The sequence below is a fragment of the Arthrobacter sp. Cza30 genome, assembly GCF_059090765.1.
Genome location: NZ_JBNHGA010000003.1, coordinates 397,935 through 453,977, shown reverse-complemented (window position 1 = coordinate 453,977; position 56,043 = coordinate 397,935). Strand labels below are relative to the sequence as shown.

Below are 56,043 nucleotides of genomic sequence, written 5' to 3'. Positions count from 1 at the left end.
CGCGGTTTCGAGCTCGCGACCGGGTACTCCGAGCTCATCGACCCGGTGATCCAACGGGAGCGCTTCGTCGAGCAGGCCAAGCTCGCCGCGCGCGGTGATCTCGAGGCCATGCGCATCGATGACGAGTTCCTGCGCGCCCTCGAGCACGGCATGCCGCCCACCGGAGGCATGGGCATGGGGATCGACCGGCTTCTCATGGCCATCACCGGCCTCGGCATCCGCGAGACGATCCTCTTCCCCCTCGTCAAGTGAGGCGTTCACGCGCGGCTGCCGCGCTGGAACGCCCAGTCGGGGAGATGACCGGCGAGCACGAACGACAGCACGATCTCGGACAGGCCGTGCTCGGGGTCGATCTGGCGCGCCTGTGAGGCGTACGCGTCCGCGTGCGTCGACCCTCCCAGCGCCCACGACAGCCACGCGCACATCGCCAGGGGTCCAGGGCGGAACGCGCGCGGCGCGGCCGCCGCGACGCGGCGGGTGAGCCGCAGGGCCGACTGAAGCCGGTCGGCATCCGGTCGCGAACCCTCGCCCCACATGCGCATCGCGAGGTCGGGCGGATACTCCTCGCCCGACTCCCACCGCAGCTGTGCGTCGAGCGCCTCGTCGCCGCTGTCGAGGTCGCCGCTCCACTGCACCAGGGCGACGTCGCGCAGGGACGGCCGCGACAGACACCACGCCAGGGCGGCGGCGCGGAACGGATCGAGCGCGTCCGCATCCCACGTCAGCGCGTCCTCATAGAAGCCCGGCAGATCGTCGAGCAGGCACACGGCGGCGAGCGCCCGGGGATCCACTCGCCCGGGCTCCGAATCGCCGGATGCCTCGCCGGCCGGGGCGTCGACGGAGACGGCGGCCACAGCGCCGGCCGCATCGCGGCCGGTGATCGCCGCGTCCGGATCCTCCCCGGTGCTCCCGCCGACGCCCGCGCCGCCGCACAGCACGCGCACGGCCTCCTCGAGCGAGCCCAGCGCGCGGGCGACCCGCTCCCGCTCGGCGAGGTCGGTGCTCGGCAGCTCGGCACCGCTGGACTGGTCGCCGCGAGGTTCGGGAAGGGTGGCCGGACCGGGGGCGGACGCGAGCTGAGCGAGCGGCCGGCCCTCATCCGGGCATGCGGCGTCGAGGTACGAGCCCCATCCGTCGCCCGCCACGCACAGCGCGTCCGTCAGCCGCAGTCCGCATGCCTCGGCGCGGCGCTCGAGGGCGTCGGCCAGGTCGGCGTGAGGCATCCCGCAGGTTCCGGCGAACGTGTCGTCGGTGTATGCGATCGTCGCGACGGCGTCGGCCTCCGGGAGCCGGCACACCATGCCGATCACCGTGGACGCGACCCGGTCGATGGCGTCCGGCTCGCCGCCCGGCAGGTCGAACCGGATCGCGCCGAGGCTGCGGGAGCCGCGGAAAGGGATGAGCACGAGACTTCGACGCGGGTGGTAGCCGAGCATGCGGGGGATCACGGACAGGAACTCCGCCGCATCCGCGGCTCTCACGGTGGTGGTCATGCCCCGACTCTCCCTGCCGCCCGGTACCCGTGGGAGCCAGGGGCGAGCCGGTCGGGAGGAGCGCTCGCAGGCGACGCTTGTTGAGGAACCGGTGCGTCCCAGGGGCATGCCGCTCGCCGTCGGGACGGCTCCCAGCTTCACCCCGCGTATCCTGGACCCATGGACGATTACTGGGTGGCAGTGCTGTGGACGCTGCTTCCGACGGTGGTCGTCAGCGCGATGTTCTATTTCGTGATGCGCAATGTGATCCGCGCCGACCGCAACGAGCGGCGCGAATACGCGCGCCTCGAAGCGCGCGAGCGGGCGCGCCGCGGCTTGCCTCCCGTCGCCGCCGCCGCCACCGACGGCGCGCCCGGCGCCGCGGCGGCATCGGACTCCGCCACCTCCTCGTCCGAGTCATGACGGTGGTGCCCAGTACGCTGGGCACACGCCGTCGGGGGAACGCGGAGGAGCACAGGTGATCTCGATCACGTTCGACGCGACGTGGTGGCTGATCGTCGTCTTCGTGCTCGACCTCGCCATCCGCATCGCCGCGATCATCGTCGTCCCCCGCAACCGGCGCCCCACCGCGGCGATGGCCTGGCTCCTCGCCATCTACTTCATCCCGATCATCGGGGTGTTCCTGTTCCTGCTCATCGGCAACCCGCGGCTGCCGCGCAAGCGCCGGCGTCAGCAGGAGGCGATCAACGACTACATCCGCGAGACGAGCGCGTCGCTCGAGTTCGGCACACTGCGTCCGCACGCCCCCGTGTGGTTCCGGTCCCTCGTGACGCTCAACCGCAACCTGGGCGCGATGCCGCTGGCCGGCGACAACGCCGCGAACATCATCTCCGACTACCAGGCGAGCCTCGACGCGATGGCCGACGCCATCCGCGCGGCCGAGCGATACGTCCACGTCGAGTTCTACATCTTCCAGTCGGATGCCTCCACCGACAACTTCTTCCGCGCCCTCGAGGAGGTCTGCGCCCGCGGCGTGACCGTCCGCGTGCTGCTGGATCATTGGGCCAACCGCGGCAAGCCGTACTACCGCAAGACTCTCAAGCGCCTCACCGCGATGGGAGCGCAGTGGCGCCTGATGCTGCCCGTGCAGCCGCTGCGCGGGAAGTACCAGCGCCCCGACCTGCGCAATCACCGCAAGCTGCTGGTCGTGGACGGCCGTGTCGCCTTCACCGGCTCGCAGAACATCACCGATTCCACGTACAACCTCAAGCGCAACACCCGTCGCGGCCTGCACTGGGTCGACCTGATGGCGCGCATCGAGGGCCCCGTCGTGGCATCCGTCAACGCGGTGTTCCTCTCGGACTGGTACAGCGAGACAGACGAGGTGCTCACCGAGGAGATCGACCTGTTCGACGTGCGATCCGGCCCCGGCGACCTGGACTGTCAGATCGTGCCGTCGGGTCCCGGCTTCGAGTTCGAGAACAACCTCAAGCTGTTCGCGGCGCTGCTCTACGCCGCCGAGCGTCAGATCATCGTGGTGAGCCCCTACTTCGTGCCCGACGAGGCGCTGCTGCTGGCCATCACGACGGCCTGCCAGCGCGGCATCCATGTGGAGCTGTTCGTCTCGGAGGACGGCGACCAGGCCCTCGTCTACCACGCTCAGCGCAGCTACTACGAGGCGCTGCTGCGGGCGGGCGTGCGGATCTGGATGTACCGCAAGCCGTACATCCTGCACACCAAGAGCCTGACGATCGACGACGAGGTCGCCATCATCGGCTCGAGCAACATGGACATGCGTTCCTTCGGTCTCAACATGGAGATCTCGATGCTCGTGCGCGGCGAGGAGTTCGTGCGTCAGATGCGCGAGGTCGAGGACCGGTACCGCTCCCTCAGCCGGGAACTGACGCTCGAGGAGTGGATGAAGCAGCCGCTGCGTTCGACGGTGCTCGACAACCTCGCGCGGCTGACCTCGGCTCTGCAGTAGTCCGCGTCCGGGGTGAGATCCTCGCGGCGGTTGCGACACCATAGGGGTGAGGGATGCCGCGCGCGAGGCATCCGCCTGTCTCGAGGAGGCCCCATGACCGTCCGCATCCGCTCACTCGCCGCCGGTGCGCTGGGACTCGCCGCGGTCGCCGGCCTGATGACGGGGTGCGCGACGCCCGCCGGCCCCGGCGCCGAGCCGCGGGCGGGCTCGGTGTCTGCATCGCCCTCGGACTCGACCGGTGGTACGCCCGGCGCAGGGGCGGCGGATGACGACGTGGAGGCGGCCTGGCTCGACGGTGGGCGCATGATCGGGCTCGTGACACAGGGCTCGTCCGCGTGCCCGCCGACCGCCGAGGTCGGCTCCGCTGAGGCGGGCGTTCTTCACGTGACCCTCGCCGACGATCCCGCCGCGGCCTGTACCCGGGATCTTGCTCCCCGCGTGACGCTCCTGCCCGTTCCGGCAGGCGTCGATCCGGCGCAGAACCTCGAGATCCGCGTATCCGGCGCCGGCTACGAGGACGACGTCGAGCTCGAGGGTGTGCCGGGTCTCACCGCCGAAGGTGAGACCGACTACTCGCCGAGCTCGGGCTGGGCCGACGACGATCAGCTGGTGCTTCTCACCTGGGGGTCATCCGGCTGCCCGCCCGAGATCGAGAGCGTGGCCGTGGCGACGGCATCCGAGGTCGCCATCACCTTCGCGACGCCGCCCGCCGACCGGGTCTGCACCATGGACATGGCGCCGCGCGCACTGGTCGTTCACGTCGATGACGAGCTCGACGACGACGCCGAGATCTTCGCTGTCCTCCGTGGCGCCGAGTTCGACGACGTGCGGGTGCCCATTCTCGGCAGCAACTGAGGATCCGGGCCGCGCCCGCCGACGGGGCGAGCGCGGCAGTTGCCTGCGAGCGCTGCATCTCGAACTGCCGCGCTCGCAGGAAAGTGCAGCGGATGCCGCACGAGGGCGTGCCCGACCCGGCGAGGTCAAGGGCCGAAACGGGCGCTATGCCCAGGGCGAACACGGGTCCTCGGATTCCGGTGCGCCCGTACTCTCGATGTAAGGCGCCACGCGTGCATCCGCATAGAGCAGCGCCCTGGAGGAAGAAGATGTTCGAGAGATTCACGGACCGTGCCCGTCGTGTGGTCGTCCTCGCCCAGGAAGAGGCGAAGATGCTCAACCACAACTACATCGGCACCGAGCACATCCTGCTCGGCCTGATCCACGAGGGCGAGGGCGTCGCCGCGAAGGCGCTCGAGTCGCTCGGCATCTCGCTCGACGCCGTGCGCGAGCAGGTGCAGGACATCATCGGCCAGGGGCAGCAGCAGCCTACGGGGCACATCCCGTTCACGCCTCGCGCGAAGAAGGTGCTCGAGCTGTCGCTTCGCGAAGCGCTGCAGCTCGGTCACAACTACATCGGAACCGAGCACATCCTGCTGGGCCTCATCCGCGAGGGTGAGGGCGTCGCCGCTCAGGTGCTCGTCAAGCTCGGAGCCGATCTCAACAAGGTGCGTCAGCAGGTCATCCAGCTGCTGTCGGGCTACCAGGGCAAAGAGCCCGCGGGCGTCGCGACGGGCGCCGGCGAGCAGACGAGTTCGGCCCAGGGAGGGTCGCAAGTGCTCGACCAATTCGGCCGCAACCTCACGCAGGCCGCGCGCGACAACAAGCTCGACCCGGTGATCGGGCGCGAGAAGGAGATCGAGCGCGTGATGCAGATCCTCTCGCGGCGCTCGAAGAACAACCCCGTGCTCATCGGCGAGCCCGGCGTCGGCAAGACCGCCGTCGTCGAGGGCCTCGCCCAGGCGATCGTCAAGGGCGATGTGCCCGAGACGCTCAAGGACAAGCAGCTGTACTCGCTCGACCTCGGCTCGCTCATCGCCGGTTCCCGCTACCGCGGTGACTTCGAGGAGCGCCTGAAGAAGGTCACAAAGGAGATCCGCACGCGCGGCGACATCATCGTCTTCATCGACGAGATCCACACTCTCGTGGGTGCGGGGGCCGCCGAGGGTGCGATCGATGCGGCGTCGATCCTCAAGCCGCTCCTCGCCCGGGGTGAGCTCCAGACGATCGGTGCGACCACGCTCGACGAGTACCGCAAGCACTTCGAGAAGGATGCCGCGCTCGAGCGCCGCTTCCAGCCGATCCAGGTCGCAGAGCCGAGCCTCCCGCACGCGATCAACATCTTGAAGGGGCTGCGCGACCGCTACGAGGCGCACCACAAGGTGCAGATCACCGACGGCGCCATCGTGGCGGCGGCGAACCTCGCCGACCGCTACATCTCGGACCGCTTCCTGCCGGACAAGGCGATCGACCTGATCGACGAGGCGGGCGCGCGCCTGCGCCTGTCGATCCTGTCGAGCCCGCCCGAGCTGCGCGAGTTCGACGACCGGATCGCCCAGGTCCGTCAGGACAAGGAGCGCGCGTCCGAGGACCAGGACTTCGAGAAGGCGGCGTCGCTGCGCGACGAGGAGAAGTCTCTCCTCGCCGAGCGTCTGCGTCTCGAGAAGCAGTGGCGCTCGGGCGACGTGGCGAGCCACGCGGTGGTCGACGAGGGCCTGATCGCCGAGGTGCTCGCCCAGGCGACCGGCATCCCGGTGTTCAAGCTCACCGAGGAGGAGTCGAGCCGTCTGGTCTTCATGGAGAAGGCGCTGCACCAGCGCGTCATCGGCCAGGAGGAGGCGATCGCCGCGCTGTCGAAGACGATCCGCCGTCAGCGGGCGGGTCTGAAGGACCCCAAGCGCCCGTCGGGCTCGTTCATCTTCGCCGGTCCCACCGGTGTCGGAAAGACCGAGCTGGCCAAGGCGCTCGCGGAGTTCCTGTTCGACGACGAGGCCGCGCTGATCTCGCTCGACATGTCGGAGTTCGGTGAGAAGCACACCGTCTCGCGTCTGTTCGGTGCCCCTCCCGGATTCGTCGGGTTCGAAGAGGGCGGCCAGCTGACGGAGAAGGTGCGCCGCAAGCCGTTCTCGGTCGTGCTGTTCGACGAGATCGAGAAGGCGCACCCCGACATCTTCAACTCGCTGCTGCAGATCCTCGAAGAGGGCCGCCTGACCGATGGTCAGGGTCGCGTCATCGACTTCAAGAACACCGTGATCATCATGACGACGAACCTCGGATCGTCGGCGATCGCGGGAGGCCCTGTGGGCTTCCAGGTCGAGGGCAACACCGGGACCACGTACGAGCGGATGAAGGGCAAGGTCAACGAGGAGCTGAAGCGCAACTTCAAGCCCGAGTTCCTGAACCGCGTCGACGACATCATCGTGTTCCCGCAGCTGGACAAGGACGAGCTGCGTCAGATCGTGGGCCTGTTCACCAAGCGTCTCGGGGAGCGTCTGCTCGACCGCGACATGACGGTGGAGCTGACGGACGCCGCGAAGGACAAGCTCATCGAGATCGGCTTCGACCCCGCCCTCGGCGCCCGTCCGCTGCGTCGTGCGATGCAGCGCGAGATCGAGGACCGCCTGTCGGAGAAGATCCTGCACGGCGAGCTGGATGCCGGCGACCACGTGAAGGTCGACGCGCAGAACGGCGAGTTCGTGTTCGAGCACGGCCCGCGCGGCGAGAAGGTCGCCGTCGGCGTCGCATCCCGCGGCGAGATCACCGCGACGCCGGATCTCGCAGCCGGCGCCTGACCCCCCGATCGAACGAAGAGCGGTCCCCGGAAGCGGGGACCGCTCTTCGTCGTTTCGGGAGGTCAGCGCAGGACGCCGCCGGCGCTCGCTCTACGCTGGAGCGATGAGCCAGTTCACGGTGCGGCCGGCCCGGACGAAAGATGTGCGCGCGATCCAGGCGATGCTGGAGCCGTTCGTGCAGCGTCGCATCCTGCTGGGCAAGGACCTGGTGGTGCTCTACGAGGCGACGCAGCAGTTCCTCGTCGCCGAGGATGCCGACGGCGCGCTGATCGGATGCGGCGCACTGCACGTGATGTGGGAGGACCTCGGCGAGATCCGCACGCTCATCGTCGTGGACGAGTGGCTGCACCGCGGCGTCGGCCGCGCGATCGTGGAAGGGCTGGAGCAGAACGCCCGCACGCTGGGGCTCACACGGCTGTTCTGCCTCACCTTCGAGGTGGACTTCTTCCGTGCGCGGGGGTTCGAGCCGATCGGCGAGCAGGTCGTCGACCCCGACGTGTACTCGCAGCTGGTCCGCTCGCCCGACGAGGGCGTGGCCGAGTTCCTCGACCTCGCCCACGTCAAGCCGAACACGCTCGGCAACACCCGCATGCTCAAGCGCCTGTAACGCGCGGATGCCTCCCGCGAGCGCCCGCTCAGTCGAACAGCTCGCTGAGCCAGTGCTCCTTCTTCTTCTTGCGGTGGTAGCCCTGGTCGTAGCCCGGCTGCTGCCCGTAGCGCGGGTCGTAGGACTGCGGCGCAGGATAGCGCGGGTCGGGCGAGGGGTAGGCGGGCTGGGCGTAGTCCGGCTGTCCGCCGTACGCGGGACTCGGCCCGGCGGCCGCCGACGCGGAGCTCTCGCGCGCGGCGCGCTCGAGGATCTTGTCCAGTTCGCCACGGTCGAGCCACACGCCGCGGCAGGTGGGGCAGTAGTCGATCTCGACGCCGGAGCGCTCGCTCATCACGAGCACGGAGCCGTCGTTCGGGCACTTCATAGGGTCCTCCTCGGATCGGTGCGACCTTAGCGGTCCGCGCTTTCGACTGGCTGGGAATGCCGGATCGACGGCGGGCGCGCCGACCGGGGACGACGGATGCCTCCGCTTACGCTGGAGGCATGACCGGCACGCCCGTCCGACGCAGACACTCACCGGCTGTCTATCGCCGCCGCCGTCTCGTCGTGCTCCTCGCGCTGCTGGCCGTCGTGGCGATCCTCTGGCTGCTCATCGCGCAGCCCTGGCGGGGGGCGGCGTCCCAGGGCGACCCGGCCACGCAGAGCACGACGGACGTGCTGCCGGCCCCGTCGTCGACCGCGCCGGGGGCGACCGGCGGCACAGTGGAAGGCGCGACGCCCGAGGCGACGGCTTCGCAGACGCCCAGTGTTCGCGCCTGCAGCGCAGGCGACATCGTCGTGACGCCCGTGACCGATCAGGACACCTACACCGGCGATCAGCAGCCGCGATTCTCGATCACCCTCACCAACAACGGCCCCGAGTGCACGCTCAACGTCGGCACGAGCCTGCAGGCGTTCACCGTGTCCAGCGGCGAGGACGTGTGGTGGCGCTCGACCGACTGTCAGAGCGAGCCGAGCGACATGGTGGTCACACTCGCGGAAGGGCAGAGCGTCACCAGCGCGGAGCCGCTGACGTGGGACCGGACGCGGTCCTCGATCGACACGTGCGACAACCCGGGCGCCCGCCCCGCTGCGCCGGCCGGGGGCGCCTCGTACCACCTGTCCGTCGAGATCGGCGGCATCCCTTCGACGGAGTCCAAGCAGTTCCTGCTCTACTGACGGATCCCGCCGGGATTGACGAAACGCGAAGAATGCGTGGCATTCGGTGACGAATCGTCCCCGCGGCGCATGTGAGCGCTAGAGTGAAGCCGATTCCGGCTCTGCAAGGTATCGCCCGGTGTCCCCAGCACCGATCCCGGAACCCCAGTCCGGGCGGGCCGTTCCCAGCGGTCAGGCGAGATGGGCCTGGAATCAGGTCCCTCGGAAGCCCTGCATGGCATCCGAGGGACCCTGCTGTGGAAGCTCAGCGGCTCAGGGCCCCCAGAAGATCCCCAGCTTTCCCCAGTACGTCCGATGGCGAACTCCCCAGTCGCCGTGGACAGACCCACGATAACGTTTCGGTGACGTCATGTCCACCTTTTGGGGGACAGCTCGGCGACGAATTTTCGGTGGGCCGAACGCGGCCGCGACGTCGCTCGGAGCGGGCAGATTTCGCGACGCCGGGGGATGGTGGCGCGGGATACGTCGGCGTATCCTTGCGGCCAAGCTCCCCCGGTTCTCGGCCCCTGAAACTGATCCCCAGCAGCGGCTCGCCCCCAACGAGCCATCTCGGAGTCGCCGGAGCAGCGAGGCCCTCTCGAGTCGCAGGCAGGCCCGGGAGGGCCATCTCAGGTCCGGTGCGCGGTGCGCAGAGGAGCGGGGCCGAGGCATCCCCGTTCACCCCGGCCCCGCCGCCCCCCGGAACCACTAGGGCTTCTCGCCGAAGACCTCCCGATCCATCGCGTCGTAGCCCTCCGCCTGCGGGTCGCCGTGCGACCCGCCCGAGAGCGCGTACTCCTCCTCGGGCGAGAGCACGAGACGATGACGGAAGTAGAGGCCGAAGCCGACGAGCAGCACCGCGTAGACGATCGCGATGGCGATGATGGCGGGAAGGAAGGTCGGGTTCAGCAGGAAGCCGACGAAGATCAGCGCCGCGATCAGCGCGGCCACGACAGCGCCGCCGACGCCCCACGGGCTGCGGTACGGGCGGTCGGCGTTCGGGAACTTCCGGCGCAGGATCACGAAAGACACCATCTGCAGGAAGTACGCCAGCACCGCGCCCCACACCGCGATGTTGAGCACGATCGCGCCCGCGACACTGCCCGATCCGCCGGTGAACTCGATGATGAGCAGGGCGATGAAGCCGATGAGGGCGCCGACGACCAGGGCGACCCAGGGTGTCTTGCGCTTGCCGGTCAGCGACAGGAAGCGCGGGTAGTAGCCGGCGCGCGAGAGCGAGTACATGTTGCGGCCGTAGGCGAACATGATGCCCTGCAGCGACGCCAGCAGACCCACGAGGGCGAACAGCGCCAGCACCGCGGCGAGCCCGTCACCCACGATCGCGCGGAAGCCGTCCAGGAGCGGCTCGGCGGCGGTCCCGGTGGCCTCGGCGCCGATGACGCCGGTGTTGAGGAACAGCACCAGCAGACCCGTGACGATCAGGGTGCCGCGGGCCCAGAAGCCGGCACGCGGGATGTCGCGGACGGGGTTGTGCGATTCCTCGGCCGCGAGGGGCAGCTCCTCGATGCCGAGGAAGAACCACATCGCGAACGGCAGTGCGAACAGGATCGGCAGCACGCCGTGGGGGAGGAACTCCGTCTGCCCGGGATCGGGAGCGATGTCCCAGAGGTTCGCCCAGGAGAACGCACCCGAGAAGATCGCCATCGCCGAGAACACCAGGATGATGGCGATCGAGATCACCGAGACGACGATCGCGAACCGGAACGAGATGTTCGCGCCGGCGGCGTTGAGCGCGATGAAGACGGCGTAGAGGATGAGCCACCACACCCAGCCTGGCAGGGACAGGCCCAGCAGCTCGGAGGTGATCGCGTCGGCGTACGACGCCGAGAAGAAGACGATCACGGCCGTCGTGGCCACGTATTCGATCGTCTCCGCCGCGCCGGTGATGAGGCCTCCCCAGGGCCCCATCGCCGACCGCGCGAAGGAGTAGGCTCCGCCGGTGTGCGGCATCGCGGCGGCCATCTCACCGATCGAGAAGATCATGCCGTAGTACATGACCACGAGGATCGCGAAGGCGATCAGCATTCCGCCGAAGCCTGCGAAGTCGATGCCGAAGTTCCAACCGGAGAAGTCGCCGGAGATGACGGCGGCCACGGCGAGGCCCCACAGCCCCCACACGCCGGCCGCCCGCTGCAGCCCTCGCTTCTCGAAGTACTCCTGTCCGGCCCGCGTATAGGTCGCGCCGGCGACCTTAGCGGACTTGTCGCTCGAGGGTGCTGCACTACTGGGCTGGGCCATCGGTCCTCCGTGCGCTCGGGTCCCACGCGACGCGTGGCGTCTTGGCTGATGATTGTGGCGCTATTGGTGGGCCCTGTCTACCTTTGATTCCGTTTCCGTCGTTAGAGTGTGCTGACCGGCGCGCTCGCAGTGACGTGACCGGGTCACTCACGAGGAGGACGGATGCCGGGAAACCTCACCGTCGAACAGCTCGATGCGGCCATCGCCGCGGGCGAGATCGACACAGTCGTCGTCGCCTTCACCGACGCGCAGGGGCGCCTCGTCGGCAAACGCGTCTCGGCGCGGCTGTTCCAGGAGGAGGTGCTCCCGCACGGCGCCGAGGCGTGCAACTACCTGCTCTCGGTCGACGTCGACATGAACACCGTCGACGGCTACGCGATGTCCAGCTGGGAGACCGGGTACGGCGACATGATGCTCCGCCCCGATCCGGCGACGCTTCGCCGCATCCCGTGGCTCGCCGGCACCGCGCTCGTGATGGCCGACCTGACGTGGGAGAGCGGGGACCCCGTCGTGCAGTCGCCGCGGGACATCCTCAACCGTCAGCGCGCGCGGCTTGCCGACCGCGGCCTCGTCGCGTACTCCGGCACCGAACTGGAGTTCCTCGTCTTCGACGACACCTACCGGGATGCCTGGGCCCGCGGCTACCGCGACCTGACCCCGGCGACCGACTACAACGTCGACTACGATCTGCTCGCCTCGGGCCGGCTCGAACCGCTGCTGCGCGACATCCGGCTCTCGATGGACGGCGCCGGACTGTACACCGAGGGAGTGAAGGGGGAGTGCAACCTCGGCCAGCAGGAGATCGCATTCCGCTACGCCGAGGTGCTCGAGACGGCGGACCAGCACGCGATCTACAAGAACGGCGCGAAAGCCATCGCCGAGCAGCACGGCAAGGCGCTGACGTTCATGGCGAAGTTCGACTCCCGCGAGGGCAACAGCTGCCACATCCATCTGTCGGTGCGCTCGGATTCGGGTGAGCCGGTCATGGCGGGCGAGGGCGCGCACGGCTTCAGCCCGCTGATGGAGCACTGGATCGCCGGCATCGTCGCGACGCTGCGCGAATTCACACTGCTGTACGCGCCGAACATCAACTCGTACAAGCGGTTCGCGAAGGGATCGTTCGCGCCGACGGGCATCGCGTGGGGCGTCGACAACCGCACGTGCGCGCTGCGCGTCATCGGGCACGGACCGTCGCTGCGTGTCGAGAACCGCGTGCCCGGCGGTGACGTGAACCCGTACCTGGGCATCGCGGCGATCATCGCCGGCGGCCTGCACGGCATCGAGCACGAGCTCCCGCTGCCGGACCCGTTGAAGGGGAACGCCTACACAGCCGGCGTCGACCACCTTCCGACGACGCTGCGCGAGGCGGCCCGGCTTTTCGACGAGTCCGCGATCGCCCGCGCGGCGTTCGGCGACGACGTCGTCGAGCACTATCTGAACCAGGCGCGCATCGAGGTCGAGGCCTACGACGCCGCCGTGACCGATTGGGAGAGGGTCCGTGGTTTCGAGCGGCTCTGAACCGAGCGCGACCGGTGCCATCACCGAGCCGGTGCGGGGGCCCCGCCCCGTCATCGGTCTGACGACGTACCTGGAACAGGCCAAGCAGGGCGTGTGGGACGTCCGTGCCGCGTTCCTGCCCGAGCAGTACTTCAGCGCGGTCACCGCCTCAGGCGGCATCGCGGTCCTGCTTCCGCCACAGCCGGAGCCGGCTGCCGCGGCCGAAGCGGTGCTCGACGGGCTGGACGGGCTCATCCTCACCGGCGGACTCGACGTGCAGCCCGAGCTGTACGGGGCGCCGCGGCATCCGCTCACCGACCCCGCACGCCCGGACCGTGACGCGTGGGAGCTCGCGCTGTTCCGAGGCGCCGAGGAGCGGCGCATGCCCGTGCTCGCGATCTGCCGCGGCCTGCAACTGGTGAACGTCGCCCGGGGCGGGACGCTGCACCAGCACCTGCCCGACGCCCTCGGGACGGAGCGCTACCGGGTCGGCGGCGGCGTGTTCGCGACCAACGAGGTGCACGTCGACGAGGGCAGCCGCATCGCCGGACTGGTCGGCGCCGGACCCCTCTCGGTGCACAGCTACCACCATCAGGGGATCGACCGGCTCGGCGACGGACTCGTCGCCACCGCCCGCACCGACGACGGCCTGATCCAGGCCTTCGAGGCGGAGGGTGACGGGTACGTCATGGGCGTGCAATGGCACCCCGAGGAGAACCGTGAGGACCGGAGGCTGTTCGCCGGCCTCGTGGCCGAGGCATCCGCATTCCGTGACACCCGCGACGTGTCCCAACAGAACGGTCGCGTGTCCCAAGGGATCGCTTACGAGGCCGTCGCAAACCGAGGAAGTGGGACACGCTGATGGGAGCGCAGTTCGCATGAGCACGACGTACACGCTGATCAACCCCGCCGACGGCCGGCCTATTCAGGACGTCCCGCGCGCGACGGTCGAGGAGGTCGACGAGATCGTCGCCCGCGCCGTGATCGCGCAGCGCGCGTGGGCGGCGCTGCCGCCGCTGGCTCGGGCCGATGCGCTGCGCGCGTTCGCCCGCGTGGTCGAGGCGCACGTCGGGGAGCTGGCCCAGCTGGAGGTGAGCAACTCGGGGCATCCGATCGGCTCGGCGCGCTGGGAGGCATCGCACGTCGCCCAGGTGCTGAACTTCTACGCTGGCGCCCCCGAGCGCCTCAGCGGGCAGCAGATCCCCGTCGCCGGGGGACTGGACGTGACGTTCCACGAGCCCTATGGCGTCGTCGGGGTGATCGTGCCGTGGAACTTCCCCATGACGATCGCCTCGTGGGGCTTCGCGCCGGCGCTCGCCGCCGGCAACGCCGTCGTCCTCAAGCCCGCCGAGCTCACGCCGCTGACCGCGCTGCGCCTCGGCGAGCTCGCGCTCGAGGCGGGCCTGCCCGAGGGGCTGTTCACCGTGGTGACCGGTTCCGGCTCGGTCGTCGGTCAGCGGTTCGTCTCGCATCCTGACGTGCGCAAGGTCGTCTTCACCGGGTCGACGGAGGTCGGCGTGGAGGTCGCCGCGGGTTGTGCCCGCGAGCTCAAGCCGGTGACGCTCGAGCTCGGAGGGAAGAGCGCGAACGTCGTGTTCGCCGACGCCGACCTCGAAAGGGCCGCTGCCACCGCGCCGTCCGCCGTGTTCGACAACGCCGGACAGGACTGCTGCGCCCGCAGCCGCATCCTCGTCGAGCGTTCGGTGTACGACCGGTTCCTCGAGCTCCTGGAGCCCGCAGTCCGCGCGTGGCGCGTCGGCGACCCGTCGCTGGAGAGCACCGAGATGGGGCCGCTCATCTCGGCCTCCCACCGATCGACCGTCGCGGGCTTCCTGGAAGACGCCGACATCGCGTTCCGCGGCACAGCGCCCGACGGCGACGGGTTCTGGTTCCCACCGACCGTCGTGCTCGCCAACCCCGAGGACCGCATCGCCCGCGACGAGGTCTTCGGCCCGGTCGTCGCGGTGCTGCCGTTCGACGACGAAGCGGATGCCATCCGCCTCGCGAACGACACCATCTACGGGCTGGCCGGCTCGATCTGGACCGAGAACCTGGGGCGCGCCGTGCGCGTGTCGCGGGCCGTGAAGAGCGGCGTGCTGTCGGTGAACTCGCACTCGTCGGTGCGGTACTGGACGCCCTTCGGCGGCATGAAGGCCTCGGGGCTCGGTCGCGAACTTGGACCCGACGCGGCCGAGCACTTCACCGAGACGAAGAACGTCTTCTTCGCGACGGATGCCTCATGAGCGGCATCCGGGCATGTCCCGAAGAAGCGCCTCCAGGGGCTTTCCGTACCGAGGAATCGGGACATGCAGCCGAGAGATCGGGACACGGCGGGTAAGGGAGAGGAACAACACATGGATCTGACACAGCGGCTGAAGGACCGGGTCGCGATCGTGACCGGCGGCGCGTCGGGCATCGGGCTGGCCACGGCCCGTCGCTTCGCGGCCGAAGGCGCCCGGGTCGTGATCGCCGACGTCGATCCCGAGGCCGGTGAGCGTGCCGCCGCCGAGGTGGACGGCCTGTTCCGCCTCGTCGACGTCGCCGACGAGGCCTCGGTCAATCAGCTCTTCGACGGTGTCGCCGGCGACCTCGGGCGCGTCGACATCGCGTTCAACAACGCCGGCATCTCGCCCGCCGACGACGACTCGATCGAGACCACCGAGCTCCCGGCGTGGGAGCGCGTGCAGGACGTGAACCTCAAGAGCGTCTACCTCTGCTCACGGGCCGCGCTGCGTCACATGGTGCCCGCGGGCAAGGGCTCGATCATCAACACCGCGTCCTTCGTCGCGCTGCTGGGGTCGGCGACCTCGCAGATCTCGTACACCGCGTCCAAGGGCGGCGTGCTGGCGATGACGCGCGAGCTCGGCGTGCAGTTCGCGCGGCAGGGCATCCGGGTGAACGCGCTGTGCCCGGGTCCGGTGAACACGCCGCTGCTGCAGGAGCTGTTCGCGAAAGACCCCGAGCGCGCGCAGCGCCGGCTCGTTCACGTGCCGATGGGCCGGTTCGCCGAGCCCGAGGAGATGGCGGCCGCCGTCGCCTTCCTCGCCTCGGACGACGCCTCCTTCATCACCGCCACCGCGTTCGTCGTGGACGGCGGCATCACCAACGCGTACGTGACGCCGCTGTAAGGACGGAGCGCCGTGCGCAACTCAGGCAGGACGGGGTGCCCGACCGCGCGAGCGGCCGCTGAGGTCGCGATCTGCCTGAGTTGTGCGCAGGCGAGCGAGGGGCAGCCATGACGGACGCGCCGCTGCGGGAGGTGCGCAAGGCCGTGTACCGGCCGGTGCGCGAGGGCAACGCGCTCGAGGACACCGTGGCGCGTCTGGTGCAGACCATCCGACTCGGGGTCGTTCCGCCGGGCGAGTCGCTGCCGTCCGAGCGGGAGCTCGCGGTGCTGTACGCCGTCAGCCGCGACACGGTTCGCGAGGCGATCCGTGAGCTCGCCGACACGGGCTATCTCGTCCGCCGGCGCGGCCGGTACGGCGGCACGTTCGTCGCCGACCCCCTGCCGCAGCCGCAGCGTCCCAGCGAGGTCGACGCGTCCGACCTCGAGGACATCCTCGGCCTGCGCCGCGTGCTCGAAGCGGGTGCGGCGCGCGCGGCGGCCGAGCGCACGCTGGATGCCGCGGCACGTGGCGAGCTGTGGGCCCGGCATGAGGCGACGAGTGCAGCCTCCGAAAGCGAGTACCGGCGGCTGGACACCCTGCTGCACCTGGCCATCGCCGAACTCGCCGGCATCCCGTCGCTCGTCGCGCTCGCCGCCGAGAACCGGGCGCGCGTGAACGAGTGGCTCGACACGTTCCCCCTGCTGCCGCGCAACATCGAGCACTCCAACGCCCAGCACGAGCGCATCGTCACCGCGATCCTCGCGGGCCGACCGGATGCCGCGGAGGCGGCGATCCTCGAGCACCTGGCCGGGTCCGAGGCGCTGCTGCGCGGCTTCCTCGGCTGACCACGCGGCGAACCCCGCGGCGAAGGCCTGGCGGAGGCGTTGGCTACGCTGGAGGCGTGGCCGGAAAGAAGCGTGCGAAGAAGCAGGAGCCCCTCGAGTTCCGCAACACGCAGCTGACCGACGCCCTGCAGACGCAGGACATGGCGGCGGTCGCGTTCGCGTTGCGGCACGGGCCGACGGTGGTGCCGCTCATGCGGCCGGGCCAGCGGGACAACCCGCTCGATGTCGGCGAGGTGTGGACCTACCGCGACCCCAACACCGGCGATGTCGCGCTGCTGCTGTTCAGCGACGCGGCGCACAAGCCGGCGACGCTTCCCCCCGGGGTCGCGCTGCAGTCGCCGGCGTGGCTGCGGGCCTTCCTCGGTGCCCACGAGTCCGAGATCACGACGGTGTTCTTCGACATCGCGGGCCCTCACCCCATGCAGGCTTCGCCGGCCGACCTCATCGCCGCCTTGGACGCCTGACACCCGACGCGATCGCTTCGGGTGCCCAGACCGGGGGCACGGCCGCGTCGGAGGTACGCTGCTCTCGCGAGCGGCGGCGACGGATGCCTGGAACCGGCGACACTCCGAACGGAAGTTGCGTGCCCGGCCGCGACGGGGGCAGACTCGCCGGGTGGATTTCCTGCTCGTCGGAATCGTGTGCGCCGCCGGCATCGGCATCCCGATCGCCCTCGGGCTGACCGATCCGCATCGCCGGCGCCGGCCGCGCGGACGCTGAGAGCACGGTCGGCCACCACCTGGCTCAGAAGTCGGGGATGTCCTCGCCCGGCCGGCCCTTCATCCGCACCTTCACGTCGCGTACCGCGCCGCCGAGCGAACCCGAGCGGTGGTCGATCACGTCCCGATACCCGAGCCGTTCTCCTTCGCTGCGGCGCTGCGGCGCCTGCGTGACGGGCCGAACCTCGCCCGCGAGGCTGAGCTCGCCGACCGCGGCGATGTGCCGGGGGATCGTCCAGCCCTCGACGGCGCTGGCGACGGCGAGTGCGATGGCGAGGTCGGCCGCCGGCTCGGCGAACCTCACACCGCCGACCGTCGAGACGTAGACGTCCTGATCGGACGTCTTGATCCCCATCCGCTTCTCGAGCACCGCCAGGACCGTCGCGACGCGTGCGGCATCGACGCCGTTCACGATGCGTCGCGGGTTGCCCGATTTGCTGTCGATCGTGAGCGCCTGCACCTCGACCGGGAGGGCGCGGCGCCCCTCGAGCGCGATCGAGACGCACGTGCCCGGCTCGGCGCTGCCGTGCCCGAGGAAGAGGGCGCTCGGATCGGGGACCTCGGCGATGCCGGCGCCGGTCATGTCGAAGCATCCCACCTCGTCGGTCGGACCGAAGCGGTTCTTGAGCGCGCGCACGAATCGCAGCGACGTCTGCCGGTCGCCCTCGAACTGACACACCACGTCGACGAGGTGTTCGAGGATACGCGGGCCGGCGATCGAGCCGTCCTTCGTGACGTGGCCGACGACGATCGTCGGCAGCCCGCGCTCCTTGGCGACCCGGATGAGCGTCGCCGCCACTTCGCGCACCTGCGACGGGTGTCCCGCCATCCCCTCCGACAGCGCTGAGGACACCGTCTGCACCGAGTCGACGATGAGCAGCTCGGGCTGGACCTCATCGACGTGACCGAGGATGGTGGCGAGGTCCGTCTCGCTGGCGAGGTACAGCTCGTCGTGGAGTGCGCCGGTGCGCTCCGCGCGCAGGCGCACCTGCGCCGTCGACTCCTCGGCGGATGCGTACAGCACGCGCCGTCCCGCCTGGGCGGACTGTGCCGCGACCTCGAGCAGCAGTGTGGACTTGCCGACGCCGGGCTCTCCCGAGAGCAGGATCGCCGCGCCCGGCACCAGGCCGCCGCCCAGCACGCGGTCGAACTCGCCGACGCCGGTCGTGCGTCTTGGGGCATCCGACGTGTCGATGCGCGTGATCGGCTGCGCCGCTCGCGCGGCGCCGGGCGCCACCGGCGCGACAGACCGGAGGATCCCGGTCTGCTCGGCGGCCTCCACGACGGTGCCCCACTGCTGGCATTCGCCGCACCGGCCGACCCACTTGATCGTCGTCCATCCGCACTCGGTGCACCGGTAGGGCGCGGTCTGCGTCGGGCGTCGAGCGGCTGCCATGCGTTCACTGTACGTGGCGGCGGGGACACCCGACGGACGCGCGGCGCAGGCGGGCGCTTGCTGGGCGAGCCGGGGCGGCCTGCCCCTGGCCGAGTCAGCCGAGCGCAGCGGCGAGGGCCTCGAACACCGCGGGAGCCGGTTCCTGGCCGGACGCCAGCGGTGTGTCGGCGTTCGCGACGACGACGATGGTCGCACCCGCGTCATAGCTGTGGAAGACGGACGTCGTGAACCCCGGGATGGTTCCGGAATGGCCCCACCATCCGTCGGGGCGCTCGCCCCAGCCGATGCCGTAGCCGGATTCGGCGTCGTTCGGAGGCGGCGATGACAGGATCGAGTCGCGGCGCAGCTGCTGCGTCTCCTCGCTCAGAACGTCCTCGCCGGTGAAGAGCGCGTGAGCCCACAGCGTCAGATCGTCGAGCGTCGAGACGACTTCGCCAGCGGTCGACCCGAACGACGGGTTCCAGTCGGTCGCGTCCTCGGCAGGGCCGGCGGGGTTGCGCTGCGTCGTCACGCCGACCAGATGCGGCGAGTCGATGGCCGCCGATCCATTCGGGTAGACCGTGTCCGTCATCCCGAGCGGCTCGAACAGTCGATCGTCGAACACCTCGGGAATCGGCTGGTCGAGCACCTGCTCGATCACCATGCCGAGCAGCACGTAGTTGGTGTTCGAGTACTTCCAGACCTCGCCCGGGGCACCGTCCACGGGGAGCGTCTTGGCCGCGTCGATCAGCTCCTGCGGCTCGAACACGCCGAACGGGTCGCCGAAGTACCGGCTCTGCCACTGCGCGTCGAGGGAGTACGAGGGGATGCCGCTGGTCATGTCCGCGAGCTGCCGAAGCGTCGCAGCGCCGTTGGGCGCATCCGGGACGTACATCGAGATGGGATCCTCGAGCGAGATCAGCCCCTCCTCGACGAGTTGCAGGACGATCGTCGCCGTCATCGTCTTGGTCAGGCTGCCGATCCGCGTGCGGTCATCGGGCGCGGGCGCCTCGTCGCCGTCGGGGGCCGACGCACCCGAAACTCCTGTCCACGTGCCGTCGGCGGTGATCACACGCGCGATCACACCGGGAAACTCGTCTCCGCGGGTGTCATCGAGCGCCGCCTGCAGTGCTGCGGCGGTCGCCGCGGGCATCTCCCCGACGGCGGTGGTCTCGGTAAAGCTTGGCGTCGTGGTCGGCGCTGGCGCGGAGCATCCGGCCATCGCGATCGCCCCCATGAGCGCGAGCGCGATGGCGCCCGGACGGATGATGCGGCGTCGAAGCGGATGCGTGCGCATGAGGACCCCCCGATTGTCGATGCCCTCCGACGCTATCGGTCGCCGTCTTCCGGCGACAGAGCCCGGACCGTTCCTCAGCCGCGCAGGGAGTCGGCCACCTCTCGCAGCGCCTGGGCCGAGCGGTGGAACAGCGTCAGCTCCCGCTCGTCGAAGGGCGTGGTGGGCACGGGAACCGCGCCGGCGGCGCTGACCACCGACGGCACCGAGAGAGCCACGCCGTCTACGCCGTGGAAGCCGCTCAGCACGGTGGAAACCGGCATGACGGTCCGTTCGTCCCGCAGGATCGCCTCGATGATGCGCGCCGTGGACAGGCCGATCGCGTAGTTGGTCGCGCCCTTGCCCTGGATCACCTTGTACGCGGCGTCCCGGACATCCACGGCGATCTGGTCGAGCTCCTCCACGGTCAGACGGTCCCCGTGGGGCGTGACCCAATCGAGGATCGGGACGGTGCCGATCGTCGCGGTCGACCACAGCGGGAACTCGGTGTCGCCGTGCTCGCCCACGATGTAGGCGTGGACGCTCGAGGTCGACACGCCCGCGCGCTCGGCGAGCTTCCAGCGCAGTCGCGAGGTGTCCAGGACCGTTCCCGAGGCGAAGATGCGCTCCGGCGGCAGGCCGCTTCCCTCCTGCGCGAGCACTGTGAGCACGTCGCACGGGTTGGTGACGATGACGTAGATGGCGTTCGGGGCCGCCTCCAGCAGCTGCGGCATCATGCCCGTCAGGATGCGCGCGTTCACACCGGCCAGCTCGATGCGCGTCTGGCCGGGGTGCTGCTTAGCTCCGGCGGTGATCGCCACGACGTGCGACCCTTCGACCACCGAGAGGTCGCTGCCCCCGACGATGTCGGTGGAGCCGGTGAACTGCGTGCCGTGCGCGAGATCGAGGACCTCCGCTTGCGCCTTCTCGGTCGCGATGTCGTACAGCGCGATGTGCCGTGCCGATCCGCGGATCAGCGCCGCATAGGCGGCGCTCGAGCCGACGCTGCCGGCGCCGACGATGGTGACTTTCGAGTTCTCGATGACGGCCATGCAGCAAGTCTTTCAGGCGACGGATGCTCCAACCAGCCGCGGGCGCCGTCCCGTGGCATCCGGCCGCCGCGTCAGCCCTTGCCGCCCGCGTCGGCATCGCGCGGCGGGTTGCGGATGCCGAGGAAAGACGTGATCCCGCCGGCGAACATCAGCGCTGCGGTGACGATCGCGGCGCGATGGAATCCGTCGAGGTCGAGTTCCCCGCCGACGATCGCGGCGAGCGCGGCGATGGTGACGAGGCCCGCGACCCGGGCGACGGCGTTGTTGACCGCCGAGGCGATGCCGGACCGCTCGGGATCGATCGCGCCGAGGATCGCCGACGTGAGCGGGGCCACGGTGATCGCAAGGCCGAGGCCCAGCACGATCATGCTGGGCAGGACCTGCCACCAGTAGGAGAAGTCGGCGCTGACGGTGAGCAGGAGCAGCGCACCGATGCCCATGGTGATCGGCCCGACCGTCATGAAGAGGCGCGGCCCCCACCGCCCGCTGAGCGCGCCGATGCGTGAGCTGAGGAGGATGAGGAGGATCGTGGTGGGAAGGCCGGCGAGTCCCGCGAGGGTTGCGAGCAGGCCGGGTCCCTGCTGCAGGTAGACGACGACGACGAGCCCGTTCAGTGCCAGCGCGCCGTAGATGAATGTCGTGGCGACGTTGCCCGTCCAGAAGTTGCGCACGCCGAACAGGTCGAGCGGCAGGATCGGGCTGCGGGCGGAGCGCTGACGCAGCACGAAGAGGACGAAGAGGACGGCGCCGAGTGCGAGCGGCAGCCAGATCGCCGGGGATGACCAGTCGAGGTTCGGCTGCTCGATGAGTGCGAAGACCATCCCGCCCAGCCCCAGCGTGCACAGGGTCGCGCCGAGCCAGTCGATCGAGGCATCCGCCCGCCGGGTGTCTTTGAAGCCGCCTCGGGCGAGGAGGACGAGCGTCGCGCCGATCGGGACGACGTTGATGAGGAACGCCAGCCGCCACGACAGCAGATCCACGAAGAGGCCGCCGACCACGGGGCCGGCGATCATCGCGGTCGTGGTCATCGCCGTCCAGATGCCGATCGCGCGGCCCTGGGCGGGACCGCTGAAGTTCGACGTGATGAGAGCGAGGGAGCTCGGCACGAGGAATGCCCCGGCCGCACCCTGCACGGCTCGCGCGACGATGAGAAGCTCCGCCGTGGGCGCCGCCGCGATGGCGACGGACGCGACACCGAAGCCGATGAGTCCGATCCGCAGCACGAGCACGCGACCGTACGCGTCGCTGACCGACCCGGCGACGAGGATGAGCGCGCCGAGCGTGATGAGATACGCGTCGACGACCCACTGCTGAGTGGTCAGCCCGCCACCGAGCTCGTCGCTGATCGAGGGAAGGGCGACGTTGACGATCGTGCCGTCGAGGAAGGCGACGAACGAGCCGAGGATCGCGATCCAGAGCACGAACCGCTGTGTGGTCGACATGCGCCCTGTGCCGTCATCCGCACGGGCGGTGGCAGTCGGGTTCTCGCTCACGGGGCCACCGTAGTCGCCGCTGCCGACAGTGGGGAGGGGCAGCCGGCGCCGATTCGCGGCATCGCGCGGCGTGTCGTAAACTGATCCGCGGTGACGTGTCCGAGCGGCCGAAGGTGCAACTCTCGAAAAGTTGTGTAGGGTAACCCCCTACCGTGGGTTCAAATCCCACCGTCACCGCCAGCAAGAACCCCTCGACTTCCGCGAGATCACGTGGAAATCGGGGGGTTCTTTCGTGGCGTCATCCCACGCGATCCTGTTCGAGTCTGTCCGATGCGGCGGTCGGCATCGGCGGTTCCGGAACCTGGTACGGGCCCGTCGGTGAGTTCGCGGTATAGGCCAGCGCGTCGATCCACGCGGGATTCACCTGCGGTTTCCGGCTTCCGTGGAACTTTCGTCGCTCCGTCATAGATCAGCTTCCCCATGGCGAGCCCCCAGTGAAGGTTCCGGCGAAGCCGGCATGAGGCGCACGAGCCCCCGGCCTCACTCTCATGCTCGTCGATGAAAAGCCAGGATGCGGTCGCTTGACACAGGCGGCGAGCCTGACTTATGCCCACCACGACGAAATCGACGAATCCGCCGCCGGCTCGGCCTGTTTCGAACGTCTGAGACGCGGCACGCCGTCGTCGTCTCGCGCGGAATAGTGCACGCGCGCCTGTCAGAGCAAGGGGGAGGGTGAACTTCGTGGCGTCTGGTTCGCTCTTCCGAGTGCATCCGGCACAACGCACGAGACGAGCTTCAAGCGAAGGACGATCATGACCAACACCCCGCAGAGCACCCGTACCGCTCGCCTTTCGACCGAGACGAAGGCGGCTTTCAAGACCACCGAGTTCATCGCCTATGTCGTGATCCTCGTGGGCATCCTCATCGCCTCCGCCGTGGTGGACAACGGCGAGGACGGACAGGGCTTCGGCGCTGACAAGGCATGGCTGTATGTGACGCTGCTCACCATCGGCTACATGATCAGCCGCGGACTGGCGAAGTCCGGGAGCCGCGAGTTCTACGACCGGAACGACCGCCACGACGCCACCGACCACCGCTGACACGGGATCAGGCAGGAAACGGAGGTCCGCATCCGTGCGGGCCTCCGTTCTGCCGTGTCCACCCTGTCAGGCATCCGTGCGGCCGAGCCGGCGCCCCCTCGGACGGGGCGCGGCTCGGCCGGCCGCGGCAGCGCTCAGCCCCTCACGCTGCGCGGGTCGTTCCCGTACGAGTTGCGCTCGGCGATCTGTCCGTTCTGGTCGCGGATGATGTGCTCGACCTGGCGCTCGCGCGCGAGCTCCCGACCGGCCGACACGGCGTCGGTCTTGGTTGCGAAGCCGCCACCGACGGTGTCCCCGCCTTCGATGCGGTTGTGCCAGGCATTGTCCTTGTGGAACGTCTCGACGTCTCCTGCAGGCATCAGGCTCTCCAATCTGTCCGTCGTCCCTTCCTAGCTGAGGACGCGGGAGGTGACAGCCCGCTTGCGACACAGCCGTCGGGTTCGCTAGCGGACGGAGAGCGAACGTTCAGCGCCGCCGCTTTCGCGTTCGCGCGGTGAAGAGCAGGTATCCGCTCAGCGTGCTGGCGACGGTCATGCCGGCGCCCAGCAGCGCGCTCTGCCAGTTGCGCCATCGCTCGTCGCGGACGATGAAATGGCCGACCGCGTTGATGAGCGCGGCGGTGATCATGCCGGCGACGAGTCGGTTGCCGATGCGTTCGGTCCGCGCCACCAGCGGGTCCAGTTCCGCGGCGCGGAGGTGGACCTCGAGGCCGTTGTAGTCCATCGTGTCCATCAGCCTGCGCACGCGCGTGGGCAGCTCCAGCATGAGAGCGCCGGCGTCGGTGGAGGCGCGTGCCATCCGCTTGGCAAGTGCCGTCGGCGAGAGCCGGTCCCGCACCAGCCTCCGGGCATAGGGCGTGACCACCGCCGTGAGATCGAAGGAGGGGTCGAGCTGCACCGCGATGCCTTCGATCATCATGAGCACCTTGAAGAGCAGCGACACCTCCCGCGGAAGCTGCAGCCGCTGCTCACGGAGCACGCGCAGCAGCTCGGACGCCATCCGTCGGAAACCCACCTCGCTGAGAGACCGATCGGCGTAGAGGCCGATGAACGACGCCAGCGCCTGACGGAACTCGTCCCGATCGATCATGCCCTTCGTCACCGACACGCGCACGAGGGCGTCGGCCAGAGCATCCGGGTTCTGCAGGGCGAACGCGATCAGGAAGTCGGCGAAGCGGTCGCGGAGCTCCTCGCTGATCTCGCCGACCATGCCGAAGTCGATCAGCGCGATGCTCCCGTCCGGCTGCACGAAGAGGTTTCCTGGATGCGGGTCGGCGTGGAAGAAGCGGTGCTCGAAGATCATGCGCAGCATGATGTCGGCGCCCGTCCGCGCCAGGGCAGGGCGGTCGACGTGGGCCGCCTCCAGGGCGGCCAGATCGTTGATCTTGATCCCTGTCACCCGCTCCAGCGTGAGAACGCGAGACGTCGTGCGGTCCCAGAGGACCCGCGGAACGTGGACGTCGGGGTGGCCGGCGAAGTTCGCGGCGAAACGATCGGCGTTCTCGCCCTCACGGAGGTAATCGAGCTCGCGGCGAAGGGTTCGAGAGAACTCCTGGACGATCCCGCGGACGTCGTACGTACGGGCCGGCTCCCACACCCGGGCCGCGCGGTCGGCAAGATTGTTGAGGATCTCGAGATCCTCGTGCACCTGCCGCACGGCGTCGGGGCGGCGAACCTTGACCACCACGGACGTGCCGTCCTCGAGCGTCGCGGCGTGAACCTGGCCGATGGATGCGGATGCCAGAGGCGCCGGGTCGAACGTGGCGAACAGCTCCTCGGGCCCGGCCCCGAGCTCACGCTCGATCGCCTCCCGGATCTCCTCAGGGGGCACCGGGGGAGCGGAGTCCTGCAGCTTCGACAGCTCCACGATGTACGCCGGGGGCAGCAGATCCGGGCGGGTGGACAGCAGCTGGCCGAGCTTGACGAAGGTCGGTCCCAACTCCTCCAGTGCAAGCCGCACGCGCGCCGCCACGGTGTGGGTCGGGCTCGTCAACCGGCGTCCGCCGTCGCGGCGACCGGCGGGGAGCCAGCGCCCGACACCGGTCGCACCCGCGAGGAACCCGAGCCCATGACGCGCCAGCGTGTCGGCGATCTCCTGATACCTGCCGAGATTCGCTCTCACCGCCGAGGTCGCCGTTCCGCCATCGGCTCATTGTCGCCGACCATCCCGGCACGGACAAGAGATCGCATTAGAGCACTCAGCCGCCGGATGCAACCGTCATGCCAGCAAAGGACTGGGCCGCGTAGAGTGATCGCCCTGAACGACAGCGCCTGATGGCCCGCGCAACGGAGGTCCCGTGGCCGGTAACGCGACCACTCGCTTCGACAACGTCTCACTGTTGTCGGTGGCGAGGACTCTGCCCAGTCGCGTGACGACATCCGAGGAGATCGAAGACCGCCTGTCGCTCGCGCTGCGGCGGCTCAGACTGCCCGGCGGACTCCTGCAGCGCGTCGCGGGCGTCCTCGAACGCCGCAACTGGGACGCGAGCGAGTCGTCGGACGAAGCCACCGTGACAGCTGGCCGCCAGGCGCTGGCGGAGGCGCAGGTGGCCCCGTCCGACGTCGGTCTCCTCATCAACACGTCGGTGTCACGGCGGCACCTCGAGCCGTCGGTGGCGGTGCGGCTGCACCACGGTCTGGCACTGCCGAGCTCCGCCATCAACTTCGACGTCGCGAACGCCTGCCTGGGGTTCGTGAGCGGCATGAGTCTCGCGGCGAACATGATCCAGGCCGGTCAGATCCGTTACGCCATCGTCGTCAACGGCGAGGATGCCGACGAGATCCAGGTCAACACGATCCGTCGGCTCCTGCGCAATGACGCCGGGCGTGACGCCTTCATGAGCGAGTTCGCGTCGCTCACGCTCGGCTCAGGCGCTGCCGCCGCGGTCCTCGGGCGCGCCGACGAGCACCCCGACGGTCACCGCATCCTGGGCGGAGTGACGCGCGCCGCGACCCAGTTCCACGAGCTGTGCGTGGGCAGCGTCGACGGCATGTTCACCGACGCGAAGGCTCTCCTGGACGGCGGACTCCGCTTGGTGGTGTCCGCCTGGAAGGAGGCATCCTCTGAGTGGGACTGGGCGAGGATGGATCGGTACATCACGCATCAGGTATCGGCCGTGCATACGAACGCGATCATCAAGGCCGCGAAGCTCGATCGAGCGCGTGTGCCGGTGACGTTCCCGAAGTACGGCAACGTCGGGCCAGCATCGATCCCCATCACGCTCGCGGAGGAGCAGGCGACGCTGGCGAGAGGTGACCGCGTGCTTCTCATGGGCGTCGGCTCGGGGCTCAACACCGCGATGCTGGAACTCGCCTGGTGAAGCAGGAGGCAGCCCGTCCGCCCAGCGGCCTTCCCGGGCTCGATCCGCGGTGGAGCCGCATCGTCGCCGTGCCCGGCACGGGGGCCGACGCAGGAGTCGTGCGGGAATGGCACTGCCTCGACACCGGCGCCGAGCTTGCGCGTCGAGGGATCGGCCCGCAGGGCACCATCCTCGCCGTGCACGGCAACCCGACCTGGTCGTATCTGTGGCGTCACCTCCTCACCGAGTCGATGCGCGCGGCCGAGAACGGACGCCCCCCGTGGCGCGTCGTCGCGGTCGACCAGCTCGAGATGGGTTTCTCCGAGCGCACCGGAATCCCACGCCCGCTCGCGCAGCGCGTCGCCGATCTCAGCGCCTTCACCGATGCGCTAGAGCTCGACGGGCCGGTGGTGACGCTCGGTCATGACTGGGGCGGCGTGGTGTCGCTGGGCTGGGCCATCGACCACCCGGAGTCGCTGGCGGGCGTCATGCTGCTCAACACCGCCGTCCACCATCCGGACGGCGTACCGATCCCTCTTCCGCTGCGGCTCGCACGTGCGCGCGGCGTTCTGGGCGGCGCCGCGGTCGCCACTCCGGCGTTCCTCGACACCACACTGTCTCTGGCCTCACCGGCTCTGGACGCCGACACGAGAGCCGCGTATCGCGCGCCGTATCTGTCCGCTGCGCGTCGCCGCGGGATCGGCGACTTCGTGGCCGACATCCCTGCCGACGGGCGCAATCCCAGTCGCCGAGAGCTCGAGCGGATCGCGGAGGGGGTCAGCAGGCTGGACGTGCCGGCGCTGCTGCTGTGGGGGCCGGAGGACCCGGTCTTCGGCGACCGCTACCTCGACGACCTGATCGACCGCCTTCCGCACGCAGACGTGCACCGGTTCGAGGGGGCAGGTCACCTCGTCGCCGAGGACCGACCGTACGCGCCTGCGCTCCTGACCTGGCTCGGCGAGCACCACGGCCGCTCGGCAGGCCGGGACACGCCGCCGCCGGCACCACGCGAGAGCGAGCCGTCGGAGGACGCCGGTGCATCGGCCTTCGCGCCGCTGTGGCACCGGCTCGACGAGCGTCGTGACGACGATGACATCGCCATCGTCGAGATGTCCCCCGCCGGCACGCCGGACCGCCGCGTGAGCTGGCGGCGATTCCACGATCGCGTTCAGCGGCTGGCGGCCGGGCTGCACCGTGTCGGGGTCCGCAAAGGCGACCGGGTGTCACTACTCATCGAGCCTGGTCCCACGCTCTCGGCCGTCGTCTACGCCTGCCTGCGGATCGGCGCCGTCGTGGTCGTGGCCGACGCCGGTCTCGGCATCCGGGGCCTGACCCGGGCCGTGCGCGGGTCCTGGCCGGACGTCATCATCGGCGGATCACGGGGCCTCTCCGCCGCCCGCGCGCTCGGCTGGCCGGGCATCCGCATCGCCGCCGGACGCCTGCCCAAGCCGGCGGCCGCCGCCTTAGGGGTGTCGTTCACGCTCGGCGACATCCTGCGCGAAGGCGCCGGCGCCTCACTCCCGGACCCCCCTGGCCCGAGCGACGCCGCAGCGATCCTCTTCACCTCCGGCTCCACCGGCCCCGCCAAGGGCGTGGCGTACACGCACGAGCAGCTCTCCGCCCTGCGGGACGCTCTCGCCTCGCACTTCCAGGTGACGCAGGACACCGGTCTCGTGACGGGGTTCGCACCCTTCGCGCTGCTCGGGCCGGCGCTCGGCACCCGCTCGGTCACACCCGACATGGACGTGTCCGCGCCGCGCACGCTGACCGCGTCGGCGGTCGCCGCGGCGGTGCGCGCGTCCGATGCTCGCCTGGTCTTCCTGTCTCCCGCCGCGATCCTGAACGTGGTCGACACGGCGGAGGCGCTGACCGCCGAGGAGCGCGCGGCGCTCGCCGACGTCGAGACGTTCCTCTCCACGGGAGCGCCGATCGGCGCGCGGCTGCTGGAGGCCGCCGCCGGGCTCATGCCTCACGCAACTCCTCACACGCCGTACGGCATGACGGAGTGCCTGCTGGTGACCGACATCACCCTCGCCGGCGTCCACGACGCCGCCGCCAGCCCGGATGCCGGTGTATGCGTGGGCTCGCCGATCGGGTCCACTCGCGTGCGCGTGAGTGCGCTGGACCGCGACGGGCGTGCAACAGGGGCGCCGACGGATGAGGCCGGCGTGCTGGGGGAGATCGTCATCTCGGCACCTCACCTGAAGGACCACTACGACCGGCTGTGGCTCACCGATCAGGCGGCGGTGCGCGACACCGACGAGCTGGACCCGACGGTGCGCTGGCACCGCACCGGCGACGTGGGTCACCTGGACGCGAGCGGACGACTCTGGGTGGAGGGACGGATGCCGCACGTCATCGTCACCGAGAACGGTCCGATCGCCCCGGTGGGACCGGAGCAGGGGGTGGAACGCGTGGACGCCGTACGGCGCGCGGCCGTCGTGGGGGTGGGCCCGCACGGATTGCGTCAGGCCGTCGCGGTGGTCGAGACCACGCCGCCCGCCGCGCGGGGCGGCCTGGCTGAGCCGGAACTCAGCCGCGCGGTGCGCGAGGCGGCCGGCATCCCGCTGGCGGCGGTGCTGACCGTCCCGCGGCTGCCCACCGACATCCGGCACAACTCCAAGATCGACCGGCTGCGGCTGTCGGACTGGGCTGAGCGGCTCCTCGCCGGCGAGCGACCGGCGGCGCCATGATCGTCCTCGTCACCGGAGCTTCCGGCTTCCTCGGCAGGGCGGTCGCGGCGCGGCTGGTCGCCTCGGGCCACGAGGTTCGCACACTGCAGCGACGGCCGTCGGGCGTCGAGGGGGCCGGCGACCTGCTCGGCTCCGTCACCGTTCCGGCCGACGTCGCCCGCGCGCTGGACGGTGCGGAGGGGGTTGTGCACCTCGCCGCGAAGGTGTCGCTGGCCGGCAGCGAGGAGGAGTTCCACGCGGTCAACGTGGTCGGAACCCGCTCGCTGCTGGACGAGGCGGAACGAGCAGGCGTGTCCCGGTTCGTGCAGGTGTCCTCCCCATCCGTCGCACACGTCGGATCGGCTCTCGTGGGGGTGGGCGCCGAGCGGGCGGATCCTCACCGCGCTCGCGGCGCGTACGCGCGCACCAAGGCCGAGGCAGAGCTCATCGCTCTGGCGCGGGATACGTCGACCCTCGCCGTCGTGGCCGTCCGCCCCCACCTGGTGTGGGGCCCGGGGGACACGCAGCTGGTGGCGCGGATCGTGGATCGCGCGCGTCGGGGCAGGCTTCCGCTGCTTAACGGCGGAACGGCCCTCATCGACTCCACGTACATCGACAACGCGGCGAGCGGGATCGCTGCGGCGCTCGACCGCGCTGATGTCGCCCATGGTCGGGCGCTCGTGCTCACGAACGGGGAGCCGCGACCGGTCGGCGAGCTTCTCGCCGGCATCTGCCTCGCGGCAGGAGTCCGGCCTCCTGGATGGAGCATCCCGGCGTGGCTGGGCCGCGCCGCAGGCGGGGCGATCGAGCAGGCGTGGCGGCTGGTACCGGGAAGCGACGAACCGCCGATGACGCGCTTCCTCGCCGAGCAGCTGTCGACGGCACACTGGTTCGACCAGCGCGACACGCGCCGCGTCCTGGACTGGTCGCCGGCGGTGTCGATCGACGAGGGGCTGCGCCGCCTCGCCGCCCACTACTCGCGGTAGGCCGCCGACGCCCGCGGCGTCGGGTTTGGGATGCTCCGATCAACCACCGGGTCCGACCGGATCGATGGGCGCGCCATCGCCGTTCTCGGGCAGGTCACCGCGCTCGACCGGTTCGGCCGGACCAGTGGGCAGGTCGGAGAAGAGGAGTCCGAGTTCGGCGTCCGACGGTACACGGACGGCTCTCGCGGCTGCCAGAAGGTCCGCCGTCGGGGCGTTGTTCATCCCGATCACCTGGACGAGCGCACCATCCCGGACCGCGATGTACTCGTGGATACCGCCTGCTGTCCGGTGCCAGATGCCATCCTCATCCGTGCACGTCACCGGTTCGTCGGGTGGTGCGTTCCACAGCGGAGTCTTCGCGCAGGATGATGCGGTCATCTCGCCGCGGTCCGTGCGGATGGTCAGCATGGCACCCGTGGTCTCGTTGAACCAGGTGGCCGACATCCCTTCGGCATCGACAGGACTGACCGACTGCGGCGCCAGCTCGTAGCCGTCCACATCGATGGCGAACACGAGGTCAGGCGCGATGCCGACGGCGCTTGCACGCTCGGCGATCAGGTCGGGGTGCGCGGCATCCGAGCCCCGCGCGGCCGTCGCGCAGCCGGCGAGGGACAGGGCGACGGCGGCGAGCGCTGCAGACGCGGCCGCGGTCGTCGTTGCGCGGAGTGCACGGGGGGAAGGCATGGGAGCATCCTTCCGCACGACAACGATCACCGCACGCGACACGGGAGATCGCTTCTGCGTTGCTGAGCTTCGCGAACGCGGTGAGGCTGCGGACGACCGGAAGCCAGCGAAGCGGCGCCGGCGCCTCGACCGATCGCCATCGATGTCGGCGCGCGTTTCAGCTGAGCGGCGCGGTCGACTGCCGGATCTCCAATCGAGGGGCGATCGTCCGCCGTGCGACGGATCCTCCCCCGCGGATCCGCTGGAGCATCATCTCCACGGCTGCCTGGCCGAGGTCGACGAAGTCGAGGGAGACGGTCGTGAGCGGGGGAGCGTAGAAGCGCGTCTCGGGCATGTTGTCGATGCCGACGATCGAGTAGTCGCGCGGTGCCTCGAAGCCGCGCGCCCGCATCGCGCTCATGAATCCCGAGGCGATGGCGTCGTTCGCCGCGAACACGGCGCTGAACTCCTGCGGATCCGCGATGTCACCGATCTCGAAGCCGGCATCGGCCGTCCAGTCATGGCCGCTGACGGGCAGTGGCGACAGGCCGTGCCGGGAAAGCGCGTCGCGGTAGCTCGCCTCGCGCTGGGCGGACTCGATCGTCGCCGGGTCGCCGGAGATGTGCCGGATGCGACGGTGGCCGAGGCCGATCAGGTGCTCCATTGCGAGGAGCCCAGCGTGGTAGGAATCGCTCCCGACGGAGTTCTCGGCCGCGTCCGGGCGCTCCGAGATGACGACGACCGGGATGTCTCCGACGAGATCGCTGAGCAGCTCTTCGCCTCCGCGGTAGGGCGTGCCCACGATGATCCCGTCCACCCCTGCCAGGAGCAGGTGGTCGAGGGCGGCTTCCACCTGCGAGGGGGATTCCGGGTCGCCGGCCAGGATGTCGAGCTGGCCGATGACCAGCGTGTATCCCGCTCGTCGCACGCCGGTGGTCAGCCCTTCGAGGATCGACCAGATGCCGTAGTTGGCCGGTCCCATCGCGATGACGCCGATCGCCTCGGCGCGGTTGGACTTCAGTCGCCGGGCGGCGGGATGCGGGCGATAGCCGAGCTCGGCGATCGCCCGCTCGATCCGCTCGCGCGTAGCCGCGCCGACGTAGCCGCCGGTGTAGTAGCGCGACACCGTCTGCGCGGAGACCTCCGCCAGCCGGCCGACGTCGATCATGCGTGGCCGACCGTCGAGTCCGCTGCCCCGCGACATAGCGACCACCTTCCTCGGTCCGTAATATAGCCCCCCTTTTCACTCTTGCGGCGACAATGCGTGATCGATAACGTATGCGTGATCGATCACACATCGGTCGCCCGTCCGGCTCGAGTTCTCGGGCAGGCGGCCCTCAGCAACGGAGTGCATCAATGAAGATCAATCGGCTCCTCGTGGCTTCTTCCGCGATCGCGCTGACATCGCTCGTCCTCACCGGCTGCACGCTGGGTGGCGGCGGGGGCGGCGGCAACGGCGGTGGCGGGGGCGGCGAGGACAACACCCTCACGCTGTACACGTATGAAGACGCCGGTCCCGCGGAGGTCCTGGTGGAGAAGATCGCGGAATTCACCGAAGAGACAGGCATCGAGGTCGAGGTGAACAACCTTCCGGGCACCGGCGCCGCCATCTACCCGGGGCGGCTGCGCACCGCCCTCGCCGGCGGCGAGGGCCCGGACGTCTGGCGCATCTGGGGCGGGTCGCTCGGCGGACCTTTCGCCACGGACGGCCTGGCCCTCGACCTGAGCGAGTACTGGGACGAGTACAACTGGGACGAACTGTTCCCGGAAGCCGCCAAGGAGGGCATGACCTTCGACGGGAAGACCTACGGTGTCCCGGTGATCTCGAACGCCGTGGTGGCCTGGTACTCGAAGTCCGCGTTCGAAGCGGCGGGCATCACAGAGGAGCCCACGACTTACGAGGAGCTTGTGGCCGCGAACGAAGCGCTCGTCGCGGCGGGGCAGGTGCCCCTCGGCACGGCCGGCGAACTCGGCTGGCACGTCATGCGGCTCTTCGAGTACCTGCTCGAGAAGAACGCCGGCGCCGAGAAGCACGATCAGCTCCTCGCCGGGGAAGCGAGCTGGGACGACCCCGCGGTCGTCCAGTCCTTCACCGAGTTCAAGGAGTGGGCGGACAAGGGCTGGATGCCCGAGGGCGTGATGGGGCTCGAGCCGGCGCAGGAGGAGCCCGGGTTCACCCAGGGCAAGTACGCCTACACGATCGCCGGCGGCTGGGCTGACAACTCGTACGTGCAGCAGGCCGAGGACCCGAGCGACTACGGGGTCTTCGAGCTGCCGACAGACCAGGAGCCGAACCGGCACTCCGGCTGGGTCGAGGGATACATGATCAATGCGGCCTCCCCGAACCAGGACGACGCCGCAGAGCTGCTCAACTGGCTCTCGCAGCCCGAGACGCTCAAGGCGCTGGGCATCGGGAACACGTCCGTCGTGGGCGCTGAGCCGGACGCCGATGAGTTCCCGCTGTCGGCCGAGGTGGCGGAGATCGCATCGGCCTCGCCCTTCTACACCATCCAGGACCAGGCGTTCCCGCCGGAGCTCGCGAACACGTACTACGAGATCCAGAGCCAGGTGCTGCAGGGGCAGCTCTCGCCCGAGGATGCGGCCGCGCAGATGCAGGAAGCTGTTCCCGCAGGACTCGAGCAGCAGTAAGGCGACGTCGCTGTGCACACCGTGACGCGCACCTCCCCGGCGGCGGGCCGTCGCCGGGGGCGGGCGATACTGCAGCACCCCTGGCTCTTCGTGCTCCCGGCGCTGGCGCTCTACACCGGATTCCTGGTCGCTCCGGCCGCCCAGTCGATCGTGATCAGCTTCACCGACTGGAACGGGGTCAGCCCCGACCCGAACTTCGTCGGGCTCGACAATTACGCGCAGATCTTCCAGGACCCCGTGGCCATGGTGGCTCTGCGCAACAACGCGATCTGGTCGGTGATGACCATCGTCGTCCCCATCGTGCTCGGGCTCCTGCTCGCTGTGCTGCTCAACGGCAGCTCTCGACTGATGCCGATGCTGCGGACGGTGTTCTACATGCCGGCGGTTCTTCCCCTGGTCGCGGTGGCGGCCATCTGGGGCTGGCTCTACGACCCGAGTCAGGGCAGCGTCAATGAGATCCTGCGCGCCGTCGGTCTGGGTGCGCTGGCGCAGCCCTGGCTGGGCCAGGACTCGACAGCGCTGGGAGCGGTCATCGTCGCGGGCATCTGGGTGCGCACGGGGTTCCCGATGCTGCTCTACCTCGCCGCGCTGCAGAGCATCCCCCACGAATTGTACGAATCGGCACGGACGGATGGTGCGAACCGGTGGCAGCAGTTCTGGCACATCACGATGCCGGGCCTGCGGCCTGCACACGTCATCGTGCTGGCGCTGTCGGTCATCGACTCCTTCAAGGTTTTCGACATCGTCTTCGCCATGACCAATGGCGGGCCGGGCAACAGCACACAGGTGCTCGGCACCTGGATGTTCGTCAACGTGTTCCAGTACTTCAACGCGGGCTACGGCACGGCGATGGCCGTGCTGATCACCATCGCCGCGCTCGCGTTCGGAATCCCCTACGTGGTGTCGCAAGTGAGGAGCGCGAAGTCGTGAGCACCGTCACCGAAACCGAACAGGCCGTGGCAGCGGCGCAGCAGATGCCGGCCGGAGGAAGACGCCGATTCCGGCGCGGTGCGCCCGCACGTCTGGCGGTGACCTTGCTGCTCGTCGTGGTCGCGCTGATCTGGTTCCTGCCCATCGTCCTCCTGGTGACCACGGGCATCCGGACGACGCAGGACTTCCAGCGGGGCGGAGCCGTGTCGTTCCCGACCGAGTTCACCTTCGAGAACTTCGTCGACGCTTGGAAGACCGGCGACTTCGCGACCACGTACCTCAACAGCATCACGCTGGCTGTCGTGAAGGTGCCGCTCGGCGTGTTCGTCTCGGCGCTGATGGCGTTCGCGCTCGCCAAGCTCAAGGTCCGCTTCCGTGGAGCCGTGCTCTTCGCCGTCTTCCTCGGGCTCACGGTCCCGATCTACATCGCACTCGTGCCCCTGTTCAACACGGTCCGCGCGATGGGGCTGATCGACAACATCTTCGGTCTGCTCGGGCCGTATCTCGCGTTCGGCATCCCGTTCGAAGTGCTGGTTCTCTACTCGTTCTTCCGGCAGCTTCCCGACGAGATCCTGGAGGCGGCCCGGATGGACGGTGCGGGGTCGTGGAGGATGTTCTTCCAGATCGTCCTGCCCCTCTCCCTTCCCGTCCTCGTCACCGTTCTCATCCTGGACGCAGTGGCGACCTGGAACGAGCTGCTGATGGCGCTCACGATCATCAACTCCGATCAGAGCAAGACCTTGCCGCTGGGCATGCTCAACTTCTCCGGTCAGTTCACCACCAACTACAACGGCCTCGCCGCGGCGATCCTCATCGGGATCCTGCCGATCCTGGTCGCGTACGCGCTGCTGCAGCGCTACATCGTGTCCGGCCTCACCGCCGGCGCCGTCAAGGGCTGACTCCAGCCCCTCGAAAGGAAGTGACATGCCCGCTGGGCCACGCCGCATCATCATCAACACCGACGCGAAGAACGAGGCGGACGACCAGTTCGCGATCGTCCACGCGCTGCTCTCGCCGACACTCGACATCCGCGGAATCATCCCGGCGCACTTCGGGACGCGCCGCACCCACCGCAGCGTGGAGGAGTCGCGCGAGGAAGTGGATCTCCTCCTAAGTCTGATGGACCTGACGGGTTCCGTGCACGTCGCCGACGGCGCACGCGAAGCGCTCGCCGACAGCTCGACGCCGAACCCGTCGGCCGGCTCCCGCCTGATCATCGACGAGGCGATGAAGGACGAGGGCACGCTGTTCGTCACGTTCCTCGGTCCTCTGACCGATATGGCGTCGGCGATCCTGGAGGAACCGGCGATCCAGGACCGGGATGTCGTGGTGGTCTGGATCGGCGGGCCGAGCTACGACGGGATCCTCCCCGGCTATAGCCCGGAGTTCAACCTGTCGAACGACGTGGTCGCGGCGAACGTCGTCATGGACTCCCGGATCACGGTGTGGCAGATCCCCATGTCGGTCTACACGCTCGTCGCCGTCGGGCACGAGGAGCTTCGCCAGAAGGTCGAACCGCTCGGCGACCTGGGCGCGTATCTCGTGCGTCAGGTCATCGAGTTCAACGAGGGCGTGCCGGACCTGATGATGGATTTCCGCTCCCTCGGGGACAGCCCCGCGATCGGCGCGGTCATGAACCCTCTCGGGGCGCTCTGGCGCGAGCGGCCCGCTCCGCGCTTCACCGCCGACGGCGAGATGGAACCGGAGGATGCCGGCCGGCGGCTCATCCGCGTCTGCGAGAGCATCGACGTCCGTTGGCTGCTCGAGGACATGTTCGCCAAGCTCCGTCGATTCGCCGGCCTCGCCTGAGAGGCGGGTGGCGCGGTGCGAACCGTGTGGATCGGATCGCGTCGTACTCAGCCGCGACGACTCATCTCGTTTTCATGGGTCGAGTGCTATCCGCGGCAGCAGGGCTTCCTTCGTCGCCGGCCGTTTCCGGGCGCTGAACGACCCTCACGCCTGCGATGCGGCGGCGATCGAGGGCGGTGACCTGGATCGCCGCGCCCGGAACCTCCACCGAGTCGCCGACGACCGCGAGTCGGCCGAGCTGCTCCGTGACGAATCCGCCGATCGTGTCGGAGGAGCCCCGCGGCAGCGACAAGCCGGTGATCTCTTCGAAGTCCTGAAGGTTCAGTCGGCCGTCGAGGACGTCGTCCGCGCTCGCGGGACCGGCGGCGGTGTCGTACTCGTCGAAGATCTCGCCGACGACCTCCTCGACCAGGTCTTCCAAGGTCACGATGCCGTCGGTTCCGCCGTACTCGTCCACGACGACGGCGATGTGGTGGCCGTCCGCGCGCATACGAGTAAGGATCGGCAGCACCCGCGCTGTCGATGGGAGGTACGAGATGGGCCGGACGAGTCGCTCCACGGGCCCGCCCGGGTTCTCGGCGGCCGCCTCGAAGAGGTCGCGCACATGGAGGAAGCCGGTGATGTCGTCGATCGACTTGTCCGCCACGGGATACCGCGAGAACGGGAGTTCGCGCACCTGAGCCACCGCCTCGGCGATCGTCGACGTCTCGTCGAGCGCGACGACCTCGGGGCGCGGGCGCATCACTTCGCTGATCTGCCGTCCCCGCAGTGACAGCACATCGTCGAGGATCCGCTTCTCGTCGTCCGGCAGTCCCTGCTGGGTCGCGACGATGTCGCGGAACTCCTCCTCGGTGAGTTCGTCGGCGGTCTTGTGCGGATCGCCCCCGAGCAGCCGGACCATCGTGTTGGTGGACACCGAGAGCAGCCAGATGACCGGACGCATCACGGTTGCGAACCCATCGAGCACGGGCGCGACAGCGTAGGCGAACTGCGCGTTGCGCTGTATGGCGAGGCGCTTGGGCACGAGCTCGCCGAGCACCAGGGAAAGGTACGCGATCAGCAGGGTCAGCAGGACGGTGGCGATCGTGGAGGCCAGCTGTTCCGGAACGCCCCACAGCTCGAACAAGGGGGCGACGGACGGCGCGATCGAAGTGGCGCCGTAGGCCGCGGAGGCGAAACCGGCGACCGTCACGCCGATCTGCACCGCCGAGAGGAACGTGTTCGGATTGCGGGCGAGTCCGGCGACCTTCTCACCGCGGCGACCGCGCGCCGCGATGGTGTTGATCTGGCTCTCCCGAAGCGTGACCAGGGCCATCTCGGTTGCCGCGAAAACGCCGCCGACCAGGACGAACACGACGACGAGGGTGATGTTCCACAGGAGGTCGCTCATCGACGAACGAGCTCCTCACAGTGGGCGGTGCCGGCGCCCGACGGACATCGGGCGCTGGGACTGTCGGGGTCAGGGGACGCGTCTGCACGGGGTCGGTGGGTCACGGGTGTTCCTTGTGCGTGTCGGTGGAAAGGGGGCGGGAGGAGACGTCGGATGCGGCGTGGCCGCTGCGGCGGGTCCTGAGCAGGCTGGCCGTCGTGGCAGCGGCGATCGTCGCCGCGATGAACAGCAAGGAGAACCAGATCGGGATCTCCGGCGCCCACAGGATGGGCTCGCCGCCGTTGATGAAGGGCAGCTCGTTCACATGCATCGCGTGCAGGACGAGCTTGACGCCGATGAAGGCGAGGATGACCGCCAGACCTTGGGCGAGGTAGACCAGGCGCTCGAGAAGGCCGCCGATGAGGAAGTACAGCTGACGCAGTCCCATCAGCGCGAACGCGTTGGCCGTGAAGACGATGTACGCCTGCTCGGTGAGTCCGTAGATGGCGGGGATCGAGTCGACGGCGAAGATCAGATCGACGAACCCGATCGCGACGATCGTCAGCAGCATCGGCGTGACGAAGCGGCGTCCGCCTTTGCGGACCGTCAGGCGGTCGCCGTGGTACTCGTCGGTCACGGCGAGGTGCCGACGGACGAACTGCATGAAGCGCCCGCGTGACGGATCGCTCTCGCCGTGCGCGAACGCCTGACGATAGGCGAGGAAGAGCAGCAGCGCTCCGAAGAGGTAGAAGATCCAGGAGAAGTTCTCGACGAGGGCGGCGCCGACCGCGATGAAGATCCCGCGCAGGATCAGCGCGATGACGATGCCGATCATCAGCACCTTCTGCTGATAGATCTTCGGGACGGCCAGACCGGTCATGACGATGAGGAAGACGAAAAGGTTGTCGATCGACAGCGCCTTCTCGGTCAGATAGCCGGCGAAGTACTCGCCACCGTACGTCCATCCCGAGAAGATGCCGATGCCGACACCGAACAGCAGGGCCAGTCCGATGTAGAAGGCCGACCATCGCGCCGACTCGCCGATCGTCGGCTCGTGTGGTCTGCGGACGTGCGCGAAGAACTCGTAGACGAAGAAGGCGATCGTGACAGCGATCGTGAGGACCCAGACAAGAGGTGTGATGTGCAACGGGCGCTCCAGACTTGGCGTGACGAAGGACGCCAAAGTCTTCTCCATCCCGTACGGGACCGGTGACCCGGGATGCTCATCGCATCCGGAATGACGAGTCGACCGCGCCGGAGTACTCCCCTTGGACTTCGGAGACTACGGGACGCGTGAACCTGCTTCCTGAGAAGTCGCCGAATGATCCGACCGGAGCTCAGACGAAGCGCACCCAGTTCGCGCCCGCTCCGGTCTCGGCGCGCTGCAGGAGCTCGAGCTGGTCGCCGGTCACGGCGTAGAGGCTGACGGTCGTTGAGCGCTCGCCGGCCGCGACCAGGTGCGCGCCGTCGGGGCTGAGCGCGAAACCCCGAGGCTGCGGCTCGGTCGAGATGTGCGTCCGCGGCGCCGACACCGAGCCGTCCGCCGCGATCGGCGCGGCGGCGAGGCTGCTCTCGGTGCGCTCGGACACCCACAGCCACCGGCCCTGCGGATCGATGTGCAGATCCGCTCCCCAGATCAGGTGCTCCGCTTTCGGGTCGGCGCCGAACCGGCTGCGACCGAGGCCGGCGGTCGGATCGACCGTGCTCACCGCGTCCCGGAACTCCAGCATCCCGGTGTCGGCGTCGCGCGCGAAGCGCAGGATCTCTGCGGAGAACTCGGTGAGGACGTAGACGGTGTCCTGCGCCCCGTTCAGCACCAGGTGCCGCGGCCCGCTCCCGGCGGGTGCGGCCACGGTGGCCGGCTGCAGCGGTCGCAGGCTGGCGTCGTCGGCGAGGGCGTACTGCGCCAGGAGGTCGGCGCCGAGCGAGACGAAGTAGGCGAAACGGCCGTCCGTGCTGGGCAGCACGGAGTGCAGGTTGGGGAACTCGATGCGCGAGACCGGCCCGCCGACGACACCGTCCTCGGCGATGGCGCAGCTGATGCCGTAGCCGCCGCCGTACGACGCTCCGAGCAGCACCGCCCCGTCGCGCGCGAGAGCGAGATAGTTCATGCCGCCGTCAGGTAGATCGCGGCGTGAGAGCGGCTCGAGCCGCCCCGTCGCTCGATCGATCCGAAGGGTGACGATGCCGGCGGGCTCGCCCTTCACTGCGGCATAGACGAGATCGCGGGACCCGTCGACGACAAAGGTGGAGCATCCCTCGAGCCCCTCGGTGACGGCCCGTCGCTCGAGCGCGCCCTCCGAGAACCTGAACGTGCTGATGCTGCCATCGGCAGCGTTGGCGACCAGAACGAGCGCGGCTTCCGTCATGCCCCCGATCGTATGCGGCACCCGCAGTTCACCATCGGCCCTTGACGAGCGCTCACCGAGCCGCGAGCTAGCGTTAGGGTTCTAGTCTTCGCGTCCGTCTCTCGGACACCCCAACTCCCCCCCGATCGATCATCCCGCTCGGCGCAACGGTGCGCCTTCCCGCGAGCGTGCTCGCCGACCAGAAGGAACGCCATGACCGCTGCCACGACGGCTCCGGACTCTCCCAGCCGATACCGCATCGAGCCGACGGTGCTGCAGGCCCTGCGCAGTCCCCGCATCCTCACCCGCGAGGTGCTGGCGGGGCTCGTGGTGGCGATCGCCCTCATCCCCGAGGCGATCGCGTTCTCGATCATCGCCGGTGTCGATCCGCGCCTGGGCCTGTTCTCGTCCTTCATCATGGCCGTCGCCATCGCCTTCCTCGGCGGCCGCCCGGCGATGATCACCGCCGCTACCGGAGCGATCGCGCTGGTCATCGCGCCGGTGGCCCGAGAGCACGGGATCGACTACTTCATCGCCACCGTCATCCTCGGAGGCCTCATCCAGATCGTGCTGGCCGTGCTCGGGGTGGCCAAGCTCATGCGGTTCATCCCGCGCAGCGTCATGGTCGGCTTCGTCAACGCGCTGGCCATCCTGATCTTCATCTCGCAGCTCCCGCAGCTGATCGGCGTGCCGTGGCTCGTATACCCGCTCGTGGTCGTCGGGCTGCTGATCCTGTACGTCATGCCGCGATTGACGAGGGTCGTGCCCGCACCGCTGATCGCGATCGTGCTCCTCACCGCGGCGGCGGTCGTCTTCGGGCTCAACGTGCCGACCGTGGGCGATCAGGGCGAGCTGCCCGAGAGCCTGCCCGAGCTGCTCCTCCCGAGTGTGCCCCTCACAGGGGAGACCCTCGGCATCATCGCGCCGTACGCGGCAGCGATGGCGGTGGTCGGGCTTCTGGAATCGCTGATGACGGCGAAGCTCGTCGACGACATCACCGACACCCATTCCCGCAAGACAAGGGAGGCGTGGGGCCAGGGTGTCGCCAACGTGCTCTCGGGGTTGTTCGGGGGCATGGGCGGCTGCGCGATGATCGGACAGACGATGATCAACGTCAAGGCATCCGGCGCCCGCACGCGGATCTCCACCTTCCTCGCCGGCGTCTTCCTCCTGATCCTCGTACTCGTCCTCGGCGACGTCGTGGCCGTCATCCCGATGGCCGCGCTGGTCGCCGTCATGATCGTCGTGTCGGTCGCGACCTTCGACTGGCACAGCATCCGTCCGAGCACCCTGAAGCGGATGCCGCGGAGCGAGACGCTCGTGATGGTGGTCACCGTCGCGGTGACCGTGTGGACCCACAACCTCGCGATCGGCGTCGGCGTGGGGGTGATCGCCGCCATGCTGCTGTTCGCGCGGCGGGTCGCGCACTTCACGACCGTCACGCGGCGGCTTCCCGAGGGGGAGGGTCCCGTGCGGTACACGGTGAACGGGGAGCTGTTCTTCGCGTCGAGCAACGACCTCACCACCCAGTTCGAGTACACGCTCGACCCGGAACGGGTCGTGATCGACATGAGGGATTCGCACGTGTGGGACGCCTCCACCGTTGCGGCGCTCGATGCCATCCAGACGAAGTACGAACGCCTCGGGAAGACGGTCGTGTTCGAGGGCATGAACGAGGCGACGGCCGCCTTCCATGGCCGCCTGAGCGGCGGAGTCGACGCCGGCCACTGACGCCCGAGCGCTCCCGGACGCACTGACGCCTCGCGACCGCTACGTCCCCGACGTGGTGTCGGCGCTCCGGCGCCCGGTCAGCATCCGTCGCACGGCGGGGAACAGCACGATGGCGACGATCGCGGCGACGGCGGCGGAGGCGGCCGCCGCGAGGTGGGCGGCGGAGAGGCCGGAGTGGGCGGCAGCCTGTGCGCTTCCGCCGGCGGTCAAGGCTGCCGCGCGGTTGACCGCATCGATCGCGCCGAACACGGCGATGCCGATCGCACCGCCGATCTGCGCCGTCGACGAGGCCAGGCCTGAGCTCACGCCGGCGTTGCGCGCCGTCATGCCGTCGGCGATGACGAGCGTCGTCGGCGTGAAGCTGAAGGCGACTCCCGTGGCGGCGATGAGAAGGACCGGAAGCACGCGCCACAGGTACGGGACGCCGACGTCCAGGGAGGCGAAGAGGGCGTGGGCGACGACGAGCATCGCGAGGCCCAGGAGGGCGACCTTCTCGGGTCCCAGGCGCGCGAGCGCCCGGGGAAGGAGCATGGTGCTGACTGCGAAGCCGGCGAGCGAGGTCGGAAGCATCGCCAGCCCGGCCGTCGCGGGGCCGTACTCGAGCACCTGCTGCATGAGGAGAGCGACGAGGACGAAGCACGCGATGCGCGCCGCGCCGCCGAGCATGTTCACCACGATTCCGCCGGCGACCCTCGGGTCACGCAGCGCCGGCAGGGGCAGCACGGGGTCCGCGCTGCGACGCTCGACGAAGACGAACGCCACGACGGCGGCGATCGCCAGGGCGCCGGGAAGCAGCACCTGAACGGAGGCGATCCCCGCGTGCGGTGCCCTCAGGACGGCGAACACGACCGCGATCGCAGCTGCCGTGAGCAGGCCCGCGCCGGCCGCGTCGAAACGTCGTCGGGCGCCCGCGATGTCTCGGGGCAGGGTGATCCAGCCGGCGACGCCGTTCGCGGCGGACATGGCGGCGGTGACGAGCATCACGCTCTGCCAGCCGAAGCCCGCGGTGAGGAGCCCCCCGACGCTGACGCCGGCCGCGCCGCCGATCGTGGAGGCCGCACCCCACCAGCTCATGGTCCGCGTGCGTGCCGGCCCGGTGAAGCGCGCGAGGATCACCGACATCGCGGCAGGGCTCAGCATCGCCGCTCCCGCGCCCTGGAGTAGACGCGCGGTCACGAGCAGCGCCTCGGTGTCCGCCAGCGCACCGAGAAGCGAGCCGACGACGAGGACCGCGGTGCCGCTGAGGAACAGACGGCGCCGTCCGAAGACGTCGGCGGCCCGCCCCGACACCAGCAGCAGCCCCCCGAACGTCAGGAAGTACGCGTTGAGCACCCACGCCGTTCCGGTGGCGGTGAGGTCGAGGTCGGCCGCGATCGACGGAAGCGCGACGTTGAGGATGCTCGAGTCGAGCATGACCACGAGCTGAGCGGCGACAAGGGTCAGCACGAGCGCGGGATTGCGGTGCTCAGACATGCTGTCGGCGATGATACCGGTCCGGGCGAGGTCGCCCTGAACGGCTCTGCCATCATCAGACGCGCTCCATCGGCAGCCACAGGTCGCACGTGGCTGTCGGGAACCACTCGGTGGCCGTCGCCGCCCAGGCGGACTGCAAGGCGTCCGGATGCGGCCCCCAGGTGCGGAGCACCGCCAGCTCGGCCGGCGGCTGTCGAGCCCGGCCGCTCGCGCCCCGCCGATAATGAGCAGGTGGAGCCGTGGGAGATGCGCGAGTGGCACGCCGAGTACCTCGACGCATGCAATCGCCACGATCTCGACGCGATCCGTGCGTTCGTGCACCCGGCGGTGCGGCGGGCGCACCTCCCCGGCGGTGCGGATGCCTGGATCACCGACATGGCCGACCTCTTCCATGCGTTCCCGGACTGGCGGTGGCGGCGCATCCAGCTCATCGCCGAGGACGATCGCCTCGCCGTGCATCTTCGGGGCAGCGGCACGCACGCGGGCCTCTTCCGCGGGATCGCACCCACCAGACGGCACGTCAACATCGCAGAGTTCGCGATGTACCGCCTCGACGGCGGCCGCATCGCTGAGTCCTCGGGGGTGACCGACGATCTCGAGCTGCTCACACAGCTCGGGAAGGTGCCCTGAGCCGGCCCCATGCGGCAGGATGCGGACTCATGGCTCTCGCACTGCTCTCGGCGCCGACGAATCTGGGTCTTCGACCGCCCGAACCGGGCGGCGTCCCCGGCGCCGGCAAGGCGCCCGAAGCGCTGCGCGACGCCGGTCTGCACCGCAGGCTCATCGCCCGAGGCGCCGTCGACGCCGGAGTGGTCCTGCCGGGACGCTACGTCAACGACGATCGGTCGCGGCCGAGCGGGCGAGTGCGGAACCAGGACGCGATCGTCGAGCACTCCCGCCGCCTCTCCGGCCGGCTCTCGGCGATCCTCGATCGCGGCGACGTCCCGCTCGTCATCGGCGGGGACTGCAGCCTGCTGCTCGGCGTCGGCCCGGCCATGAGCCGGATCCCGGGCGGCGCAGGCCTCGTCCATGTCGACGGGCACACCGACTTCCGGCATCCGGGCAACAGCGACCGATGCGCGAGCGTCGCAGGTGAGGATCTGGCGGCGGCCGTCGGGCGGCACCAGCCGGCCCTCGCCGACATCGACGGACGCGGGCCGTACTTCAGCGCCTCGCGGACGTCCCACGTGGGATGCCGTGACGACGACGAGCATCTCCCCGAGGCCGCAAGCCTCCTCGGACTCCTCGTTCCGGCCCGCCGCGCCCGCGAGGCGGGGATGCATGCGGTCGCCGACGACGTGATGCGGACCTCCGGCCCGTCGGGGTACTGGCTGCAGGTCGACGTGGACGTCCTGGATCCTCACTGGATGCCCGCCGTGGACAGTCCGGATCCAGGAGGGTGGAGTCCGAGCGAGCTCGTCGACCTGCTCTCGCTGCTGGCTCCGGCCGCGATCGGGGCATCCGTCACGGTGTTCGACCCCGACCTCGACCCCGACGGGCGCTACGCGGCCGCTCTCGTCGACATCGTGGTCGCCGGGCTCGCCGGAACCGGCACGCGGCGCGGCTCGGGTTCGTGACGACGTCCGGCGTGAGCGGCCAGCCCGACCTCTGACCCGGTCCAATACCCCGGGCCGCTTCCCGGGTCAATCCCCATCCTTCGGGTAGGGGCCTGGCCGCATGGTGGGCGGAGTTCCGACCGGGCGCCGAAGCCGGCGCCGGAGGAGGGGGTACGGATGTCCAACGGCTCGGTGAAGCGGGAGTCGGTGCAACGTCCGCCTGCGAGGCGACGCACGGCGGCTCCGGGTGATGGACCCATCGTCTTCGCCGAGGCTCGCTGGACAGGCGGCCTCTCATGACCACGGCGGCGTCACGGACCGATACCCCGCCGTCCGTCGATCCGGCGGGCGCCACAGCCGACACGGACCCGGTGTCCTCGTTCCTCGCCGATTCCGCTGCGCTCATGGTCGACGACCTGTCGGCGTGGGTGCGGATCCCGTCGGTGGCGGCCGATCCGGATCGCACGTCCGATGTGCTGCGGTCCGCGCGGTGGCTGGCCGAGCAGATGCGCAGCGCAGGGCTGTCGAGCACGTTGTACCAGACGGGGGACGCGGTCGCCGTGTACGGCGAGTGGATGGTCGATCCGGCCCTTCCCACCGTCCTGGTGTACAGCCACCACGACGTCCGCGACGCGAAGCCCGAGCAATGGCAGGTGACCTCGCCCTACGAGCCGATCCTCGAGGGAGGACGTCTGTACGGGCGGGGCGCGTCCGACGCGAAGGGTCAGGTCGTGGCGCACCTGTGGGGTCTGCGCGCCCACCTCGCCGCGACCGGGAGGGACCGCCCGGCAGTGAACCTCAAGTACCTCGTCGAGGGCGAGGAGGAGAGCGGGTCGCCTCACCTGGAGCAGCTGCTCCAGGAGCGTCGCGAGCAGTTCCGATGCGACGTGATCGTGTTCTCGGACACTGTGCAGTGGAGCACCGATGAGCCGGGGATCGTGACCTCGATGCGCGGCATCCTCACGGCATCGCTGTCGATCACCGGTCCGGAGCGGGACGTCCACAGCGGGACCGCCTCGGGTTCGGCTCCCAACCCCGCGCACGTGCTCGCCGACGTGCTCAGCGCTCTGCATGACGACGGGGACCGCATCGCCCTGCCCGGCTTCTATGACGACGTCGCGCCGGTCACCGGCGAGCGTCAGGCCGAGCTGGACGAGGTCCCGTTCGACGAGCAGAGCTGGGTCGCTCGAACGGAGACGCGCAGCATCACGGGAGAGAGCGGCTATTCGGTCAAGGAGCGGCTGTGGGCACGGCCGTCGCTGGAGGTGCTCTCCCTGCTGGCAGGAGACCCGGCGGGTCTGCCGCGCGCGGTCATCCCCTCCCTCGCGCAGGCGACGTTGAACATCCGGACGGTGCCGGACCAGCGCGTGGAAGCCGTCGCCGAGCAGCTGCGTGCGTTCGTGGCACGGGTCGTCCCCGACACCGTGTCCTATTCGCTCGAGGTGGACGTCGACACCGGACAGGATCCCTACGTCACGCCGCGCGGCGCGGCGTTCGGCGCCCTCGACCGAGCGGTCGCCGCCGGCTTCGGACGCCACGGGGTCGCCCGTGTCGGCAATGCCGGCGGCGGACCCGCCGACCTGCTCGTGCGCATGTTCGGCGCGCCCATCCTGTTCCTGGGCACGGGCCTGCCCGAGGACCATTGGCACGCCAGTGACGAGAGCATCGACCTGCGGATGCTGCACGGCGGTGCCGCATCCGTCGCCCACCTGTGGGCGCAGCTGGGCGAGCTGACGAGGGACGATCTCTCGTCATGACCGATCCGCGGTCTATTCGTCGGCGTCGGCCGCGGCGCGGCGACTGTCGACGCCCGCCTTTGTCAAGGGTCCAGACGCAGAAATCCCGGTGCCCGATCCTTCTCCAATGATCATCTTCATGAGCGGGGAGCGGGTCCGCACGCCGACCGGTGCGACCGCGAGAGTCCTGGGTCCGCCCGACTCGTTTCCGCGTCAGCATTTCGAGGTCGGTCTCGAGGACGAGATCGATGTCTACACCGTCATGCTCGACGACGGAGAGGTGAAGCAGTACTCGGCGGACGTGCTTCACGAGGCATGAGGCCGCGGCCCGCCCGTCACGACGACCGGGCGAAGGTGTGGGCGAACGTGTCCTCGGCATTGGCGAGACAGGCGCCGAGCAGGGCGTCGTAGAAGAAGCAGGGGCGCCACCGGCGCTGACCCATCCGGTCCTGGCATAGTCGGCACCCGCGGCGCAACGGCCTCGGCGAAGGCATCCTCCCGCTCTATCGTGGTGACCACACCGGGGTGCAGCCGTCCCGAGCGGATGCCGGCACCGATCGTCGCGAGCGAGGAGGGGCATGTCCCGCAACGTGAGGCTGCTTCACTGCACCCCCGACGACGTCTTCCGCGTCCTCGGGGACGGCTGGCTCTACCCGTCGTGGGTCGTGGGAGCCTCGCGGATGCGCGAGGTCGACGCGCACTGGCCCGCCACGGGCGCGCGCCTGCACCACTCCTTCGGCGTCTGGCCCGTCCTCATCGACGACGCCACCGTCGTGGAGGCGTACGACCCGCCGAGGCGCCTCGTCATGCGCGCGCGGGGCTGGCCGATCGGTGAAGCCCGCGTGACCATCGACGTCAAGCCGCGCGGCGACGGCAGCGTGGTGCGCCTGCAGGAGGAGGCGGTCGCCGGACCGGGTCGACTCGTTCCGGCTCCGCTCCTGGACCTCCTGCTGCACTGGCGCAACGCCGAGACGCTGCACCGCCTGGCCTACCTCGCCGAGGGAACGGGCACCCCCGGGACCGAGCCGACGACCGCGGAGCAGGAGCTGTCCGGGCGCAGAGAAGCGTCGGCGCGATGACCGATCCCTCGCGCGCCGGCGAACTCGACGCCGTCATCGTCGGCGCCGGCCCCAACGGCCTCGCGGCCGCGGTGACCCTGGCCCGGGCGGGGCTGCGCGTGCGGGTGTACGAACGCGCCGACCAGCCGGGCGGCGGCGCCGCGTCACGCGAGCTGACGATCCCGGGCTTCCTCCACGACGTCTGCTCGGCCGTGCATCCCCTGGCCTTCGAATCCCGCTTCTTCCGCGAGTTCGGGCTGCGACGGCGGGTGTCGTTCGCGGTTCCCGAGGTGTCGTTCGCGCAGCCGCTCGACGGCGGCCGCGCGGGCATCGCGTACCGGGATCTCGAGCGCACCCGCGACGAGCTGGGCGTGGACGGCCGCGCGTACGAACGACTGATGCGGCCGCTCGCCGACCAGGCGACCGAGGTCGCCGAGTTCACGGGGTCGTCTCTCGTGCGCGTGCCGCCGGATCCCCTCACGGTGATCCGGTTCGGCCTGCGCGCGCTCGAGCAGGGCGGGCCCCTGTGGAACGCACGATTCCGAGAAGACGCCGCCCCCGCGATGCTCACCGGGGTCGCCGCGCACACCATCCTGCGGCAGCCGAGTCTCGCGGCATCCGGAGCCGGCCTGGCTCTGGCGGCATACGCGCACGCGGAGGGCTGGCCGATCCCGATCGGGGGCAGTCAGGCCATCGTCGACGCGATGGTGGACGACCTCCGCGCGCACGGGGGCGAGGTGGTGCTCGAGCACGAGGTGACGTCGCTGCGCGACCTGCCGCCGGCGCGCGCGACGCTGCTGGACGTCACTCCGCGTGCGCTGCTGCGACTCGCCGGTGATCGGATGCCGGCGCGCTACCGGAGGGCGCTCGAGCGCTTCCGCTACGGCGGAGGAGTCGCGAAGGTCGACTTCGCGCTCAGCGAGCCGGTGCCATGGACGAACGCCGAGGTGCGTCGAGCCGGCACCGTGCACGTCGGCGGAACCAGGGCCGAGATGGCCGCGGCCGAGAACGATGTGAACCGCGGGCGACTCCCGGAGCGGCCGTACGTGCTGGTGGCCCAGCCCTCGCTCTTCGATCCCCAGCGGGCACCGGCGGGCATGCACACGCTCTGGACCTACACCCATGTGCCGGCCGGAAGCGACGCCGACCGGGCGGAGGCGGTCATCGCGCAGATCGAGCGCTTCGCGCCGGGTTTCCGGGACACGATCGTCGCGACCAGCTCCCGCAGCGCCGTCGAGGTCGAGCAGCACAATCCCAACTACCCCGGCGGCGACATCGGCGCCGGGGCCCCGGATCTGGTTCAGCTGGTGCGCCGCCCCGTGCTGAGCCCGGACCCGTGGCGGACGCCCATCCCGGGGATCTACCTCGCGTCGGCATCGGCGTCGCCCGGTCCCGGGGTGCATGGCCTCGTGGGCTGGTTCGCCGCACTGAGCGCGCTGCGCCACGAGTTCGGCACCGGCGCCCTTCCCGACCTGTCGCCGCGCGGGTAGGCGAGTCGTCGTCATGCCGCATGTCAAGGGGGTGAAAGCCGCCGAGACCGGCTTCTAGCGTCGGAGCATGAACCCCGATGACAAGACGCGCTTCGCCGCCGGCGAGATGGACGAGCTGCCGAAGCCGCCTACTCGCACCGGCTTGTCGGAGCAGGAGCAGCTCCGCAAGGACATGAGCTACAGCCCGGCCAGCGAGACCGAGACGGCGCAGAAGCAGCGCGACCCGCTGCCTGACGGCGTCGACGACGACATCGACGCCGACGCGATCCGTGCCGTGCCCGGCACGGGAGGCCCCGACGACACCGGCGATGTCGACGTGGATCCGGGCGAGCTCAACCTGCCCGGCCGGGACGCGTGACCGGATCCGGGGACGCACGACACATCCGACGAGAGGAGACGACCGTGGAACGATCCGACGCCGATCCGTCGCGCGAGAACGACCTCGACGGCGATGAGAAGCAAGGGGGACTCGGCCAGGACGGCACGATCCCCGACGACCCGAACGGCGTGGCGGCCGGCTTCACCGGAGAGCCGTCGACCTTCGAGCCGGAGGAAGACGAGCAGGCCTGAGCGCCTGCGCGCTCAGTCCTGCGGACGCGGTCAGGCGGTCGGCTGCGCGGCGCCCTCACGCGCCGCGTGACCGGCCGCATCGACGGCAGCCGGGCCACCGAGGTGCTCGGGAACGAGCGCGATGCCGCCCGACGTGGTGGCCGACTGGGCCAGCTGCTCGATCCACGCGCGGTTCAGTTCCGCCGGCTCCGGATCGTCGAAGACGAAGCGCAGCGGGATCGACGGGTGGAGCCAGATCGTGGAGCGACCGGTCGGCTCGCCCTCCGGATGCCGCCACGAAAGCGTGAAGCTCTCGTTGCGCCGCAGCTTGGTGGCGATGACGACCTTGACATGCGCCAGCGCGCGGTCCTCGATGTGGATCGGCGTCGCCGCGTCGCCGTAGTAGATCGTTCCCACAGGTGTTCCTTCGGAATCACGTTTCTCGCGGATCCGAGCATACGCGCGAGGCTCGGACGCTTCACGCGGTGGGCGGGGTTACCACTGGTCCCTGCTCGTCGCAACGGGGTACACGGGCTGTTCCGCGCGGCGTTGAGTGGTGAGGAGAAGTCGCGGGAGGGAGTCGATGGTGCCGGTGATGCATCGCGTGGTCGTGAACGGCGAGGAGATTGCAGTCCAGGGGGAGATCGACGGATTCCGCGGTGCACTGGTGGAAGCGGTCCGCGCGGGAGGAGCCCTCGTGCCGCTGCGCGTGAACGACCGACGCCAGATCGAGGTCCTGGTCACCGCCGCGACCACCGTCGTCATCGAGACGATGGACGTGCCGGACGAGCCGGAAGAGGCGGGCGACCCGGTGAGCGATCTCGACATCGACTGGTGGCTGCCGGAGCGCTGATCGCCGAGTGGTCGTCACGGGTGTGCGAGAAGTGCACGCCAGTTGCCGGGGACCCGGCCACGCGGACCAGGAGACGGCTGGGACTCCGGGCGACTGGCGGGCGGGGCGAGCGAGGGGCCGTCGAGGAGCTCGCGGGCGACGAAGTCCCAGTACCAGTCCTCGCCCGGTTCGAAGCTCTGCACATAGCGGTGACCGGTGGCCGTGAAATGCGCCGAGGCGTGCTTGCCGAGGGACGAGTCGCAGCATCCGACGTGGCCGCATGCGGCGCACCGACGGAGGTGGAACCACCATCCGCCTTCCGCCTCGCACTCGACGCAGCCGGTGCCCGAGGGCGGTGCCGTCGCGTCCATGCCGGCCGTCATACGCGAATGCTCCGCGACTCGATCAGGCTCGTGAGCGCCTGGTGGACGGACGCGACGGCGCTGGATCCCTCGCCCACAGCGGCGGCGACGCGCTTCATCGAGCCCCGTCGCACGTCGCCGGCCGCGAAGACGCGGGGAGTGGACGTCTCGAAGGGCAGCGGCTCGCGGCCGACAGCTTGCCATTGCGCGAGCGACGGGGCGGTCAGATCGGTGCCGGTCCGGATGAAGCCGTCGGCATCCCGGTCCAGTGCAGGCAGCCAGGAGGTCGCCGGCTCCGCGCCGATGAAGCAGAAGAGCCCTCGCGCGTCGACCTCTCCCACCGTGTCGATGCGCACGGACTCGAGCGAGTGCCCGCCGTCGAGCCCCACCACGTGCGACTCGGTGTGGATCTGCACCCGCGGATCCTCCATCAGCCGGTCGACGAGGTACGACGACATCCGGCTGCCGAGGTCCCGGCCGCGCACGACGAGGTGGACCGGGCAGCCGCTGGCGGCGAGGAACAGCGATGCCTGCCCTGCCGAGTTGGCGCCGCCCACCACGACGACCGGCGACTCGGCGACCGACCGCATCTCGAGGGGCGTGGCCGCATAGTAGATCCCGGCGCGCTCGAAGTCCTCCCACCGGTCCAGCGCCAGTCGGCGGTACGCCGCGCCGGAGGTCACGATGGCGCTGCGACCGCGAACGATGCGCCCGTCGGCCAGCGTGACATCGATGGCGTCACCGGCCGGTTCCAGCGCGACCGCTTCGCACGGCGCGTAGAGCCGCACGCCGAATTTGAGGGCCTGGAGCGAGGCTTGCCCGATGAGCTCGCCGCCGCTGACACCGAACGGGAAGCCGAGGAAGTTCTCTATGCGCGACGTCGCGGCCGCCTGCCCGCCCGGGGCGACGGCATCCAGCAGCACGGTGCTCAGTCCTTCCGACGAGCCGTAGATCGCCGCGGCGAGGCCGGCCGGACCGCCGCCGATGACGACGAGGTCGACGGTGTCCTCGGCCTGCCCCTGGTAGCTGAGGCCGAGCCGTTCGGCGACGACTCCCGGAGTGGCGTGACGGATCGGCTCTCCCTGGATGAAGGCGACCGGGAGATCGTCGGCTCCGATGCCATGCTCGACGAGCGCGCCGAGATCGTCGGACTCGACCGTGTGCGTCGCATGCACGAGGTCCAGCCGCTCGGCGAAGCGGCGCAGCGCGAGGTACTCCTGCGACGATTCGGTCCCGGCGAACTTCAGCGTGAAGGCGGCGGGTCCGCGGCGCAGCGACTCCCGCCGCGCCCACAGCGCGTGCAGGATGAGATCGCACAGCTGGTCGTCCTCGTTCATGATCCGCCGGAGCTCTTCACGAGGAAGCCGCAGCACGCGACCCGGTCTCGTCACGCGCGCGGACAGGAACGCGGCCTGGCCGTTGAGCAGCCCGAGCTCACCGATGAAGGAGCCGGCGCCCGACACCGCGAGCACCGCCTCGTCCGTCCAGCTCAAGGCGTCGCGCACGACCTCGACCTCACCGGATTCGACGAGGATCATCGGGTAGTCGCGCTCGCCGGAGCGGAACACGTAATCGCCGGGCGCGACGTCCTGCGGCTGGGCCGCGGAGGTCAGTCGCGCCCATTGGGCGTCGGAGAGCACTGGAGCCATGATCGTGCCGAGGCCACGGGAGTCCATGGCGAACACACTAAGGCCGATGGCGCCGCTTCGTGCCGGTCGGATTCCCGCCGCCTCTCGAACTGCTCACTGGGATGCCCCGAGGCCGTGTGGTAACGTTGCCACACGTCGACGGCGGCGGCTCGGGCGCAGCCGCCCGCCGTTCTCACGCGGCCCCGCCGCAGCAGTGCGAACACGAAGGAGTGCGAAGCGTGACGGACGACGTCATCGGCGTGGGAATCGCCGGTTTCTGGCATGTGCATGCCGACGACTACGCGCGGCAGGCGACCGAGCACGGAGCGACCAGGGTCGTCGCCGGATGGGACGCCGACCGCGGGCTCGGGCAGGAGGGGGCGCGGCGCCTGGGCGTCGACCAGGTCGATTCGCTGGACGCCCTGCTCGCCCGGCCCGACGTCGAGGGCATCACGGTCACCACGGCGACGTCGGACCACACCGACGTGATCACCCGCGCGATCCGAGCCGGCAAGCACGTCTTCACCGAGAAGCTGCTCGCTCCGACGGTCGCCGAGTCGGAAGCCCTGGCCCGCGAGGCCCGGGACGCCGGGGTCGCGCTGGTGGTGTCGCTGCCCCGGCTGTCGGAGCAGCCCGTGCTCGCGGCATCCGCCCTCATCGACGGCGGCGAGCTGGGCGCCGTGACCTACGCGCGGGTGCGCATGGCGCACGACGGCTGGATCGGGGAGTGGCTGCCGGAGCGCTTCGCCGATCCCGTCGCCGCGGTGGGCGGCGCGTTCGCCGACCTGGGCTGCCACCCGGCCTACCTCGTGCAGCGGTTCCTCGGACACCGGCCCTCCCGGGTCAGCGCCGCGTACGGTCGCGTGACGGGTCGGGAGGTCGAGGACAACGCCGTCGTCGTGGCGCAGTACACCGACGGTGCGCTCGGCGTCGCCGAGGCCAGCTTCGTGACGCGACCCGGGGCCTTCGCCTTCGAGGTGCGCGGCACACGCGCCTCGCTCCTGTACGGCTTCGGACGCGAGGAGCTCATGGTCAAGGGCGGACGCTTCGGCGACGAGGCGTGGACGCCCGTGGAGCTCACCGCGACGGCGCCCGCACCGTTCGACCTGTGGGTCGACGCGATCCGGGGCGAAGCGGATCCGACCGAGAACGTGACGGCGGCGATCGAATTGACGAGGTTCGTGGTCGCCGCCAATGCCGCTGCCGCATCCGGCGGGGCGGTCGACATCGACGGGAAGAGGACATCATGACCGCAACGGGCGCGCAACCCGTGCGCATCGGGCTGATCGGGGCCGGCGACATCGCCGGAGCCCACGTGGCGGGGTATCGCCGCAATTCCGAGTCGGTACGGCTGGTCGCCATCGCCGACCCCGTGCGCGAGAGCGCCGAGAAGCGTCGGGGCGGCGACGACGACGCGCGCATCCACGCCGACTACCGCGAGATGATCGCCGCCGGCGGCCTGGACGCGGTGGACATCTGCCTGCCGCACCACCTGCACGCCGACGCGGTGATCGCCGCGGCGGATGCCGGGCTTCACGTGCTCTGCGAGAAGCCGCTGTGCCTGACGATGGAGCAGGCGGACGCGATCGCGGCCGCGGTCGAGCGCAACGGCATCACGCTGATGTGCGCGCACAACCAGCTGTTCCAGCCGGCCGTCGCCGCCGCGAAGGGGATCGTGGACAGTGGGGCGCTCGGGCGCGTGTACGAGGTGCGCACGACCGACAGCTTCTTCAACGACTTCACGGTGGAGAGCATGGGGTGGCGGGCCCGGGCTGTGACCTCCGGCGGGGGCGAGCTCATCGACACCGGCTACCACCCGCTGTATCTGCTGCAGCACTTCGCCGGCGGCATCCCGGTGGAGGTCGCCGCGATGCTCTCGCGACACCGCCTGGCGTTCATGGAGGGCGAGGACTCGGCGCAGGTGCTGGTGCGCTACGACAACGGCGTGGTGGGTCATGTGACCACGAGCTGGGCGTACGAGCCGGCCGTGGGCACCGAGAAGTTCTCGCTCGTCGGGGAGAAGGGGTCGCTGAGCTCCGACGGTACGACGCTCATCTGGCGGGTGCGCGGCGAGGAACCGGTGACGGAGACGTTCGAGCCGGTCCACGAGTTCGGCGCCGAGGTGGCGCACTTCGCCGAGTGCGTGCGCGAGGGACGCCGCCCGATCCAGACGCACACCGAGGGCATCGACGTGCTGGGGGTCATCCTGGCCGCCTACGAATCGGCGGCCACCGGCGCGATCGCCCGCGTGCACCGTCCCGCTGCCGCGCGCGTGTAGCCCGAGATCCGCCTCCCTTTCCGGGCCGGCGGGCGGGGGTCGCTCGCTCAGGGAGCTGGGGCGACCGGTGCCGGCCCCGTGCTCGCCAGCGGCAGCTCGGATGCCGGGATGGCGTCCAGGATGATCCGGGAGAGGTCGGCGGGGCGCTCGATCTGCGGCCAGTGCCCGGAGGGGAGATCCACGAGCGAGACCTCGCGGATCATCACCAGCTCCCGCGCCGGATCGATGTTGGCGGCCATCCAGCGGCGCACATCGTCGGCGGTGAACTCGTTGGCGACGACCGTGACCGGCACGTCGAAGCGACGGTCGTCGGTCAGGCGCTGCACTTCGTCCAGCACGTGCGACGAGTTCTCGGTCATGCGGCGGTACAGGCCCGCCAGGCTCGGGTCCACCGCGCGGTAGCCGGCGGTCTTGGTCGTCGTTCCCCTGGCGTCCACCGTGAAGCCGCTCAGCACATGCGCGCCGTGGACCGTCGGGAGCCCTCCGACGTAGATCGCCCGCACGACGCGCTCGGGGCGCCTGTTGACGGCGGCGTGGACGAGCCCGCACGACTCGGCGTGCCCCACGAGGACCACCGGTCCGCCCGCGCGGTCGATCGCGCTGACGATCTCGGCCACGTGATCGGCGAGCATCATGCCCCGGCGGTTCGCCTCGCGCGAATTCAGTCCGTGGAGGGTGAGCGCGTGCGGCCGGTGACCCGCCGCGGAGAGCCGCTCGGCCACATCGCGCCAGGACGACGCGTCCAGCCACAGTCCGGGGACGAGGATGACATCCAATCCGCACCTCCTCCGCGCGCGGGCACCACACACGGATGTGGGCACACAATAGTCCCGCATGTCGCGCGCGGTACAGAGGGGGTTGACTCCTCCGCGCGCGTGTGCAGACGCCGGCCGGTCAGCCGGCGTCCCCGGCCAGCGCGTCCTCGCACCCCAGAAGCAGCACGCCGGCGCTCCATGCGTGCGACAGCGTCAGCAGCATGCCCTTCGGCTGGAAGCATTCGGTCTGGTAGTAGCGCTCGGTCACCATGCCGCGGTAGGCGTTGAAATCGCCGTCGAAGCGTGCGACGAACTGGCGGAAGCAGGCGAGCGTCTCCACGGCGCGCTCGCGGTAGTGCCCGTCGGCCGTCGCGTCCGACAGCTCGAGCAGCTCGCGGGTGCAGACCAGGCCGTAGGCGTG

Annotated in this window: 53 protein-coding genes and 1 tRNA gene (2 of these 54 running past the window's edge); 34 read left to right on the top strand and 20 right to left on the bottom strand. The window is 70.0% G+C overall.

The genetic code is table 11. From position 1 onward, the window contains the following. Positions 1-252: the 3' portion of a lysine--tRNA ligase gene (lysS, locus tag AC5RVZ_RS11645; protein ID WP_494065915.1), read on the top strand. 1,284 nt of this gene lie to the left of the window's left edge; only the last 252 of its 1,536 coding nucleotides appear in the window; the start codon falls outside the window, past its left edge; its stop codon occupies positions 250-252. 5 nt (positions 253-257) lie between these two features. Here the strand turns inward: lysS and AC5RVZ_RS11640 are convergent, their stop codons facing one another. Then, entirely contained in the window at positions 258-1,493 is a 1,236-nt protein-coding gene (locus AC5RVZ_RS11640; RefSeq protein ID WP_494065914.1) for a DUF4192 family protein, read from the bottom strand. Positions 1,494-1,652: 159 nt separating this feature from the next. Between AC5RVZ_RS11640 and AC5RVZ_RS11635 the strand changes: the two genes are divergently transcribed. From AC5RVZ_RS11635 to AC5RVZ_RS11615, 5 genes are all read left to right on the top strand, one after another. Then, a complete protein-coding gene (locus AC5RVZ_RS11635) occupies positions 1,653-1,895 on the top strand; it encodes a hypothetical protein (protein WP_494065913.1) in 243 nt (80 codons plus the stop codon). Positions 1,896-1,950: 55 nt separating this feature from the next. Then, positions 1,951-3,417: a cardiolipin synthase gene (gene cls / locus AC5RVZ_RS11630; RefSeq protein ID WP_494065912.1), complete on the top strand. Its 1,467-nt coding sequence runs from the start codon at positions 1,951-1,953 to the stop codon at positions 3,415-3,417. Positions 3,418-3,510: 93 nt separating this feature from the next. After that, entirely contained in the window at positions 3,511-4,272 is a 762-nt protein-coding gene (locus tag AC5RVZ_RS11625) for a hypothetical protein (RefSeq protein ID WP_494065911.1), read from the top strand. A gap of 248 nt (positions 4,273-4,520) precedes the next feature. After that, the gene (locus tag AC5RVZ_RS11620; protein WP_494065910.1) at positions 4,521-7,043 is read left to right on the top strand and encodes an ATP-dependent Clp protease ATP-binding subunit; all 2,523 of its coding nucleotides are present in this window, start codon (positions 4,521-4,523) and stop codon (positions 7,041-7,043) included. Positions 7,044-7,146: 103 nt separating this feature from the next. Next, on the top strand, positions 7,147-7,650 hold the full coding sequence (locus AC5RVZ_RS11615; RefSeq protein WP_494065909.1) for an amino-acid N-acetyltransferase: 504 nt from the start codon (positions 7,147-7,149) through the stop codon (positions 7,648-7,650). 28 nt (positions 7,651-7,678) lie between these two features. Here the strand turns inward: AC5RVZ_RS11615 and AC5RVZ_RS11610 are convergent, their stop codons facing one another. Continuing rightward, on the bottom strand, positions 7,679-8,017 hold the full coding sequence (locus tag AC5RVZ_RS11610; RefSeq protein WP_494065908.1) for a TFIIB-type zinc ribbon-containing protein: 339 nt from the start codon (positions 8,015-8,017) through the stop codon (positions 7,679-7,681). A gap of 119 nt (positions 8,018-8,136) precedes the next feature. Here AC5RVZ_RS11610 and AC5RVZ_RS11605 point away from each other — a divergent pair, with 119 nt between their 5' ends. Continuing rightward, a complete protein-coding gene (locus tag AC5RVZ_RS11605; protein ID WP_494065907.1) occupies positions 8,137-8,811 on the top strand; it encodes a hypothetical protein in 675 nt (224 codons plus the stop codon). A 687-nt stretch (positions 8,812-9,498) separates the two neighbouring features. Here the strand turns inward: AC5RVZ_RS11605 and AC5RVZ_RS11600 are convergent. Beyond that, positions 9,499-11,049: an amino acid permease gene (locus tag AC5RVZ_RS11600; RefSeq protein ID WP_494065906.1), complete on the bottom strand. Its 1,551-nt coding sequence runs from the start codon at positions 11,047-11,049 to the stop codon at positions 9,499-9,501. A 162-nt stretch (positions 11,050-11,211) separates the two neighbouring features. On the opposite strand from AC5RVZ_RS11600, the gene AC5RVZ_RS11595 reads away from it, so the two are divergent. From AC5RVZ_RS11595 to AC5RVZ_RS11570, 6 genes are all read left to right on the top strand, one after another. Continuing rightward, a complete protein-coding gene (locus AC5RVZ_RS11595; RefSeq protein WP_494065905.1) occupies positions 11,212-12,567 on the top strand; it encodes a glutamine synthetase family protein in 1,356 nt (451 codons plus the stop codon). Continuing rightward, entirely contained in the window at positions 12,548-13,408 is an 861-nt protein-coding gene (locus tag AC5RVZ_RS11590; protein WP_494065904.1) for a gamma-glutamyl-gamma-aminobutyrate hydrolase family protein, read from the top strand. Before AC5RVZ_RS11595 ends, AC5RVZ_RS11590 begins: the two co-directional genes overlap by 20 nt. A 16-nt stretch (positions 13,409-13,424) precedes the next feature. Further along, positions 13,425-14,789: an aldehyde dehydrogenase family protein gene (locus tag AC5RVZ_RS11585; RefSeq protein WP_494065903.1), complete on the top strand. Its 1,365-nt coding sequence runs from the start codon at positions 13,425-13,427 to the stop codon at positions 14,787-14,789. Between the two features lie 111 nt (positions 14,790-14,900). Next, entirely contained in the window at positions 14,901-15,674 is a 774-nt protein-coding gene (locus AC5RVZ_RS11580; protein WP_494065902.1) for a 3-oxoacyl-ACP reductase, read from the top strand. 107 nt (positions 15,675-15,781) lie between these two features. Further along, entirely contained in the window at positions 15,782-16,498 is a 717-nt protein-coding gene (locus AC5RVZ_RS11575) for a FadR/GntR family transcriptional regulator (protein WP_494065901.1), read from the top strand. Between the two features lie 56 nt (positions 16,499-16,554). Then, a complete protein-coding gene (locus AC5RVZ_RS11570; protein WP_494065900.1) occupies positions 16,555-16,962 on the top strand; it encodes a dehydrogenase in 408 nt (135 codons plus the stop codon). Between the two features lie 280 nt (positions 16,963-17,242). On the opposite strand, the gene radA is transcribed toward AC5RVZ_RS11570, so the two are convergent. The 4 genes from radA to AC5RVZ_RS11550 all read right to left on the bottom strand — a co-directional run bounded on the left by radA (position 17,243) and on the right by AC5RVZ_RS11550 (position 22,359). Next, positions 17,243-18,613 carry a DNA repair protein RadA gene (radA, locus tag AC5RVZ_RS11565; protein ID WP_494065899.1) on the bottom strand — a complete coding sequence of 457 codons (1,371 nt, stop codon included), beginning with the start codon at positions 18,611-18,613 and terminating at the stop codon, positions 17,243-17,245. A gap of 94 nt (positions 18,614-18,707) precedes the next feature. Further along, complete coding sequence (locus tag AC5RVZ_RS11560; RefSeq protein ID WP_494065898.1) at positions 18,708-19,889, bottom strand: serine hydrolase domain-containing protein; 1,182 nt, start codon at positions 19,887-19,889, stop codon at positions 18,708-18,710. 74 nt (positions 19,890-19,963) lie between these two features. Continuing rightward, entirely contained in the window at positions 19,964-20,917 is a 954-nt protein-coding gene (locus AC5RVZ_RS11555; RefSeq protein ID WP_494065897.1) for an L-lactate dehydrogenase, read from the bottom strand. A gap of 71 nt (positions 20,918-20,988) precedes the next feature. After that, positions 20,989-22,359, bottom strand: coding sequence for an MFS transporter (locus AC5RVZ_RS11550; RefSeq protein ID WP_494066277.1), 1,371 nt, complete (start codon positions 22,357-22,359; stop codon positions 20,989-20,991). 140 nt (positions 22,360-22,499) lie between these two features. On the opposite strand from AC5RVZ_RS11550, the gene AC5RVZ_RS11545 reads away from it, so the two are divergent. Both AC5RVZ_RS11545 and AC5RVZ_RS11540 read left to right on the top strand, forming a co-directional pair. Continuing rightward, positions 22,500-22,590 (top strand) — tRNA-Ser (locus AC5RVZ_RS11545). A 572-nt stretch (positions 22,591-23,162) separates the two neighbouring features. After that, entirely contained in the window at positions 23,163-23,450 is a 288-nt protein-coding gene (locus tag AC5RVZ_RS11540; RefSeq protein WP_494065896.1) for a hypothetical protein, read from the top strand. A gap of 134 nt (positions 23,451-23,584) precedes the next feature. Here AC5RVZ_RS11540 and AC5RVZ_RS11535 read toward each other — a convergent pair whose 3' ends face one another. Next, complete coding sequence (locus tag AC5RVZ_RS11535; protein ID WP_494065895.1) at positions 23,585-23,809, bottom strand: DUF2188 domain-containing protein; 225 nt, start codon at positions 23,807-23,809, stop codon at positions 23,585-23,587. A 106-nt stretch (positions 23,810-23,915) separates the two neighbouring features. Next, complete coding sequence (locus AC5RVZ_RS11530) at positions 23,916-25,571, bottom strand: ABC1 kinase family protein (RefSeq protein ID WP_494065894.1); 1,656 nt, start codon at positions 25,569-25,571, stop codon at positions 23,916-23,918. 175 nt (positions 25,572-25,746) lie between these two features. On the opposite strand from AC5RVZ_RS11530, the gene AC5RVZ_RS11525 reads away from it, so the two are divergent. From AC5RVZ_RS11525 to AC5RVZ_RS11515, 3 genes are read left to right on the top strand one after another with little or no spacing between them, the layout of a single operon-like run. After that, entirely contained in the window at positions 25,747-26,769 is a 1,023-nt protein-coding gene (locus tag AC5RVZ_RS11525; protein ID WP_494065893.1) for a 3-oxoacyl-ACP synthase III, read from the top strand. Next, the gene (locus tag AC5RVZ_RS11520) at positions 26,763-29,441 is read left to right on the top strand and encodes an alpha/beta fold hydrolase (protein ID WP_494066276.1); all 2,679 of its coding nucleotides are present in this window, start codon (positions 26,763-26,765) and stop codon (positions 29,439-29,441) included. Before AC5RVZ_RS11525 ends, AC5RVZ_RS11520 begins: the two co-directional genes overlap by 7 nt. Beyond that, positions 29,438-30,406, top strand: coding sequence for an NAD-dependent epimerase/dehydratase family protein (locus AC5RVZ_RS11515; protein ID WP_494065892.1), 969 nt, complete (start codon positions 29,438-29,440; stop codon positions 30,404-30,406). The genes AC5RVZ_RS11520 and AC5RVZ_RS11515 overlap by 4 nt, the downstream gene beginning before the upstream one ends. Positions 30,407-30,445: 39 nt before the next feature. Here the strand turns inward: AC5RVZ_RS11515 and AC5RVZ_RS11510 are convergent, their stop codons facing one another. Together AC5RVZ_RS11510 and AC5RVZ_RS11505 are read right to left on the bottom strand one after the other, a co-directional pair. Then, positions 30,446-31,090 carry a hypothetical protein gene (locus AC5RVZ_RS11510; protein ID WP_494065891.1) on the bottom strand — a complete coding sequence of 215 codons (645 nt, stop codon included), beginning with the start codon at positions 31,088-31,090 and terminating at the stop codon, positions 30,446-30,448. A gap of 157 nt (positions 31,091-31,247) precedes the next feature. Further along, complete coding sequence (locus AC5RVZ_RS11505; RefSeq protein WP_494065890.1) at positions 31,248-32,273, bottom strand: LacI family DNA-binding transcriptional regulator; 1,026 nt, start codon at positions 32,271-32,273, stop codon at positions 31,248-31,250. A 152-nt stretch (positions 32,274-32,425) separates the two neighbouring features. Between AC5RVZ_RS11505 and AC5RVZ_RS11500 the strand changes: the two genes are divergently transcribed. The 4 genes from AC5RVZ_RS11500 to AC5RVZ_RS11485 are packed head-to-tail and all read left to right on the top strand — an operon-like array spanning position 32,426 to position 36,457. Beyond that, positions 32,426-33,718: an ABC transporter substrate-binding protein gene (locus tag AC5RVZ_RS11500; RefSeq protein WP_494065889.1), complete on the top strand. Its 1,293-nt coding sequence runs from the start codon at positions 32,426-32,428 to the stop codon at positions 33,716-33,718. A gap of 12 nt (positions 33,719-33,730) precedes the next feature. Next, positions 33,731-34,648 carry a carbohydrate ABC transporter permease gene (locus tag AC5RVZ_RS11495; protein ID WP_494065888.1) on the top strand — a complete coding sequence of 306 codons (918 nt, stop codon included), beginning with the start codon at positions 33,731-33,733 and terminating at the stop codon, positions 34,646-34,648. After that, positions 34,645-35,547 (top strand): carbohydrate ABC transporter permease, encoded by a 903-nt coding sequence (locus tag AC5RVZ_RS11490; protein WP_494065887.1) that lies wholly within the window; start codon positions 34,645-34,647, stop codon positions 35,545-35,547. The genes AC5RVZ_RS11495 and AC5RVZ_RS11490 overlap by 4 nt, the downstream gene beginning before the upstream one ends. A 25-nt stretch (positions 35,548-35,572) precedes the next feature. Continuing rightward, a complete protein-coding gene (locus tag AC5RVZ_RS11485; RefSeq protein WP_494065886.1) occupies positions 35,573-36,457 on the top strand; it encodes a nucleoside hydrolase in 885 nt (294 codons plus the stop codon). Positions 36,458-36,518: 61 nt separating this feature from the next. On the opposite strand, the gene AC5RVZ_RS11480 is transcribed toward AC5RVZ_RS11485, so the two are convergent. The 3 genes from AC5RVZ_RS11480 to AC5RVZ_RS11470 form a co-directional block, all read right to left on the bottom strand. Further along, positions 36,519-37,847, bottom strand: coding sequence for a hemolysin family protein (locus tag AC5RVZ_RS11480; RefSeq protein WP_494065885.1), 1,329 nt, complete (start codon positions 37,845-37,847; stop codon positions 36,519-36,521). A gap of 100 nt (positions 37,848-37,947) precedes the next feature. Further along, positions 37,948-38,973, bottom strand: a complete 1,026-nt coding sequence (locus AC5RVZ_RS11475) for a TerC/Alx family metal homeostasis membrane protein (RefSeq protein WP_494065884.1) — start codon at positions 38,971-38,973, stop codon at positions 37,948-37,950. Positions 38,974-39,163: 190 nt separating this feature from the next. Beyond that, positions 39,164-40,195, bottom strand: a complete 1,032-nt coding sequence (locus AC5RVZ_RS11470; RefSeq protein ID WP_494065883.1) for a lactonase family protein — start codon at positions 40,193-40,195, stop codon at positions 39,164-39,166. Positions 40,196-40,387: 192 nt separating this feature from the next. Here AC5RVZ_RS11470 and AC5RVZ_RS11465 point away from each other — a divergent pair, with 192 nt between their 5' ends. Continuing rightward, complete coding sequence (locus AC5RVZ_RS11465; RefSeq protein ID WP_494065882.1) at positions 40,388-41,905, top strand: SulP family inorganic anion transporter; 1,518 nt, start codon at positions 40,388-40,390, stop codon at positions 41,903-41,905. Between the two features lie 39 nt (positions 41,906-41,944). On the opposite strand, the gene AC5RVZ_RS11460 is transcribed toward AC5RVZ_RS11465, so the two are convergent. Further along, a complete protein-coding gene (locus AC5RVZ_RS11460; protein ID WP_494065881.1) occupies positions 41,945-43,378 on the bottom strand; it encodes an MFS transporter in 1,434 nt (477 codons plus the stop codon). A gap of 231 nt (positions 43,379-43,609) precedes the next feature. Between AC5RVZ_RS11460 and AC5RVZ_RS11455 the strand changes: the two genes are divergently transcribed. The 8 genes from AC5RVZ_RS11455 to AC5RVZ_RS11420 all read left to right on the top strand — a co-directional run bounded on the left by AC5RVZ_RS11455 (position 43,610) and on the right by AC5RVZ_RS11420 (position 49,788). Continuing rightward, positions 43,610-44,008, top strand: a complete 399-nt coding sequence (locus tag AC5RVZ_RS11455) for an ester cyclase (RefSeq protein ID WP_494065880.1) — start codon at positions 43,610-43,612, stop codon at positions 44,006-44,008. A 29-nt stretch (positions 44,009-44,037) separates the two neighbouring features. Beyond that, a complete protein-coding gene (locus AC5RVZ_RS11450; RefSeq protein WP_494065879.1) occupies positions 44,038-44,955 on the top strand; it encodes an arginase family protein in 918 nt (305 codons plus the stop codon). Between the two features lie 275 nt (positions 44,956-45,230). Next, the gene (locus tag AC5RVZ_RS11445) at positions 45,231-46,691 is read left to right on the top strand and encodes a M20/M25/M40 family metallo-hydrolase (RefSeq protein ID WP_494065878.1); all 1,461 of its coding nucleotides are present in this window, start codon (positions 45,231-45,233) and stop codon (positions 46,689-46,691) included. A 106-nt stretch (positions 46,692-46,797) separates the two neighbouring features. After that, complete coding sequence (locus tag AC5RVZ_RS11440; protein ID WP_494065877.1) at positions 46,798-46,989, top strand: hypothetical protein; 192 nt, start codon at positions 46,798-46,800, stop codon at positions 46,987-46,989. 259 nt (positions 46,990-47,248) lie between these two features. Further along, positions 47,249-47,749 carry an SRPBCC family protein gene (locus AC5RVZ_RS11435; protein WP_494065876.1) on the top strand — a complete coding sequence of 167 codons (501 nt, stop codon included), beginning with the start codon at positions 47,249-47,251 and terminating at the stop codon, positions 47,747-47,749. Then, a complete protein-coding gene (locus tag AC5RVZ_RS11430; RefSeq protein ID WP_494065875.1) occupies positions 47,746-49,218 on the top strand; it encodes a phytoene desaturase family protein in 1,473 nt (490 codons plus the stop codon). The genes AC5RVZ_RS11435 and AC5RVZ_RS11430 overlap by 4 nt, the downstream gene beginning before the upstream one ends. A gap of 67 nt (positions 49,219-49,285) precedes the next feature. Continuing rightward, positions 49,286-49,576: a hypothetical protein gene (locus AC5RVZ_RS11425; RefSeq protein WP_494065874.1), complete on the top strand. Its 291-nt coding sequence runs from the start codon at positions 49,286-49,288 to the stop codon at positions 49,574-49,576. Between the two features lie 44 nt (positions 49,577-49,620). Then, positions 49,621-49,788: a hypothetical protein gene (locus tag AC5RVZ_RS11420; protein WP_494065873.1), complete on the top strand. Its 168-nt coding sequence runs from the start codon at positions 49,621-49,623 to the stop codon at positions 49,786-49,788. A gap of 30 nt (positions 49,789-49,818) precedes the next feature. On the opposite strand, the gene AC5RVZ_RS11415 is transcribed toward AC5RVZ_RS11420, so the two are convergent. Next, positions 49,819-50,184, bottom strand: coding sequence for a DUF7882 family protein (locus AC5RVZ_RS11415; RefSeq protein ID WP_494065872.1), 366 nt, complete (start codon positions 50,182-50,184; stop codon positions 49,819-49,821). Positions 50,185-50,362: 178 nt separating this feature from the next. Between AC5RVZ_RS11415 and AC5RVZ_RS11410 the strand changes: the two genes are divergently transcribed. Then, positions 50,363-50,620 carry a hypothetical protein gene (locus tag AC5RVZ_RS11410; RefSeq protein WP_494065871.1) on the top strand — a complete coding sequence of 86 codons (258 nt, stop codon included), beginning with the start codon at positions 50,363-50,365 and terminating at the stop codon, positions 50,618-50,620. A 14-nt stretch (positions 50,621-50,634) separates the two neighbouring features. Here the strand turns inward: AC5RVZ_RS11410 and AC5RVZ_RS11405 are convergent, their stop codons facing one another. Further along, positions 50,635-50,982 (bottom strand): UBP-type zinc finger domain-containing protein, encoded by a 348-nt coding sequence (locus tag AC5RVZ_RS11405; protein ID WP_494065870.1) that lies wholly within the window; start codon positions 50,980-50,982, stop codon positions 50,635-50,637. Next, entirely contained in the window at positions 50,979-52,637 is a 1,659-nt protein-coding gene (locus AC5RVZ_RS11400) for an FAD-dependent oxidoreductase (RefSeq protein ID WP_494065869.1), read from the bottom strand. The genes AC5RVZ_RS11405 and AC5RVZ_RS11400 overlap by 4 nt, the downstream gene beginning before the upstream one ends. Positions 52,638-52,828: 191 nt before the next feature. Between AC5RVZ_RS11400 and AC5RVZ_RS11395 the strand changes: the two genes are divergently transcribed. Next, complete coding sequence (locus tag AC5RVZ_RS11395) at positions 52,829-53,839, top strand: Gfo/Idh/MocA family protein (RefSeq protein WP_494065868.1); 1,011 nt, start codon at positions 52,829-52,831, stop codon at positions 53,837-53,839. Then, on the top strand, positions 53,836-54,867 hold the full coding sequence (locus AC5RVZ_RS11390) for a Gfo/Idh/MocA family protein (protein ID WP_494065867.1): 1,032 nt from the start codon (positions 53,836-53,838) through the stop codon (positions 54,865-54,867). The genes AC5RVZ_RS11395 and AC5RVZ_RS11390 overlap by 4 nt, the downstream gene beginning before the upstream one ends. Before the next feature lie 47 nt (positions 54,868-54,914). Here the strand turns inward: AC5RVZ_RS11390 and AC5RVZ_RS11385 are convergent, their stop codons facing one another. Both AC5RVZ_RS11385 and AC5RVZ_RS11380 read right to left on the bottom strand, forming a co-directional pair. Further along, positions 54,915-55,643 (bottom strand): alpha/beta fold hydrolase, encoded by a 729-nt coding sequence (locus AC5RVZ_RS11385; RefSeq protein WP_494065866.1) that lies wholly within the window; start codon positions 55,641-55,643, stop codon positions 54,915-54,917. A 118-nt stretch (positions 55,644-55,761) separates the two neighbouring features. Continuing rightward, positions 55,762-56,043, bottom strand: partial view of a hypothetical protein gene (locus AC5RVZ_RS11380; protein WP_494065865.1) — the final stretch only. 1,563 nt of this gene lie beyond the right edge of the window; 282 of the gene's 1,845 nt are visible here — the last part of the coding sequence; the start codon falls outside the window, past its right edge; it ends in the stop codon at positions 55,762-55,764.

What these genes read in the sequence shown, in the direction of transcription:
- AC5RVZ_RS11575 (WP_494065901.1), top strand. Translation starts at nt 15,782, where the DNA reads ATGACGGACGCGCCGCTGCGGGAGGTGCGCAAGGCCGTGTACCGGCCG.
- AC5RVZ_RS11465 (WP_494065882.1), top strand. Translation starts at nt 40,388, where the DNA reads ATGACCGCTGCCACGACGGCTCCGGACTCTCCCAGCCGATACCGCATC.
- AC5RVZ_RS11595 (WP_494065905.1), top strand. Translation starts at nt 11,212, where the DNA reads ATGCCGGGAAACCTCACCGTCGAACAGCTCGATGCGGCCATCGCCGCG.
- AC5RVZ_RS11390 (WP_494065867.1), top strand. Translation starts at nt 53,836, where the DNA reads ATGACCGCAACGGGCGCGCAACCCGTGCGCATCGGGCTGATCGGGGCC.
- AC5RVZ_RS11440 (WP_494065877.1), top strand. Translation starts at nt 46,798, where the DNA reads ATGATCATCTTCATGAGCGGGGAGCGGGTCCGCACGCCGACCGGTGCG.
- AC5RVZ_RS11405 (WP_494065870.1), bottom strand. Translation starts at nt 50,982, where the DNA reads ATGACGGCCGGCATGGACGCGACGGCACCGCCCTCGGGCACCGGCTGC.
- AC5RVZ_RS11540 (WP_494065896.1), top strand. Translation starts at nt 23,163, where the DNA reads ATGACCAACACCCCGCAGAGCACCCGTACCGCTCGCCTTTCGACCGAG.
- AC5RVZ_RS11560 (WP_494065898.1), bottom strand. Translation starts at nt 19,889, where the DNA reads ATGCGCACGCATCCGCTTCGACGCCGCATCATCCGTCCGGGCGCCATC.
- AC5RVZ_RS11620 (WP_494065910.1), top strand. Translation starts at nt 4,521, where the DNA reads ATGTTCGAGAGATTCACGGACCGTGCCCGTCGTGTGGTCGTCCTCGCC.
- AC5RVZ_RS11510 (WP_494065891.1), bottom strand. Translation starts at nt 31,090, where the DNA reads ATGCCTTCCCCCCGTGCACTCCGCGCAACGACGACCGCGGCCGCGTCT.
- AC5RVZ_RS11430 (WP_494065875.1), top strand. Translation starts at nt 47,746, where the DNA reads ATGACCGATCCCTCGCGCGCCGGCGAACTCGACGCCGTCATCGTCGGC.
- AC5RVZ_RS11505 (WP_494065890.1), bottom strand. Translation starts at nt 32,273, where the DNA reads ATGTCGCGGGGCAGCGGACTCGACGGTCGGCCACGCATGATCGACGTC.
- AC5RVZ_RS11480 (WP_494065885.1), bottom strand. Translation starts at nt 37,847, where the DNA reads ATGAGCGACCTCCTGTGGAACATCACCCTCGTCGTCGTGTTCGTCCTG.
- AC5RVZ_RS11500 (WP_494065889.1), top strand. Translation starts at nt 32,426, where the DNA reads ATGAAGATCAATCGGCTCCTCGTGGCTTCTTCCGCGATCGCGCTGACA.
- AC5RVZ_RS11550 (WP_494066277.1), bottom strand. Translation starts at nt 22,359, where the DNA reads ATGTCGACCACACAGCGGTTCGTGCTCTGGATCGCGATCCTCGGCTCG.
- AC5RVZ_RS11515 (WP_494065892.1), top strand. Translation starts at nt 29,438, where the DNA reads ATGATCGTCCTCGTCACCGGAGCTTCCGGCTTCCTCGGCAGGGCGGTC.
- AC5RVZ_RS11610 (WP_494065908.1), bottom strand. Translation starts at nt 8,017, where the DNA reads ATGAAGTGCCCGAACGACGGCTCCGTGCTCGTGATGAGCGAGCGCTCC.
- AC5RVZ_RS11585 (WP_494065903.1), top strand. Translation starts at nt 13,425, where the DNA reads ATGAGCACGACGTACACGCTGATCAACCCCGCCGACGGCCGGCCTATT.
- AC5RVZ_RS11615 (WP_494065909.1), top strand. Translation starts at nt 7,147, where the DNA reads ATGAGCCAGTTCACGGTGCGGCCGGCCCGGACGAAAGATGTGCGCGCG.
- AC5RVZ_RS11640 (WP_494065914.1), bottom strand. Translation starts at nt 1,493, where the DNA reads ATGACCACCACCGTGAGAGCCGCGGATGCGGCGGAGTTCCTGTCCGTG.
- AC5RVZ_RS11460 (WP_494065881.1), bottom strand. Translation starts at nt 43,378, where the DNA reads ATGTCTGAGCACCGCAATCCCGCGCTCGTGCTGACCCTTGTCGCCGCT.
- AC5RVZ_RS11410 (WP_494065871.1), top strand. Translation starts at nt 50,363, where the DNA reads ATGCATCGCGTGGTCGTGAACGGCGAGGAGATTGCAGTCCAGGGGGAG.
- AC5RVZ_RS11435 (WP_494065876.1), top strand. Translation starts at nt 47,249, where the DNA reads ATGTCCCGCAACGTGAGGCTGCTTCACTGCACCCCCGACGACGTCTTC.
- AC5RVZ_RS11485 (WP_494065886.1), top strand. Translation starts at nt 35,573, where the DNA reads ATGCCCGCTGGGCCACGCCGCATCATCATCAACACCGACGCGAAGAAC.
- AC5RVZ_RS11445 (WP_494065878.1), top strand. Translation starts at nt 45,231, where the DNA reads ATGACCACGGCGGCGTCACGGACCGATACCCCGCCGTCCGTCGATCCG.
- AC5RVZ_RS11400 (WP_494065869.1), bottom strand. Translation starts at nt 52,637, where the DNA reads ATGGACTCCCGTGGCCTCGGCACGATCATGGCTCCAGTGCTCTCCGAC.
- AC5RVZ_RS11600 (WP_494065906.1), bottom strand. Translation starts at nt 11,049, where the DNA reads ATGGCCCAGCCCAGTAGTGCAGCACCCTCGAGCGACAAGTCCGCTAAG.
- AC5RVZ_RS11555 (WP_494065897.1), bottom strand. Translation starts at nt 20,917, where the DNA reads ATGGCCGTCATCGAGAACTCGAAAGTCACCATCGTCGGCGCCGGCAGC.
- AC5RVZ_RS11470 (WP_494065883.1), bottom strand. Translation starts at nt 40,195, where the DNA reads ATGACGGAAGCCGCGCTCGTTCTGGTCGCCAACGCTGCCGATGGCAGC.
- AC5RVZ_RS11535 (WP_494065895.1), bottom strand. Translation starts at nt 23,809, where the DNA reads ATGCCTGCAGGAGACGTCGAGACGTTCCACAAGGACAATGCCTGGCAC.
- AC5RVZ_RS11450 (WP_494065879.1), top strand. Translation starts at nt 44,038, where the DNA reads ATGGCTCTCGCACTGCTCTCGGCGCCGACGAATCTGGGTCTTCGACCG.
- radA (WP_494065899.1), bottom strand. Translation starts at nt 18,613, where the DNA reads ATGGCAGCCGCTCGACGCCCGACGCAGACCGCGCCCTACCGGTGCACC.
- AC5RVZ_RS11635 (WP_494065913.1), top strand. Translation starts at nt 1,653, where the DNA reads ATGGACGATTACTGGGTGGCAGTGCTGTGGACGCTGCTTCCGACGGTG.
- AC5RVZ_RS11425 (WP_494065874.1), top strand. Translation starts at nt 49,286, where the DNA reads ATGAACCCCGATGACAAGACGCGCTTCGCCGCCGGCGAGATGGACGAG.
- AC5RVZ_RS11580 (WP_494065902.1), top strand. Translation starts at nt 14,901, where the DNA reads ATGGATCTGACACAGCGGCTGAAGGACCGGGTCGCGATCGTGACCGGC.
- AC5RVZ_RS11625 (WP_494065911.1), top strand. Translation starts at nt 3,511, where the DNA reads ATGACCGTCCGCATCCGCTCACTCGCCGCCGGTGCGCTGGGACTCGCC.
- AC5RVZ_RS11605 (WP_494065907.1), top strand. Translation starts at nt 8,137, where the DNA reads ATGACCGGCACGCCCGTCCGACGCAGACACTCACCGGCTGTCTATCGC.